This window comes from Stakelama portus, from assembly GCF_003171655.1.
Classification (GTDB): Bacteria; Pseudomonadota; Alphaproteobacteria; order Sphingomonadales; family Sphingomonadaceae; genus Sphingomonas; species Sphingomonas portus.
The window spans coordinates 1021768-1077210 of record NZ_QFZL01000001.1; the positions used below are offsets into that span (position 1 = coordinate 1021768).

60 protein-coding genes, 1 tRNA gene and 1 other RNA gene (2 of these 62 cut by a window edge) are annotated in these 55443 nt (G+C 64.1%); 33 read left to right on the top strand and 29 right to left on the bottom strand.

Annotated elements, in window-relative coordinates:
- Nucleotides 1-889, top strand: the 3' portion of a protein-coding gene (locus DKB74_RS04815; protein WP_109806909.1) for an NAD(P)/FAD-dependent oxidoreductase. Its footprint begins 17 nt before the window's first position; the window shows 889 of its 906 coding nt (coding positions 18-906); its start codon lies beyond the left edge, outside the window; the stop codon is at nucleotides 887-889.
- A 31-nt stretch (nucleotides 890-920) separates the two neighbouring features.
- On the opposite strand, the gene DKB74_RS18855 is transcribed toward DKB74_RS04815, so the two are convergent.
- From DKB74_RS18855 to ffh, 6 genes are all read right to left on the bottom strand, one after another.
- Nucleotides 921-1748 (bottom strand): class I SAM-dependent methyltransferase, encoded by an 828-nt coding sequence (locus tag DKB74_RS18855; protein ID WP_164497902.1) that lies wholly within the window; start codon nucleotides 1746-1748, stop codon nucleotides 921-923.
- Entirely contained in the window at nucleotides 1738-2562 is an 825-nt protein-coding gene (locus tag DKB74_RS18860) for a glycine/sarcosine N-methyltransferase (RefSeq protein ID WP_164497903.1), read from the bottom strand. Before DKB74_RS18860 ends, DKB74_RS18855 begins: the two co-directional genes overlap by 11 nt.
- A gap of 357 nt (nucleotides 2563-2919) precedes the next feature.
- Nucleotides 2920-3654 carry a metallophosphoesterase family protein gene (locus DKB74_RS04825; protein WP_239987371.1) on the bottom strand — a complete coding sequence of 245 codons (735 nt, stop codon included), beginning with the start codon at nucleotides 3652-3654 and terminating at the stop codon, nucleotides 2920-2922.
- Nucleotides 3651-4127: a ribosome maturation factor RimM gene (rimM, locus tag DKB74_RS04830; RefSeq protein WP_109806911.1), complete on the bottom strand. Its 477-nt coding sequence runs from the start codon at nucleotides 4125-4127 to the stop codon at nucleotides 3651-3653. Before rimM ends, DKB74_RS04825 begins: the two co-directional genes overlap by 4 nt.
- A gap of 3 nt (nucleotides 4128-4130) precedes the next feature.
- On the bottom strand, nucleotides 4131-4631 hold the full coding sequence (gene rpsP, locus DKB74_RS04835; RefSeq protein WP_109806912.1) for a 30S ribosomal protein S16: 501 nt from the start codon (nucleotides 4629-4631) through the stop codon (nucleotides 4131-4133).
- A 118-nt stretch (nucleotides 4632-4749) separates the two neighbouring features.
- Nucleotides 4750-6234, bottom strand: coding sequence for a signal recognition particle protein (gene ffh, locus DKB74_RS04840; RefSeq protein ID WP_109806913.1), 1485 nt, complete (start codon nucleotides 6232-6234; stop codon nucleotides 4750-4752).
- Nucleotides 6235-6462: 228 nt separating this feature from the next.
- Between ffh and DKB74_RS04845 the strand changes: the two genes are divergently transcribed.
- A complete protein-coding gene (locus DKB74_RS04845) occupies nucleotides 6463-8130 on the top strand; it encodes a putative bifunctional diguanylate cyclase/phosphodiesterase (protein WP_109806914.1) in 1668 nt (555 codons plus the stop codon).
- Here the strand turns inward: DKB74_RS04845 and DKB74_RS04850 are convergent.
- Nucleotides 8105-8683 carry a DUF924 family protein gene (locus DKB74_RS04850; RefSeq protein ID WP_109806915.1) on the bottom strand — a complete coding sequence of 193 codons (579 nt, stop codon included), beginning with the start codon at nucleotides 8681-8683 and terminating at the stop codon, nucleotides 8105-8107. The genes DKB74_RS04845 and DKB74_RS04850 overlap by 26 nt on opposite strands.
- Between DKB74_RS04850 and mtaB the strand changes: the two genes are divergently transcribed.
- Genes mtaB through ispZ form a run of 3 tightly spaced genes read left to right on the top strand, consistent with a single transcriptional unit; the run spans nucleotide 8682 to nucleotide 11538 of the window.
- Nucleotides 8682-9935, top strand: a complete 1254-nt coding sequence (gene mtaB / locus DKB74_RS04855; protein WP_109806916.1) for a tRNA (N(6)-L-threonylcarbamoyladenosine(37)-C(2))-methylthiotransferase MtaB — start codon at nucleotides 8682-8684, stop codon at nucleotides 9933-9935. The genes DKB74_RS04850 and mtaB overlap by 2 nt on opposite strands.
- Nucleotides 9932-10870 carry a signal recognition particle-docking protein FtsY gene (ftsY, locus tag DKB74_RS04860; RefSeq protein ID WP_109806917.1) on the top strand — a complete coding sequence of 313 codons (939 nt, stop codon included), beginning with the start codon at nucleotides 9932-9934 and terminating at the stop codon, nucleotides 10868-10870. Before mtaB ends, ftsY begins: the two co-directional genes overlap by 4 nt.
- 50 nt (nucleotides 10871-10920) lie before the next feature.
- Nucleotides 10921-11538 (top strand): septation protein IspZ, encoded by a 618-nt coding sequence (ispZ, locus tag DKB74_RS04865; RefSeq protein ID WP_239987372.1) that lies wholly within the window; start codon nucleotides 10921-10923, stop codon nucleotides 11536-11538.
- Between the two features lie 79 nt (nucleotides 11539-11617).
- On the opposite strand, the gene DKB74_RS04870 is transcribed toward ispZ, so the two are convergent.
- On the bottom strand, nucleotides 11618-12238 hold the full coding sequence (locus DKB74_RS04870; RefSeq protein WP_109806919.1) for a superoxide dismutase: 621 nt from the start codon (nucleotides 12236-12238) through the stop codon (nucleotides 11618-11620).
- 166 nt (nucleotides 12239-12404) lie between these two features.
- Nucleotides 12405-13433, bottom strand: coding sequence for a phage shock protein operon transcriptional activator (gene pspF, locus DKB74_RS04875; RefSeq protein WP_109806920.1), 1029 nt, complete (start codon nucleotides 13431-13433; stop codon nucleotides 12405-12407).
- Nucleotides 13434-13469: 36 nt separating this feature from the next.
- Here pspF and DKB74_RS18515 point away from each other — a divergent pair, with 36 nt between their 5' ends.
- From DKB74_RS18515 to DKB74_RS04920, 10 genes are all read left to right on the top strand, one after another.
- Nucleotides 13470-13718 (top strand): hypothetical protein, encoded by a 249-nt coding sequence (locus DKB74_RS18515; protein ID WP_145960901.1) that lies wholly within the window; start codon nucleotides 13470-13472, stop codon nucleotides 13716-13718.
- Between the two features lie 102 nt (nucleotides 13719-13820).
- A complete protein-coding gene (pspA, locus tag DKB74_RS04880) occupies nucleotides 13821-14489 on the top strand; it encodes a phage shock protein PspA (protein ID WP_109806921.1) in 669 nt (222 codons plus the stop codon).
- Between the two features lie 4 nt (nucleotides 14490-14493).
- Nucleotides 14494-14769: an envelope stress response membrane protein PspB gene (pspB, locus tag DKB74_RS04885; RefSeq protein WP_109806922.1), complete on the top strand. Its 276-nt coding sequence runs from the start codon at nucleotides 14494-14496 to the stop codon at nucleotides 14767-14769.
- Between the two features lies 1 nt (nucleotide 14770).
- The gene (gene pspC / locus DKB74_RS04890; RefSeq protein WP_109806923.1) at nucleotides 14771-15151 is read left to right on the top strand and encodes an envelope stress response membrane protein PspC; all 381 of its coding nucleotides are present in this window, start codon (nucleotides 14771-14773) and stop codon (nucleotides 15149-15151) included.
- Nucleotides 15152-15185: 34 nt separating this feature from the next.
- Entirely contained in the window at nucleotides 15186-15485 is a 300-nt protein-coding gene (locus DKB74_RS04895) for a hypothetical protein (RefSeq protein ID WP_109806924.1), read from the top strand.
- Between the two features lie 11 nt (nucleotides 15486-15496).
- Nucleotides 15497-15760: a hypothetical protein gene (locus DKB74_RS04900; RefSeq protein ID WP_109806925.1), complete on the top strand. Its 264-nt coding sequence runs from the start codon at nucleotides 15497-15499 to the stop codon at nucleotides 15758-15760.
- Nucleotides 15761-15929: 169 nt separating this feature from the next.
- Nucleotides 15930-16205, top strand: coding sequence for a hypothetical protein (locus tag DKB74_RS04905; RefSeq protein WP_109806926.1), 276 nt, complete (start codon nucleotides 15930-15932; stop codon nucleotides 16203-16205).
- A gap of 74 nt (nucleotides 16206-16279) precedes the next feature.
- Nucleotides 16280-16477: a hypothetical protein gene (locus DKB74_RS04910; RefSeq protein ID WP_193504383.1), complete on the top strand. Its 198-nt coding sequence runs from the start codon at nucleotides 16280-16282 to the stop codon at nucleotides 16475-16477.
- A gap of 90 nt (nucleotides 16478-16567) precedes the next feature.
- Nucleotides 16568-16978 (top strand): SufE family protein, encoded by a 411-nt coding sequence (locus tag DKB74_RS04915; RefSeq protein ID WP_109806928.1) that lies wholly within the window; start codon nucleotides 16568-16570, stop codon nucleotides 16976-16978.
- Between the two features lie 73 nt (nucleotides 16979-17051).
- Nucleotides 17052-18923: an AsmA family protein gene (locus DKB74_RS04920; protein WP_109806929.1), complete on the top strand. Its 1872-nt coding sequence runs from the start codon at nucleotides 17052-17054 to the stop codon at nucleotides 18921-18923.
- Here the strand turns inward: DKB74_RS04920 and DKB74_RS04925 are convergent.
- The 10 genes from DKB74_RS04925 to DKB74_RS04970 form a co-directional block, all read right to left on the bottom strand.
- A complete protein-coding gene (locus DKB74_RS04925) occupies nucleotides 18920-19225 on the bottom strand; it encodes a thioredoxin domain-containing protein (protein WP_109806930.1) in 306 nt (101 codons plus the stop codon). The genes DKB74_RS04920 and DKB74_RS04925 overlap by 4 nt on opposite strands.
- Entirely contained in the window at nucleotides 19222-19758 is a 537-nt protein-coding gene (locus tag DKB74_RS04930) for a J domain-containing protein (protein WP_109806931.1), read from the bottom strand. The genes DKB74_RS04925 and DKB74_RS04930 overlap by 4 nt, the downstream gene beginning before the upstream one ends.
- A gap of 375 nt (nucleotides 19759-20133) precedes the next feature.
- An RNA gene (rnpB, locus tag DKB74_RS04935) (RNase P RNA component class A) lies at nucleotides 20134-20503 on the bottom strand.
- An 11-nt stretch (nucleotides 20504-20514) separates the two neighbouring features.
- Nucleotides 20515-21147, bottom strand: a complete 633-nt coding sequence (locus tag DKB74_RS04940; protein WP_420822397.1) for an N-acetylmuramoyl-L-alanine amidase — start codon at nucleotides 21145-21147, stop codon at nucleotides 20515-20517.
- Between the two features lie 100 nt (nucleotides 21148-21247).
- Nucleotides 21248-22147: a CheR family methyltransferase gene (locus DKB74_RS04945; RefSeq protein WP_239987374.1), complete on the bottom strand. Its 900-nt coding sequence runs from the start codon at nucleotides 22145-22147 to the stop codon at nucleotides 21248-21250.
- Nucleotides 22144-23199, bottom strand: coding sequence for a chemotaxis protein CheB (locus DKB74_RS04950; RefSeq protein ID WP_275658157.1), 1056 nt, complete (start codon nucleotides 23197-23199; stop codon nucleotides 22144-22146). The genes DKB74_RS04945 and DKB74_RS04950 overlap by 4 nt, the downstream gene beginning before the upstream one ends.
- Nucleotides 23200-23251: 52 nt before the next feature.
- Nucleotides 23252-23617 carry a response regulator gene (locus DKB74_RS04955; RefSeq protein ID WP_109806933.1) on the bottom strand — a complete coding sequence of 122 codons (366 nt, stop codon included), beginning with the start codon at nucleotides 23615-23617 and terminating at the stop codon, nucleotides 23252-23254.
- A 62-nt stretch (nucleotides 23618-23679) separates the two neighbouring features.
- A complete protein-coding gene (locus DKB74_RS04960) occupies nucleotides 23680-24123 on the bottom strand; it encodes a chemotaxis protein CheW (RefSeq protein ID WP_109806934.1) in 444 nt (147 codons plus the stop codon).
- On the bottom strand, nucleotides 24123-26444 hold the full coding sequence (locus tag DKB74_RS04965; RefSeq protein ID WP_109806935.1) for a chemotaxis protein CheA: 2322 nt from the start codon (nucleotides 26442-26444) through the stop codon (nucleotides 24123-24125). Before DKB74_RS04965 ends, DKB74_RS04960 begins: the two co-directional genes overlap by 1 nt.
- Nucleotides 26445-26497: 53 nt before the next feature.
- Entirely contained in the window at nucleotides 26498-27142 is a 645-nt protein-coding gene (locus tag DKB74_RS04970) for a histidine phosphotransferase family protein (RefSeq protein ID WP_109806936.1), read from the bottom strand.
- Nucleotides 27143-27312: 170 nt separating this feature from the next.
- Between DKB74_RS04970 and DKB74_RS04975 the strand changes: the two genes are divergently transcribed.
- A tRNA-Glu gene (locus DKB74_RS04975) sits at nucleotides 27313-27388 on the top strand.
- Nucleotides 27389-27584: 196 nt separating this feature from the next.
- Here the strand turns inward: DKB74_RS04975 and DKB74_RS04980 are convergent.
- The gene (locus DKB74_RS04980; RefSeq protein WP_109806937.1) at nucleotides 27585-28220 is read right to left on the bottom strand and encodes a response regulator transcription factor; all 636 of its coding nucleotides are present in this window, start codon (nucleotides 28218-28220) and stop codon (nucleotides 27585-27587) included.
- Between the two features lie 236 nt (nucleotides 28221-28456).
- Between DKB74_RS04980 and DKB74_RS04985 the strand changes: the two genes are divergently transcribed.
- From DKB74_RS04985 to DKB74_RS05010, 6 genes are all read left to right on the top strand, one after another.
- The gene (locus tag DKB74_RS04985; protein WP_109807136.1) at nucleotides 28457-29578 is read left to right on the top strand and encodes an MFS transporter; all 1122 of its coding nucleotides are present in this window, start codon (nucleotides 28457-28459) and stop codon (nucleotides 29576-29578) included.
- Nucleotides 29579-29723: 145 nt separating this feature from the next.
- Nucleotides 29724-30362, top strand: coding sequence for a M17 family peptidase N-terminal domain-containing protein (locus tag DKB74_RS04990; RefSeq protein WP_109806938.1), 639 nt, complete (start codon nucleotides 29724-29726; stop codon nucleotides 30360-30362).
- Nucleotides 30363-30470: 108 nt separating this feature from the next.
- The gene (locus tag DKB74_RS04995; protein WP_239987375.1) at nucleotides 30471-31106 is read left to right on the top strand and encodes a response regulator; all 636 of its coding nucleotides are present in this window, start codon (nucleotides 30471-30473) and stop codon (nucleotides 31104-31106) included.
- Between the two features lie 131 nt (nucleotides 31107-31237).
- Nucleotides 31238-31822: a helix-turn-helix domain-containing protein gene (locus DKB74_RS05000; protein WP_239987376.1), complete on the top strand. Its 585-nt coding sequence runs from the start codon at nucleotides 31238-31240 to the stop codon at nucleotides 31820-31822.
- A 25-nt stretch (nucleotides 31823-31847) separates the two neighbouring features.
- Nucleotides 31848-32588, top strand: a complete 741-nt coding sequence (locus DKB74_RS05005) for a sensor histidine kinase (protein ID WP_109806939.1) — start codon at nucleotides 31848-31850, stop codon at nucleotides 32586-32588.
- A gap of 25 nt (nucleotides 32589-32613) precedes the next feature.
- On the top strand, nucleotides 32614-32958 hold the full coding sequence (locus DKB74_RS05010; protein ID WP_109806940.1) for a response regulator transcription factor: 345 nt from the start codon (nucleotides 32614-32616) through the stop codon (nucleotides 32956-32958).
- A gap of 8 nt (nucleotides 32959-32966) precedes the next feature.
- Here the strand turns inward: DKB74_RS05010 and DKB74_RS05015 are convergent, their stop codons facing one another.
- Nucleotides 32967-33542 (bottom strand): TMEM175 family protein, encoded by a 576-nt coding sequence (locus DKB74_RS05015; protein ID WP_109807138.1) that lies wholly within the window; start codon nucleotides 33540-33542, stop codon nucleotides 32967-32969.
- A 157-nt stretch (nucleotides 33543-33699) separates the two neighbouring features.
- Here DKB74_RS05015 and DKB74_RS05020 point away from each other — a divergent pair, with 157 nt between their 5' ends.
- From DKB74_RS05020 to DKB74_RS05050, 7 genes are all read left to right on the top strand, one after another.
- Entirely contained in the window at nucleotides 33700-34359 is a 660-nt protein-coding gene (locus DKB74_RS05020; protein WP_109806941.1) for a hydrolase, read from the top strand.
- A gap of 41 nt (nucleotides 34360-34400) precedes the next feature.
- Nucleotides 34401-35219 (top strand): alpha/beta fold hydrolase, encoded by an 819-nt coding sequence (locus DKB74_RS05025; RefSeq protein ID WP_109806942.1) that lies wholly within the window; start codon nucleotides 34401-34403, stop codon nucleotides 35217-35219.
- A 23-nt stretch (nucleotides 35220-35242) separates the two neighbouring features.
- Entirely contained in the window at nucleotides 35243-35500 is a 258-nt protein-coding gene (locus tag DKB74_RS05030; protein WP_109806943.1) for a DUF1427 family protein, read from the top strand.
- An 86-nt stretch (nucleotides 35501-35586) separates the two neighbouring features.
- A complete protein-coding gene (locus DKB74_RS05035) occupies nucleotides 35587-37440 on the top strand; it encodes an amidohydrolase (protein WP_109807139.1) in 1854 nt (617 codons plus the stop codon).
- Nucleotides 37440-37880 carry a DoxX family protein gene (locus DKB74_RS05040; RefSeq protein WP_109806944.1) on the top strand — a complete coding sequence of 147 codons (441 nt, stop codon included), beginning with the start codon at nucleotides 37440-37442 and terminating at the stop codon, nucleotides 37878-37880. The genes DKB74_RS05035 and DKB74_RS05040 overlap by 1 nt, the downstream gene beginning before the upstream one ends.
- Nucleotides 37858-39201 carry an alginate export family protein gene (locus DKB74_RS05045; RefSeq protein WP_109806945.1) on the top strand — a complete coding sequence of 448 codons (1344 nt, stop codon included), beginning with the start codon at nucleotides 37858-37860 and terminating at the stop codon, nucleotides 39199-39201. Before DKB74_RS05040 ends, DKB74_RS05045 begins: the two co-directional genes overlap by 23 nt.
- A 51-nt stretch (nucleotides 39202-39252) precedes the next feature.
- Nucleotides 39253-39906: a YoaK family protein gene (locus tag DKB74_RS05050; RefSeq protein ID WP_109807140.1), complete on the top strand. Its 654-nt coding sequence runs from the start codon at nucleotides 39253-39255 to the stop codon at nucleotides 39904-39906.
- Nucleotides 39907-39915: 9 nt separating this feature from the next.
- Here the strand turns inward: DKB74_RS05050 and DKB74_RS05055 are convergent, their stop codons facing one another.
- The 4 genes from DKB74_RS05055 to DKB74_RS05070 all read right to left on the bottom strand — a co-directional run bounded on the left by DKB74_RS05055 (nucleotide 39916) and on the right by DKB74_RS05070 (nucleotide 42438).
- Complete coding sequence (locus DKB74_RS05055; RefSeq protein WP_109806946.1) at nucleotides 39916-40305, bottom strand: OsmC family protein; 390 nt, start codon at nucleotides 40303-40305, stop codon at nucleotides 39916-39918.
- 12 nt (nucleotides 40306-40317) lie between these two features.
- On the bottom strand, nucleotides 40318-41238 hold the full coding sequence (locus tag DKB74_RS05060; protein ID WP_109806947.1) for a pirin family protein: 921 nt from the start codon (nucleotides 41236-41238) through the stop codon (nucleotides 40318-40320).
- 103 nt (nucleotides 41239-41341) lie between these two features.
- Complete coding sequence (locus DKB74_RS05065) at nucleotides 41342-41857, bottom strand: Dps family protein (RefSeq protein ID WP_109806948.1); 516 nt, start codon at nucleotides 41855-41857, stop codon at nucleotides 41342-41344.
- A gap of 134 nt (nucleotides 41858-41991) precedes the next feature.
- Complete coding sequence (locus tag DKB74_RS05070) at nucleotides 41992-42438, bottom strand: DoxX family protein (RefSeq protein ID WP_109806949.1); 447 nt, start codon at nucleotides 42436-42438, stop codon at nucleotides 41992-41994.
- Nucleotides 42439-42834: 396 nt separating this feature from the next.
- On the opposite strand from DKB74_RS05070, the gene DKB74_RS05075 reads away from it, so the two are divergent.
- On the top strand, nucleotides 42835-45804 hold the full coding sequence (locus tag DKB74_RS05075; protein WP_161956796.1) for a sensor histidine kinase: 2970 nt from the start codon (nucleotides 42835-42837) through the stop codon (nucleotides 45802-45804).
- Between the two features lie 21 nt (nucleotides 45805-45825).
- Here the strand turns inward: DKB74_RS05075 and DKB74_RS05080 are convergent, their stop codons facing one another.
- From DKB74_RS05080 to DKB74_RS05090, 3 genes are all read right to left on the bottom strand, one after another.
- A complete protein-coding gene (locus tag DKB74_RS05080; protein WP_205007840.1) occupies nucleotides 45826-46668 on the bottom strand; it encodes an alpha/beta fold hydrolase in 843 nt (280 codons plus the stop codon).
- A gap of 491 nt (nucleotides 46669-47159) precedes the next feature.
- Nucleotides 47160-47798, bottom strand: coding sequence for a response regulator (locus DKB74_RS05085; RefSeq protein WP_205007836.1), 639 nt, complete (start codon nucleotides 47796-47798; stop codon nucleotides 47160-47162).
- Nucleotides 47791-50781, bottom strand: coding sequence for a sensor histidine kinase (locus DKB74_RS05090; protein ID WP_109806952.1), 2991 nt, complete (start codon nucleotides 50779-50781; stop codon nucleotides 47791-47793). The genes DKB74_RS05085 and DKB74_RS05090 overlap by 8 nt, the downstream gene beginning before the upstream one ends.
- 229 nt (nucleotides 50782-51010) lie before the next feature.
- On the opposite strand from DKB74_RS05090, the gene DKB74_RS18770 reads away from it, so the two are divergent.
- Together DKB74_RS18770 and DKB74_RS05095 are read left to right on the top strand one after the other, a co-directional pair.
- Entirely contained in the window at nucleotides 51011-51580 is a 570-nt protein-coding gene (locus tag DKB74_RS18770) for a hypothetical protein (protein WP_161956797.1), read from the top strand.
- A gap of 73 nt (nucleotides 51581-51653) precedes the next feature.
- A complete protein-coding gene (locus DKB74_RS05095) occupies nucleotides 51654-53396 on the top strand; it encodes a sensor histidine kinase (RefSeq protein ID WP_161956798.1) in 1743 nt (580 codons plus the stop codon).
- A gap of 69 nt (nucleotides 53397-53465) precedes the next feature.
- On the opposite strand, the gene DKB74_RS05100 is transcribed toward DKB74_RS05095, so the two are convergent.
- Nucleotides 53466-54524, bottom strand: a complete 1059-nt coding sequence (locus DKB74_RS05100) for a helix-turn-helix domain-containing protein (RefSeq protein WP_109806954.1) — start codon at nucleotides 54522-54524, stop codon at nucleotides 53466-53468.
- A gap of 234 nt (nucleotides 54525-54758) precedes the next feature.
- On the opposite strand from DKB74_RS05100, the gene DKB74_RS05105 reads away from it, so the two are divergent.
- On the top strand, nucleotides 54759-55443 hold the beginning of the coding sequence (locus DKB74_RS05105; RefSeq protein ID WP_161956799.1) for a ShlB/FhaC/HecB family hemolysin secretion/activation protein. 1001 nt of this gene lie beyond the right edge of the window; only the first 685 of its 1686 coding nucleotides appear in the window; it begins with the start codon at nucleotides 54759-54761; its stop codon lies off the right edge, out of view.

Here is a 55443-nt window from a genome sequence, read left to right on the forward strand (position 1 = left end):
CATCGGCGCCGGGCCGGCCGGATTGACCGCCGCGATCTATCTCGCGCGCTTTCACCTTAAGATCCGGCTGTTCGACTGTGGCACCAGCCGCGCCGCGCTGATCCCGCGCACGCATAATCATGCCGGCTATCCCGACGGTATCAAGGGCACTGAATTGTTACGCCGAATGCGCGAACAGGCTGCGCATTTCGGAGCGTTTCGCGAGGAACATCGGGTAACGCGGATCGAACCGATAGACGCGGGTTTCCGCGTGCGAACCGAACATGACGAATGGTCGACCCGGTCGGTTCTGCTCGCCACCGGCGTCGAGAACCACCGGCCCGACATGGACAAGCGGCTGCATGACGAAGCGCTGGCGTGCGGACTGATTCGCTACTGCCCGATCTGCGACGGATATGAAGTGACCGACAAGCGGATCGGCGTGATCGGCACCAGCAACCATGGCATGCGTGAGGCGCTGTTTCTGCGCGGCTATTCGGCCGATGTGACCTTGATCGCCCCCGATGCCGCGCATGAACTGGATCGCGAATGCCAAACGGCGCTGGATGACGCCGGAATCGCCCGGATCGACGGCCCCTGCGGCGGATGGGCGATCGAAGACGATCATATCGCCCTGGACACTGCTGCAGGGCGAATGGTCTTCGACACCGTCTATCCTGCGCTCGGTTCACGCATCCGTTCGGAACTTGCCGTAGCGGCGGGCGCGGATGCCGACGATCTCGGCTGCCTCAAGGTCGACAGCCATCAGCGCACATCGATCCCCGGCCTGTTTGCGGCAGGAGACGTCATCAAAGGGCTCGACCAGATCAGTCATGCGATGGGTCAGGGCGGCGTCGCGGCCACGTCGATCCGCAACATGCTGGCGGAGCAGCGCCCGATCCGGCGTTGAACCGGGCGCTTTGTCCCAACTTCCGCCCGGCTCAGCCGCGTTTGCGGAAATGCATGATGCCCCACGCGAGCTTGCCCGCCCGGCCGCCTTCGACCCAATAGGACAGCCCCTTGAGCATCCGGTCGACGAACGCATCACTCGCCTTCACTTCGTCGCGGCGCGCGTCCAGCTCTTCGGCAACCCGGCCATAATGATTGGCGAGCTGCGGCGTGTGATTTTCGATCTCGACCACATCGAAACCGCGCTTGCCCAGTTCCTCGCGATAGAATGCGAACGACGCCAGATCGGGCAAATGGATGCGGTCATAGATCGGCTGAAGATCCGACGTGTCGGTCAGCCCGTCGGCCTGCATCGGATCGGTGAACAGAAATTCCCCGCCCGGTTTCAACACGCGCGCAACTTCGTCGAGCACCGCCTTACGATCGGGCGCGTGCAGGATCGCGTCTTGGCTCCACACGATATCGAAACTGTCGGCATCGAACGGCAGATCATCGAACGACCCGTCAACCACATCGATCCGGTCGTTCAGCCCCGCAGCACCGGTTAGCTCGCGGTTCCGGTCATTCTCGCGCGGGGCGATGTTGAGGCAAGTGACATGCCCTGCCCCATGCTGCGACACCAGCCGACGTGCACCGCCGCCGTAACCAGCGCCGATGTCGAGAATCTTCTTCCCCGATAGATCGCCGAGCCGCGCCGCCATATGATCGACGGTCCTGCGGCTGGCGGTACGGATATCCTGCGTCTCGCCATACAGGCCGACATGGATGTCCTCGCCGCCCCAGATGGTGTGATAGAAATCATCCGCATCGGCGCTGTCATAATAATCGCGCGCGGTCGCTACCCCGGCATCAACCGTCATAGCTTTTCTCCGCCAGGTGGATGAAGAAGTCCGGCGCCTTTTCCTCGCCTTCCTCCTGGAAGTCGCCATAGCTGTGTACCTGCTGAAAGCCGACGTCGCGCAGCAGGCCACGGATATAATCCTTCCGGATCGGGCACATGTTCAGATAATAATCCGACCCGTCGGGAAAGCTGTATTTGAACCGCGTCAGCGTCTCGTCGACATATTCCGGCTCAGCCGTGACCTGGTCGCCGCAATAATAATATTTGTGCTTGGTATCGAACCCTTCGTCGAGAATGCGGTCATAATTGCGCTGGTCGAGGATCAGGATGCCGTCATGCTTCAGCGCGGCATAGAATTCCGCGAGCGCCCGGCGACGGTCATTCTCGTCGAACAAATGGGTGAAGCTGTTGCCGAGGCAGATAATCGCGTCATATTTGCCATGGACATCCCGGTTCAGCCAGCGCCAGTCGGCATGGACGGTCTTGAGCATCAGCCCCTCGTCCATCGCATTCTTGAACGCCTTGGCGAGCATTTCGGCAGAGCCATCCGCAGAGGTGACGTCGAACCCGGCCTTGAGCAGCTGGACCGAGTGAAATCCGGTGCCGGTCGATACGTCGAGCACGCTCTTCTTGCCGCGTGCCTTGAGCACATCGATGAAGAACTGTCCTTCGCTCTTTGCGCGGGCTTCCCAATCGATCAGTTCGTCCCACTTCTCCACGAAACCGCGGACATATTCGCCCGTATAGGTGTCGGTATCGCGGACAGCGACCGGATCGTCGCCGTAATCCTGCGTTTTTTCGGGCGCGAAAACGCCGTTCTGCGTCTGATTCATCCTGTCCCCTCAATTTGCGCGGGCTCGCACGGAAACACCCCCTATCGAGGCGAGCGCATGGGAAGCGCGCGGCGAGTCCTGTGGAATTGCCCGCACATTAGAACAGGAATAGGCTTCGAAAGCAAACATCGTCGCCTTGCTGATATGCAAAGGCATCAATGGATGATCGAACCATCAGCGCCAAGGTATCGCGTTGGAGACAGCGGCGATATAATGTGACCATTATCTTACATTATATTTTCAATAACAAGCAGGCATGAAACAGCATTAAATATGTGATGGGTCGGCGATCGACACAGTATCTTTGAAATCACCACGCGATTCGCAGGTTATAAATAACGAAATTGGCAGGAAACTTCAGCGCGTGAGCGGTACGTGACCAGTCATCAGCGCATGCGCCCAGTCCGGACGGCCGAGCGCCGCAGCGCGATCGGCGGCTGCGCGACAATCATAGGCGATCGACCGCACGTCGATCCGGTCAGGTTCGACCACCAGATAGCGCGCCTGCGGATCGCCATTTTCGACGATATAGGGTTCGGGCTGATCGTCCGAATATGCCTGCAGCCCGACGCTGCCCGCATTGGCCACCCGGCGACCATCAGCCAGCGTGACCGTGCGTGCGACATGCGTATGTCCGCACAGCGTCAGCGGTACATCCACCGTGCCGAGCCGCCCGGCAATCTCGCCTTCGCGTGCTTCGATCAGTCGCCCGTCAACAACATCGAACAGGAAATGGGTGATGTCGCTTTCCGGCGTGCCGTGACACAGGAAAAGTCCCGGCAACGCCAGCGTCTCCGGCAGCGAATCGATCCAGCAAAGCTGCGTTTCGTCCAACAGGCTGCGCGTCAGCCGGTCGGTCTCGCCCATCCGCTCGTGCGGCAGCGTCAGCACCTGCCGTTCGTGATTGCCGGCGATCGTCGGCCAGTTGCGCGCCATCAGCCATTCGGCGGTTTCGGCGGGCCAGAGCGGGCCTGAGAGAATGTCGCCAAGATTGAGAAACGTGTCGCATCCCTGCGCCAGTGCATCGGCATGGCACGCTTTGAGCGCCGGCAGATTTCCGTGAATGTCGCTGAAGACGGCGAACCGCTTCACGCGGCGAATGCCGCCGCAACGATCAGCCGGTCAGCATCCCATTCGGGCACCGCCTCGGCGTTCATCGGCACCATGAAGCGCTTGCCGTCGGGCCGCTCGATCTCCAGCACATCGCCCGCGCCGTAATTGTCGACCGCGATCACGGTGCCCAGCGTTTCGCCGCCATCGGAAATCGCGGGCAGGCCGAGCAGGTCGACATGATAATATTCGCCTTCGCCCAGCGGAGGCAGCGCGGATCGCGGCACGGTCAGTTCGGTGCCGCGCATCGCCTCGGCCGCATTGCGGTCCTTTATTTCGGCGAAGCGCGCAATCGCGCCGTTCGGGCCCTCACGCAGCGATTTGAGCGTGAGGGATCCCGAATTGAACGCCCGATAGGCGTCCAGGTCTTCGGCAAAGACCTTGAGGCGGACCTCGCCCGTCACGCCGTGCGCGCCGATGATGACGGCGAGCGTGACGGGCTTGTCGTTCGGCAAGGATCAGCCCTCGGCCGGGGGAGTCTCTTCGGCAGTCGCTTCGGCGACCTGCTCGGCTTCCGGCGTGGCGTCTTCGGTCGCCGCTTCGACTTCGGCCGCGATCACTTCCTCGGCTTCGGTCACTTCGGCGGGCGCTGCCGCTGCTTCGGCTGCCGCTTCCTCGGCTGCCTTCGCCTTTTCGGCGCGCTCTTCGGCGCGTTCCTTGGCCTTTTCGCCCGGTTCGGCCTTGTTCGGGTTGTTGCGCGCGGCGCGCTCCTTGATGCCGGCGGCGTCGAGGAAGCGAGCGACACGGTCGGTCGGCTGCGCACCGACGCTCAGCCAATGCTTGGCACGCTCACCGTCCAGAACGACGCGCTTTTCGTCATCCTTGGCGAGCAGCGGGTTATAGGTGCCGATCTTCTCGATGAAGCTGCCGTCGCGCGGGCTGCGCGCGTCGGCGATCACGATCCGGTAATAGGGGCGCTTCTTCGAACCGCCGCGCGACAGACGCATGCTAACTGCCATGATATTCTCTCTTTTCTTCCGTCGCTCCCGCGGAGGCGGGAGCCTATCGCTCTTCCAATAATCGCCGCCCCTCAGTCGCGAGAGACACGGGCCCCTGCCTCCGCAGGGGCGACGAAACTCATTTCTTCTTCATCAGATTCTCGAAACCGGGAGGCAGTTTCTGCCCACCGGGAAGGCCGGGCATGCCGCCGCCCAGCTTGCCCATCATGTCGCCCATTTCGGGACCGCCCAGGGCATTGCCAACGCCGCCCATGCCGCCAGCGGGACCGCCCTTGCCCATCATCGCCATCAGGCCCTTGAGGCCGCCCATCTTCTTGAGCTTCTTCATCGCCGTCTGCATCTCCTGATGCATCTTGATGAGCTTGTTGACGTCCTGAACGGTGGTGCCGCTGCCCTTGGCGATCCGGATCTTGCGCTTGGCGTTGAGCAGTTCGGGCTTGGCGCGCTCCTTCGGCGTCATCGACGTGATCATCGCGTCCATGCGCAACAACACCCGCTCGTCGACCGCGCCATTGGCCATCGCCTGCTGCGCCTTCTTCATGCCGGGGATCATCCCCGCCAGCGCGCCAAGTCCGCCCATGTTGCGCATCTGCGCCAGCTGCGAGCGGAGGTCGTTCATGTCGAACTTCCCCTTGGCGAGCCGCTGCGCCATGCGCTCGGCATCTTCCTGCTCGATCGACTGGGCGGCTTTCTCGACCAGCGACACGACGTCGCCCATGCCCAGGATGCGACCCGCGACGCGCTTGGGGTGGAACGGCTCGATCGCATCGAGCTTTTCGCCGACACCGGCAAATTTGATCGGCTTGCCGGTCACCGACCGCATCGACAGCGCCGCACCGCCGCGCGCGTCGCCGTCCATCCGGGTCAGGATCACGCCGGTCAGCGGCACCTGCTCAGAGAAGTTCTGCGCGACATTGACTGCGTCCTGGCCGGTCAGGCTGTCGACGACGAGCAGGATTTCCTGCGGCCGGGAAATGTCGGCAACCGCCTTCATTTCCTCCATCAGCGCCTGATCGACGTGGAGACGGCCCGCCGTGTCGAGCATCACGACGTCAAAGCCCTGCAGCTTGGCCGATTGCAGTGCCCGCTTGGCGATTTCGACCGGCTGCTGCCCCTTGACGATCGGCAGCGTGGTGACTTCGGTCTGTTCGCCGAGCACCGCCAGCTGTTCCTGCGCGGCCGGACGATTGACGTCGAGCGAAGCCATCATCGCCTTCTTGCCCTGCTTCTTGAGCAACTTGGCAAGCTTGGCGGTGGTGGTCGTCTTGCCCGACCCCTGAAGGCCGACGAGCATGATGACGGCCGGCGGCGTCACGTCGATTTCCAGCTCGGCCGTATCGGGGCCCAGCATGGCGACCAGCGCGTCGTGAACGATCTTCACGACCTGCTGGCCCGGAGTCACCGAACGCAAAACATTCTGGCCGATCGCCGCTTCGGTCACTTCATCGACGAACTTGCGGGCAACCGGCAGCGCCACGTCCGCTTCGAGCAGCGCGACCCGCACTTCGCGCATCGCGGTGCGGACATCGGCCTCGGTCAGCGCGCCACGGCTGCGCAGACGGTCGAAAACGCCGCCAAGCCGTTCGCTCAGACTATCGAACATGACACAATCACTCCAAATTCAGGCCGACCTGACGAAAACGCACAAAACGCCGGCGGACGAAACCTCGTCGGCCAGCGTCACCCGCACTCGGGCACGATGTGCACATTCCCAGGGAACGGCTGCGTTGCGCGATAGCGGAGCGTCGCAAAAAGCGCAAGCCGCATGGAGTTTAACCCGATCTACACTTCCGGTGCCGAATAGTCCGCCAATCTATGGGGACCCAACGGGATGGCGGCGGAACTAAGCGAGCATAAAGAGGAACGGCGGCGCGAGGAAAGCAGCGATCTGATCACAGGCGCTTTCAGCGTAGCCGCGATCCTGATGTTCATCGGTATCGGCAGCTCGGTGCTGTCGACCAGCCTGCAATATTATTTCCAGGGCGGCGCCCCGGCAGACCGGTCGCTGGTGATCGCGCTGCTGCTCAACGTCGCGCTCATCCTGTTCGGCTGGCGTCGTCACGCCGCGCTGCGCGACGAAGTGAAGATCCGCGCGGAAGCCGAAGAGCGAGCGAACCTGCTTGCCTCGCGCGATCCGCTCACCGGATTCTACAATCGTCGCAGCCTGTCCGAAGAAGGCGCATCGATGTTCGCGCGCGCCGCGCGGCGCCGCAAGGCGATGGCGCTGATGATGCTCGACCTCGATCATTTCAAGACGATCAACGACATGCACGGCCATGCCGTGGGCGACGCCTTGCTCTGTGCGGTCGCCCGCGAAATCGCCGACGCAATGCCCCCGGTTGCGCTGACCGCGCGGCTGGGCGGCGACGAATTCTCCTGCGGGTTCCTGTTCGATCCGAGCGAACCGGGAGTTGTCGAGCGTATCGCCGAGCGGCTGGTGAGCCGCATGGCGCAGCCGTTCGAAGCCGAAGGGCTGCGGCTGCATATCAGCTGTTCGCTCGGGATAGCGCGGTCGGACTTCGACTGTAGTTCGATCGATTCGCTGATGCGCTCGGCCGATATCGCAATGTACGCGGCGAAAAAATCCGGTCGAAATCGCTTCGCCTGGTTCGACAATTCGATGGAGCGCGAGCTGCAGCTGCGCAACCAGCTGGAGAGCGGATTGCGCGCGGCCATTCCGAGCAACCAGATCGTCCCCTATTTCGAGCAGCAGATCGACCTTGCGACGGGCCGGCTGGACGGCTTCGAAGTGCTTGCACGCTGGGAACATCCGTTGCGCGGCACGGTGAACCCCGAAATCTTCATTCCGATCGCCGAGGAGACCGGACTGATCGGCGACCTGTCGCTGTCGATCATGCGTCAGGCCTTTGCCGCTGCGCGCGATTGGGATCCCTCGCTGTCGCTGTCGGTCAATATCTCTCCCTGGCAGCTGCGCGATGCCTGGCTTGCGCAAAAGATCATCAAGGTTCTGACCGAAAGCGGCTTTCCGGCGAACCGGCTGGAAGTCGAAATCACCGAAAGTTCGCTGTTCGATAATCTGGCGCTGGCGCAATCGATTGTCGGCAGTCTGAAAAATCAGGGCGTGCGCATCGCGCTCGACGATTTCGGCACCGGCTATTCCTCATTGGCGCATCTGCGCGCCTTGCCGTTCGACAGGATCAAGATCGACAAGAGCTTCGTGCAGTCGATCAACGAAAGCGCCGACTCCGCCGCGATCGTCAACGCGATTGCCAGGCTGGGCGAAAGCCTAAACCTTCCGGTCACGGCAGAGGGCATCGAAAACGCCGCGATCGAGGAGCGGCTGCGCGCGATCGGCTGTTCCAAGGCGCAGGGTTGGCATTATGGCCGACCGCTGTCGGTGATGGATGCCCGCCGCCTGCTCGCCGAACGCCGCCTGCTCACTTCCCAATCGGCACAGCCCCAGCGGACGGCCGCCGAAGGCGACCTGCCGCCGGTCACCAAGGGTCCGGCGACTACCAGCCAGCGCCTGGCTGGCTGAGATACGCTTTCTCCGCCGGAGTCGATACGCGTCCCAGCGCTGCATTACGTGACGGAAAGCGCCCGAATTGCGCGATCACATCGGCGTGCGCATGCGCGAACTTCAGCGCCTCGGGCATGTCGAGCGTTTCGAAATGCACAACGCACAGGCGCTGCATTTCCGGATCTTCGGCATGCATCAGCGGCATATAGAGAAACTGGCGTTGCGCGGCGGGCATGCCGCGATCCCATTCGCGGACCATCGCCAGCAGCGTCAGTTCGAGCGCGAGTGGATCGGCCGCGAACGCCTCCGCCGTTCCGCGATGGATGTTACGCGAAAACTGGTCGAGCAGGATCACCGCCGCCAGCAAGGTCTCGGGGGTATCGTGCCATTGCGATGCCTGATCCTCCAGCACCGCGTCGCGCAACGCGCCAAAGCGCGCCGCGATCTGGCTGTCCAGCGCGTCCGATTTGGCAAAATGCTGTTCCGGCGTCAGTTCTTCGAACCAGAAGTCGAGGATATCGCGTGCCTTCGCGTGGACTTCGGCATCCGCCGCAACTAGATCGTCCGCCATGGCCGCAACTCCTTCTTCCTTGTCAGAGCCCCATATCGTCTCGCTGGGGTGCCGACTCAACCTGGCAGAAAGCGAAACGATCCGTACGCTGCTCGGCGATTCCGACACCGTGGTCGTCAACAGCTGCGCAGTGACGAACGAAGCGGTCAAGCAGACGCGTCAGGCCATCCGCCGCGTCCGGCGCGAGCGCCCACAGGCACAGCTGGTCGTAACCGGCTGCGCCGCGCAGATCGATCCGGACAGTTTTTCGGCGATGCCCGAAGTCGACCGGGTGATCGGCAATGCCGACAAGCTGTTGCCCGGCGCGTGGCATAGCGACGACGCACGGATCGTTCGCGACGTGATGACGATCGAAGACACCGCGCCGCATCTGGCCGCGAGTTTTTCGGCGCATGCCAAGGCGTTTGTCGAGGTTCAGAACGGGTGCGACCATCGCTGCACCTTTTGTGCGATCCCCTTTGGCCGCGGCAACAGCCGGTCGGTGCCCGCCGGAGCGGTGATCGACCGGATCGCCACGCTGGTCGATGCCGGACATCGCGAGGTCGTGCTGACCGGAGTCGATCTCACCAGCTATGGCGCCGACTTGCCGGGAGCGCCCACGCTGGGCGCGCTGGTCGAGCGCATTTTGCGCCATGTCCCCACCCTCCCCCGCCTGCGCCTCTCTTCGCTCGATTCGATCGAAATCGACGACCGGCTGTTCGCGCTGCTGACGCAGGAGCCGCGCGTGATGCCGCACGTGCATCTGTCGCTACAGGCGGGTGACGACATGATCCTGAAGCGGATGAAGCGCCGCCATAGCCGGCGCGAGGCGGTTGGCATTGTCGAACGGCTAAAGGCCGCGCGACCCGAAATCGCGATCGGCGCGGACATTATCGCAGGTTTCCCGACCGAAGACGCGGCTATGGCGGCGAACACGCTCGCGCTGATCGACGATTGCGACATCGTCCATGCCCATATCTTTCCCTATAGCCCGCGCGAAGGCACGCCCGCCGCGCGGATGCCGCAATTGCCGCGCGAAACCATCAAGGCACGCGCCGCCGCGCTCCGTTCCGCCGGTGCCCGTCGCCGCCGCCTATGGCTCGAAACGCTGATCGGCACGCGACAGCGCGTGCTGGTCGAACGCAGCGGCGCGCGCGGGCATGGCGAGGGCTATGCCGAGGTCCATTTCGATCGGTTGCCGCAGCATGACGGCATTGCCGACATCAGCATCACACATGTTCAGGGAGAGTATCTGGTGGGAGAACCCGCATGAGCACGCGTCCGGGGTGGCACCAGAAACTGCTCGGCGGCTTTCGCAAGACGTCGGACCGGTTGCTCGGCAATCTCGCCGGCCTCACGGCGGCGCGGCTGGACGAGGAAACGCTCGACGAAGTCGAAGAGGCGCTGATCGCATCCGATCTGGGCCCCGGCGTCGCCGCGCGCATTCGCGACCGGCTCGCCGAAGGGCAATATGAGCGCGGCATGGAGGAGCTGGGCATCCGGCTCGTCGTCGCCGAGGAAATCGCCCGGTCGCTCGAACCGGTGGCAAAACGCCTGGAAATCGACGCCTTTCCGCGCCCGCAGGTGATCCTGGTCATCGGCGTCAACGGATCGGGCAAGACGACCACCATCGCCAAGCTCGCCAATCTGCTGCTCGAACAGGATTATTCGGTGATGCTGGCGGCGGGCGACACGTTCCGCGCGGCGGCGATCGGACAGCTTCGCACCTGGGCCGAGCGGATCGGCGTGCCGATCGTATCCGGTGCCGAAGGCGGCGATGCTGCCGGTATCGTCTTCGAAGCAGTCAAAAAGGCGACCGAAGTCGGCACCGACGTGCTGATCGTCGATACGGCGGGACGGCTTCAGAACAAGCGCGAGCTGATGGACGAGCTCGCCAAGATCCGGCGCGTGCTTGGCCGGCTCAATCCCGCGGCGCCGCATGACGTCGTGCTGGTGCTCGACGCGACCACCGGCCAGAACGCGCTGAGCCAGATCGAAGTGTTCAAGGAAGTCGCCGGCGTGACCGGCCTGGTCATGACCAAGCTGGATGGCACGGCGCGCGGCGGCGTGCTGGTCGCGGCGGCAGAGAAATACGGACTGCCCATCCATGCGATCGGCGTCGGCGAAACGGTCGACGACCTGCGCCCCTTCGATGCGAATGAAGTTGCCCGGATTATCGCCGGGGTCGAAGAATTCGCGAAACGCTGAAAAGCCCGGCGGATATTCCCCGAATGTCGCTCTATCGATAGAAAGCCGTTATGAACGCTGCATCCAAGCCGCCCCTGTCACCCGGTTTCAGAATGCTGATCGATTTCGGTCCGCTCCTGGTATTTTTCGCGGTCAACTATCTCTACCCGTCCGAATCCGAACTGCAAAAGGCGCTCGCCGCCACCGCCGCGTTCATGGTCTCGATGGCGATTGCCATGGGACTGTCCTTCTGGAAGGCCGGGCGCATTTCGCCGATGTTGTGGATTTCCGGCGGGCTCGTGCTCGTGTTCGGCAGCCTGACGATCTATTTCCACGATCAGACCTGGATCCAGATCAAGCCCACCGTTGTGTACACGATGTTCGCAACGGTGCTCGCCTATGGGCTGATCACCAACAAGCCGCTGCTCCAGATGCTGCTCGAAAGCGCTTATCCCGGGCTTTCGGCCAGGGGCTGGCGCCTGCTGACGATCAACTGGGTGATTTTCTTCGTCGCAATGGCGGTGATGAACGAAATCGCGCGACAGATGCTCAGCTGGGATGCGTGGCTGAACTACAAGGCATGGGGCGTGACCGGAATGACCTTCGTCTTTGCCCTGGCCAACGTACCCATGTTGATGAAGCATGGGCTGCAGACGCAGAAGGACGCGCCGCTTCCTCCGGAAGGGTGAGCACGCAATCCATATACGCATGAAAAAAGGGGCGCCGGATCACAGGATCCGACGCCCCTTTTCGTTATTCGGGTGGCGATCAGCCCTGATCGGCTGCCGCGATGCCGCTGCCGTCCAGATTCTTCGCAACGAAATCCCAGTTGATGAGATTGGCCGTCACGGCATCGAGATAGCCTGGGCGCGCATTCCGATAATCGACATAATAGGCATGTTCCCACACGTCGATCGTCAGCAACGGCACCATGCCTTCATACGCCACCGGCGTATCCGCATCGTGCAGCGAAGTGACCTTCAGCTTGTCGCCATCGAGGACGAGCCAGCCCCAGCCGCTGCCGAAATGGCCGGCGCTTTCCGCCTTGATCTTGTCGACCAGCGCGTCGGTCGAACCGAAGCCGTCGTTGATCAGATCGGCGAGCTTGCCGCTCGGCGCGGTCTTTTCGGGAGTCAGGCAGTGCCAGAAAAAGCTGTGGTTCCAGATCTGGGCGCTGTTGTTGAACAGGCCCTTGTCGCCATCGGCCTTGGCCTTTTTGATGATCTCGGTCAGCTTCATGCCGCCCAGACCCTTTTCGTCAACAAAGCCGTTGGTCTTGTCGACATACGCCTTGTGATGCTTGCCGTGGTGATATTCGAGCGTTTCGGCCGACATGTGCGGCGCGAGCGCATCCTTGGCATAGGGGAGCGCAGGAAGTTCGAAGGCCATGGGATTTCCCTCCTCATTGGTATGATCCGTCACGGCGCCTAACGCATCGACAGCGATATGGCCGCATCAAAATTTCTTGTGTCGTCATCGAAACAACCGATGGTCGCCGACAACGGCTCGGGCGATGGTCGCCGACACCGGCTCAGCGATGGTCGCCGACACCGGCTCAGGATGCGTTGCCGCCGAGCAGTTCATGTCGCTTCAGCGCATGGCGAAGCTGATCATAGGTCAGCCCCAGCGCATCGGCGGTCGCGCGTTGATTGTGCCGCTGTTCGGCGAGTGCCTGAGCCAATAATCTACGTTCGAACTGTGCAACCTGTTCCTTGAAGTCGCCACTATACTGAACTTCCGGGGCAGAGGGCGCCGCCGACGCGCCGGATGCCGCGTTCGCGGCAGGCGATGATCCCGTCGGCGTGCGAGGTCGATAGGGGGAATCGAACGGGTCGATCTGAATGGCATCGACGGGACCATCCAGATCCCAGCGATAGACTGCGCGCTCGACCACGTTGCGCAGTTCGCGGACATTGCCCGGCCAGTCATATCCGCGCAGCGCCGCTTCGGCGGCATCGCCGAATCCCGGCCAGTCAAGCCAGCCCAGCTCCGCGGCCATGCGGCGGCCGTAAAAGTCGGCGAGGATCATGACGTCCCCTCCCCGCGCGCGCAGCGGCGGCAGGGTCACGACTTCGAAGCTCAGCCGGTCGAGAAGGTCCGCGCGGAACGTCCCTTTCTCCACCCGATCGGGAAGATGTTCGTTGGTCGCCGCGACAATCCGCACATCGACCTGAATCGGGCGCGAGGTACCGATGCGCGTGATTTCTCCATATTCAACCGCCCGCAGCAACCGGTCCTGCGCCGCCATCGACAGCGTACCGAGTTCGTCGAGGAACAGGGTGCCGCCATCGGCTTCCTCGAACCGCCCTGCCCGCGCCTTGGACGCGCCGGTAAACGCCCCTGCCTCATGCCCGAACAATTCCGCTTCGATCAGCGTTTCGGGAAGCGCCGCGCAGTTCATCACGACCAGCGGCTGATCCCAGCGCCCGGACAGGCGGTGCAGGCGCTCTGCGACCAGCTCCTTACCCGTACCGCGCTCGCCGATCACCAGCACCGGGCGATCGAGCCCTGCCGCACGGCTCGCCTTTTCGAGCGTGTCGAGAAAGGCCCCTGACTGGCCAATGACCTGCGTGATCCGTTCCATTGCCAATATCTGGTGTAAATCACCAATAGTTGGCAAGTGATAAATACCAACTTTTTTGAAGGAACCGCGAAAAAGCCCGGAAAACAGCCATTTTCAAAATTGGCACGCTTCCTGCGAAGCATGGGGCAAGCCCGAGCAAACGGGCAAAACGACAACCAAGGTTCAGGGATACAGACAATGACTTATCAGGGCACCAACTATCGCACGGCTTTCGCAGCGGTTGCCTGCTCGATCGTTTTCAGCGCCATTTTCATGCTGAGCTCGGTCGGCCCCGCCATCGCCTGAGCCTGACAGAACTTCCGCTCACTTGCCCCGGTGAGCGGTTCGCGCCGGGACGGGGCCCCCTAGCCGTCCCGGCGCCACCCCATACGAAGGAGTAGCGTTGCAATGGGTATCTTTTCTCGCACCCGCGACATCATCGCCGCGAACGTCACCGACCTGCTCGACAAGGCCGAAGACCCCGCGAAGATGATCCGCATGATCATCCTGGAGATGGAAGAAACGCTGGTCGAGGTTCGCGCCTCTGCGGCCCGCACCATCGCCGACCAGAAGGAAATGCGCCGCCACATCGGCAAGCTGGAAAAGCTTCAGGAAAGCTGGACCGAAAAGGCCGAGCTGGCGCTTTCCAAGGATCGCGAGGATCTCGCCAAGGCAGCGCTGACCGAACGCCAGAAGGCGGCCGATATGTGCGAACAGCTGGAAAGCGAAATCGCGGTTCTCGACGATGCGCTGCGCGCCTCGGAAGAGGATATCGCCAAGCTGCAGAACAAGCTGCGCGAGGCGCGTACCCGCCAGAATTCGATCATGACCCGCCTGGAAACGGCCAATAACCGCTTCCGGATGCGCGAAATGACCAATGGCAGCCGCATGACCGAAGCCTTTTCGCGCTTCGACATGCTCGAACGCCGGGTCGACTTCGCCGAAGGTCGCGCCGACGCCGCCGGCCTGGGTGCACAGCCCAAGTCGCTGGACGAGGAAATCGCCGAGCTGCGTTCGTCCGAAAAGGTCGAAGCGGAGCTGGAAGCCCTGAAGAAGCGCGTGAACAAGGAGGGCTGATCCGATGGAAGACGTTTTCCTGCCGATCGTCGTCCTTGGCATCCTCTTCATCGGCCTGCCGTGGGTGATCCTGCACTATGTGACCAAATGGAAACAGGCAGCAACGATCACCAACGAGGATGAGAAGCTGCTCGACGAGCTCCACTATCTGGCCCGGCGCCTTGAGGACCGGCTTCAGACGATCGAACGGATCGTCGCCGCCGACAACCCCGATTTCCGCCCCGCCCCGCCGCCGACTTCGGAAGAAGCCGATCCCTATAGCTACAGCCGGAGGAATTGAGATGTCCGCCAGCCGCACCAAATTCTACCTCGACAAGCAAAACGCCAAATGGTCGGGCGTCTGCTCGGGGATCGCCGACTATACCGGCGTGGAAGTCACCTGGGTCCGCCTCGGCGCGGTACTCCTGACCATCGCCGGGGGCTTTCCCTGGACGCTGATCGCCTATTTCGCAGTCGCATGGATGGCCAATCCCAGGCCGTACGGCCTGTATGACAATCCGGAAGACGCGAAATTCTGGCAGGGCGTGCGCACCAATCCCGGGCGCTCCACCGCCGAGGTCCGCTCGAAGTTCCGCGACATCGACCGCCGCCTGAGCGACATCGAAGTCTTCTACACCAGCCGCAACACGCGTCTGGCCGACGAAATCGAAAACCTGCGCTGAAACCGCAGCAAAAACACGAACAGGGAGAAGTGAGATGAGTTGGGGTGGACCGGGTTTCGTTCTGGCGATCATCGCGATCTCGACGATCGGCTGGGTGCTCACCACCGCCATCCGCGCACGCCATGGCTATCCGCTGGAGAATGAATGGCGCGGCACCACGCCGCGCCAGGATCCGGACGCCGACCGCAAGATCACGCTGCTGACGCAGGAGAATGACCGGCTGACCGGCCAGATTTCCCGGCTCGAAGAGCGGATCGCAGTGCTCGAACGCATCGCCACCGACCCCGCCGAGCGCACCCGCCGCGAAATCGACGCGCTGCGTGACGCGGACTGAGGAGAAGTGACATGAACACCGTAATGGTTCTGCTGATCGTAGTCGGCCTGCCGATAGCGTTCGGGATCGGATACGCCGCCTTCGAACGCTGGCTGAAGCACAAGGAAGCGATGGCCGACGTCATCTCCGCAAAGACCGCCGAAAAGGCCGCCCAATATGCGGCACATACCGAACGGCTGGAACAGCGGGTTCGGGTTCTGGAACGGATCGTCACCGATCGCGGCATCGATGTCGCGGAAGAAATAGAACAGTTGCGCGACCAGTCGATGAACTGAACGCGCCAGGGAGCGAGTAAAGAAAATGGTTATGGTATTTGGAGTTATCGGAGTTCTCTGCGCCTTGGGCGTGTGGATGACCGAACGCAGGGATCGCCCCCGCCGCCGCGCCGAACGCGAAGCCGCGCTGACCCCCGCCGAATAACCGACCCACGAAGGAGGCAAGAACATGGATCCGTTTCAAATGGTCGTCGCCATCGTCGTGGTGGTCACCATCGGCAGAGTGCTTCAGGCCCGCTATGGCGTCCGCCGCGACTGGCGCGGAAACGAATATAGCGCCGATCGCGACAATGGCGCCTCGGCCGCCGAAAACGCCCGACTTCGCGACGAAGTCCGCACGCTGAAGGACCGGGTCCAGGTTCTGGAACGCGTCATCACCGACAATAACAGCAGCATGCGGCTCGATCAGGAAATCGAAAAGCTGCGCAGCAAAGACAACGCCTGAGACAGGAGGACGATGTGGCAACCGACCCCAACATCTATCTCACCGTCGCCGCTTCCGGCCTGATCGGCCTGGCAATGCTGGTAACCGCAGGACTTTCCGGATGGCGCGGCTGGCTGGCGCTCAAGCAGGAAGAGCTGGGCAACCATCGGCAACTTCGCGAGCCGACCTATGACGAGCCCAATATGGGCACCGCCGGGTCGCGGATCGAAATCGCCGACCTGAAGGAACGCATCCGCAAGCTTGAGGCGATCGCCGCCGGCGTCGACCTCTGACCCGATCGGGAGCCGTCGCATCCCCCATTGCGGCGGCTCCCGTCCTATTCGACGGGTTCACACACGGCCCGTCTTCGCTATAGCGCCGCCATGCCGACGCTCCGCGAAATCCACGACGAATATGACTTTCTCGACGCCGATGACCGATATCGGCTGCTGATCGATCTGGGCAGGCAGCTCGAGCCGATGCCCGAAGCACTCAAGACCGATGCGACGCTGGTTCGCGGCTGTTCCGCTTCGGTCTGGGTCTATCCCACGGTGGCCGACGACGACCGGCTCCATTTCCTCGCCGATTCGAACGCCGCGATCACCAAGGGAATCATCGCGCTCGTGCTGGTGGCGGTTCAGGATCGCTCCGCTGCGGAAATCCTGTCGCTGGATATCGCGGCGGAACTCGAGCCCTTCGATCTGCGCAATCAGCTCAGCTCGAACCGAACTCAGGGTATTCCCAACATGATCGCGCTGATCCGCGAGACCGCAAAGCGATACGCCGCGGGCTGATACCGGAACGATCCGCACGCTCGGGCGCTCCTGCTGCTACCAGTCCGGCAGGAGAATCCCCATCGCATCGGCATTGATCCAGCAATCCTCCCAATGGGTTCAGCGTCACTGGCGCTATCTGCTCGCCGCTTTGCTGTCGCTGATCCTGCTCGGCTTCGTTGCGCTGGCAGCCTTTCCCTGGGCGATGCTCGACAAGACGATCGAAACGCGCCTTTCCCAAGCGCTCGATCGGCCGGTGACGATCGGATCCCTCGCGCGGGTCGATCATTTCTCGCTGCACCCCGTGCTCGAAATCCGCGATCTGCAAATTCCGCAACCCGACTGGGTCGAAGGCGACGCGCCGATGCTGACGGTCAAGCGGATGCGTATCGGCTTTTCGGCATTATCGCTGCTGGGCGGAAACGTTCGCACCGAAATGCTCGATGTCGAAGGCGCGCAAGCCACGCTGATCCGGCGCGCCGACAAGACGACCAACTGGTCGGGCAGAAACGATGGGGAACGCAGCAGCGGCAGTTCGCCGCTGCAGGGACTGCGCCGCATCACGCTGCGCGATGTGGCAATCGACTATCGGGACGCTGTTCAGGACCGCCGGTTCTCGGTGACGCTTTCGGGCAGCGACACCGATGGCCTGACGCTGAGCGGAACCGGCAAGGTTCGCGGCGGCGACGTAACCGTGTCGGCAAGCGGCGCGGCCTTTTCGCAGCGCGACAATGTCGGCCGCTGGCCGTTTGCGCTCACGATCGAAGGAAGTTCGGTCGGGTTCGTCCTTCAGGGTTCGATGGCCGCGCCGCTCGCCTTTGACGACATCGATGCATCGGCAAAGGCGCATGGCAGCGATCTGGCCAATGTCGATGCGCTGATCGAAGCGGGCCTGCCCAGCACCCAGCCCGTCCGCATGGAAGCGCGCCTGCGCAGGCAGGGCGACCGCTGGGAAATCGCCGACCTGACCGGAACCGTCGGGCGTTCGGATTTCGCCGGAAGCGCAACCATCGTGAAATCGGACGGGCATAGCCAGATCGACGGGGAATTGCGGTCCCGCCGTTTCGACTTTGCCGACCTGGCGTCCGACGCGGGACGCGCAAAGGCTGCGGCAAAGGAAGCGCGGATCGGCGAACGCGTCATTCCCGATACGGCGATCGATCTGTCGGGCCTCGGCAATACCGACGGCACGCTGCGCATTCAGGCCGACGAACTGCTCTGGCCGGGTTCCAAGCCGTTTCGCAGTCTGAAGGCCGTACTGACGCTCGACGGCAATAGGCTCACGGTGTCACCGCTGACTTTCGGCATGCCGCACGGCACCTTGGCCGGAGAGGCGACGGTCGTGCAGAAGGAAGCCGGCCCGGAGCTGCATCTCGTCCTGACGCTTGCCGATGGACAGCTCGCCGATCTGTTTCCTTCCGCCGAGATTGCGGCGGCTGCACGGGGCAAGCTCGATCTGACCGGTACCGGCAAGACCATTCGCGCGGCGATCGGGACGGCAAATGGGCGCGTTGCGCTGATCGCGGAAAACGGCACTATTCCCGACAAGACCGCGCTTCTGCTCGGTCAGGATATCGGCGGCGGCCTTTTCGCCGGGGACAAGAAGCGCGCGCAGCTGCGCTGCATCGTCGCCGACTTCCGCTTTTCGAACGGCACCGCGCGGCTCAACGATACGCAGATCGACACCAGCCGCGCCCTGACCCGCGCGGGCGGCACCATCAGCTTCCCGTCCGAAACCTTGTCGCTGGCAGTCAACGGCGTGCCCAAACAGGGCGCTACGCTGCGCGTAGAAGGCGCGATTCCCGTCCACGGCACGATCCGCAACCCGCAAGTCGAAAAACCCGAATCCGCAGATTCGCTCGGCGATATCCTGGGCGAAGTGGTCGAGGAGATCTTTGCAGGGGACGATCCGATCGCAGGCGATCTCGATTGCAGCCGTGCGGCTGCCGCCGCGATGCATTTCTAGGGCGCGTCAAGCTCCAGCGCCGCCGCCACCTCGTCGAGCGCGGTGCCCGGTTCGACGAGCAGCCACTGATCGGGTTTCGCGGCATTGAGGACGGTGACGGCGCGCCTGGGGCATATGCCAAGGCATTTTACCTCGACGATCCCCAACGGGCTTTTCCGCCCTTTCCCGATGCCGAGATGCCTGCGCAGCGCTTTGGCGAGCGACTGACGCCCCTTTTTCCCGAACCCGCCGTCAATCTTCTTCGAACATTTCGCGCAAACCAGAACGGCATTGGACCAGTTCGCCCGGACGGGCTTGTTCAATCGGGCCGCCACTGCCGCCGGTCCTCGGCGGATTTGAGCACGTCATAGGCAGCCTGAATCGCATGAAAGCGCTGGGCCGCTTCGGCGTCGCCCGGCTTCACATCGGGATGGTTTTCCTTGGCCAGCCGCCGCCACGCCGTGCGGATCGCTTCGAATTCCACATCGGGATCGAGTTCGAGCACTTCCAGCGCGCGCATCTCGTCGCGAGAGCGGGTGCCATCGCCCGGCCCTGCCCAGCCATAATGTTTGGTTTCGGCAAATCCGCCCGCGTCGCGGCGCTCCTCCGCCTCGCGCTTGGCAGCTTCCTCGGCCGTCAAACCTTCGAAATAATTCCAGTTGCGATTATATTCCGCGGCATGCCGCTCGCAGAAATACCAGCGCTCGGGGCTGTTGGGAGATTTGGGCGCAGGCCGGTCCCCCGGCGCATCGCATCCTTCGCGGTCGCATAGGCGAACCTGCGTCGCTTCGCGGCTGGCACCATAGCTACGCCAGCGGGGGAAACCCCAGTCATTGGATCGGGTCGGACGGCTCACGCGGCCTAGATAGGGAAAGCCTCTCGCGATGACCAGTGTGTCCTGCCAGTGTGGCCTGGATGCCAGAGACGAAACCAAAAGCGACCATTTTTCCGCAGCGCAGGATGGACAAAAATTGCCAATTGCTTAACGAACTATCGATCTGCCACTTCCGAGACGCACAAATGTTTCGCTGGATCAGGGGAAGACTGGGATGTTTTGGGGGAAGCCATCAGCGCTCCACCAAACACGTGCGCAAAGTGAAGGGCGAAGATTATTATATCAGCAAATGCATGTATTGCGGCAAGCCGATGCGTCGCCTTGAGAAACGAAACTGGATTGTCACCGCCTCTCAGGAATGACTTTGCCGATATCGTGCTTGTGTAGATTCCGATAAATGCCAGAGGGCCTGTAAGCCGGGTTCTGTCCTCGCGCGAACGCGATGGGCGACCATTCCTCTAGGGCGACGCTCACGCGCCGCCTCAAGCAACCAACCCGGGCGACGGGCCGAAACCAGGCCCATGCGCCGCCCCTATTCGGTCTTGCTCCCGGTGGGGTTTGCCTTGCCGCTTCCGTTGCCGGTCGCGCGGTGCGCTTTTACCGCACCCTTTCACCCTTGCCTGCGCCCATGGGCACATCGGCGGTTTGCTCTCTGTGGCACTTTCCCTGGGGTCGCCCCCGCCGGGCGTTACCCGGCACCGTGGTTTCGTGGAGCCCGGACTTTCCTCGCGGCATCGAAATGCCCCGCGGTCGCCTGGCCCTCTGGCGTTGTCCGATCTAGTCGTCGCCCTGCGGTTTGGGAAGCAGCAATGCGAGCAGGATCATCCGGCATTCGGCATCGATCTCGCCATCGATCAGTTCGGGGCGAAAGCGCCGCTGAAACGCAGTGACCGCGGCTGGTGCGTCTTCGACATCATAGCCGAACCGTTCCAGCGCCATCAGGAAACCGCCATCGGTCCATCCCGGATCCATGAGGTTGCGGGTGGGTCGTGGCAAGGCAAGCCGCAACCGCGCCAGTTTGCCCCAGGGAAACAACTCGCCCGGATCCTGTTTGCGCGCCGGCGCGATATCCGAATGGCCGACGACATTGCCCCGCGTGATTCCGTGCCGCTGCTCGATGTCGTGGACCAGCGGGATCAGCGCGGAAATCTGCTCGTCGGGAAACGGGCGGTACCCAAGCTCGTGCCCGGGATTGACGATCTCGATGCCGATCGAGGCGCTGTTGACGTCCTTGATGCCCCGCCAGTGCGAGCGGCCGGCATGCCAGGCGCGCTGTTCCTCATCCACCAGACGCAGGATCGTTCCGTCCTCGGCCACGACATAATGCGCGGAAACCTTCGCCTCGGGGTCGCGCAGCCGCGCGATCGCGGACTCGGCATCTTCCATTCCGGTATAGTGCAAGACCAGCATGGTGATCGGCAGCAAGCGTTCGTCGAAATTGGGTGACGGCGCTTCGATGATGTTCAACCCATCCTGCACGAGGGCCCCCTTCAGATCGCGAAGCTCTCCGTTAGAGAATGCCAGTGGCTTTGGGCAAGCGATGTGTCGGTTCGGCGGGCGCCTGCGGCGCGGCATTGCGATCAAGCCGCTGGTAAAATCCGCGATATCGATCGGAGGGCGCAAAGGCATCGGTTTGTCCGATCACGGTCTCGCCTGCGCCGAGCACGAGCAATCCGCCCGGTCGCAGCGCCGCGGCCAGCGTCTCGAACACCTGTCGCCGCAGCGCGAGCGAGAAATAGAGCAGGACATTGCGGCACAGCACGATGTCGAACTTGCCCGGCGGGGGCGGATCGCTGACCAGATTATGCTTTCGAAACCGGACGCGGCGGACCAGATCGGCTTTCGCCGTCCATTCATTCCCTTCGCCGTCAAACCAGTCGATCATGCGCCGAATCGGCAGGCCGCGCTGAATTTCAAACTGCGAATAGAGCCCGGCTCGTGCCCGATCGAGTGCGGCGGGCGAAATATCCGTCGCCACGATTTCGGGCAGCATGCCGCCACCCTTGATGTCATGCTCATGCGCGAGGATCGCCAGCGACAATGGCTCCTGGCCGGTAGAACATCCCGCCGACCAGACCCGCAGCCGCCGTTGCGGATTTTCCGCCTGAAACGCCGTCAGCGCCGACACCGCCATGTCGAGCACGCCGTTATCGCGGAAAAACGACGTTTCCTGATTCAACAGCGCGTCGACCACTTTCTCGGCGATATCCGCCTTCTGATCGGTAACCAGACGGGTGGCGAGCTGATCGAGCGTATCGAGCTGAAGTTCGCGCAGAACGGGCTTGAGCGCGGTTTCGATCCGCCAGGTGCGATTGGCGGCAATCTGCTGGCCGGTCCGCTGTTCGAGCAAGGATGCGATCAGGTTCATCGCTCCGGCGGAGGCGGGAGGTGCGGGCCGTGCGTGCATCATGCCGGTCGCCGCCGCTGCGCGATCAGTCGCCCGATTTCCTGCGGAGTCAGCACGGCATTGGCATGTCCTGCGTTGAAAATGCTTCCCGGCATACCCCACACAACCGAAGTTTTCTTGTCCTGCACGACGACGCTGCCGCCATGCTCGGCGATTTCGCGGGCGCCGACCGTGCCGTCCTTGCCCATGCCGCTCAGCACGATCGCCAAAGCGCGCGATCCGAATATCTGCGCCACCGAACTCAGCATCGGATCGACCGACGGCATACATCCGCTCGCCACGCGTTCGTCGGTCAGGCGGATCGCGGTGCCTTCGGATATCCGCACGCACCGCATATGCGCATTTCCCGGAGCGACGATCAGCCGACCGGGACGAATCCGCATGCAATCGGTCGCCACTTCGCATGGCCGGCCCGCGAGCACGGCGAGTTGCGTCGCAAAATAGCCCATGAACGAGCCCGGCAGATGTTGAGTCACCAGGATCGGCACCTGAAAACTGGCGGGAATCTCGCGCAGCAAATGGCTGAGCGCGTGAATGCCGCCGGTGGACGCGCCGATCGCGACGATATCGAAATCGTCGGCAACCTTCGCGGCGCCGAAGTTGCGGCGCGGCGGTCCTGCGGCTTCGATCGTGGGGGCGACCATCCGGCCCAGCCGTTCCTGAAGGATCTGGGAGAATTTCCCCGCAAATGCACCGATACCGGGCTTTACCAGCGTATCGGCGGCGCCCAGCGCCAGCGCCTGGATCGTCGCGGCCGCGCCTTCGTCGCAGGAGGAGGAAAGCACCAGCACCTTCGCGCCGTTTCCGGCCGCCAGGACGTCAGGCAGGGCGGTCAGCCCGTCGACTCCGGGCATTTCGATATCGAGCAATATGATGTCGACGCGATTCGCGTGCAGAAACTGAAGCGCCGCCTGAACATCGCTGACTGCACCGATCACCCGGAACTGGTCGCTCGCCTCGATCATGCGCGCGATCACGGTGCGCGCGACGACCGAATCGTCGACGATCAGGACATGGGCGGGCTCGGGCGAAGAAGCTACGCCGGCCCGGTGCAATGGATACCCACGCGACACTCGCGCCCTCCCGAAAGGTTCAGGCCCGAAAGGTTCAGGCGACGCCGACGATCTGGAGCTTGCTCTCGAGCGTCTCGCGGTCGAACGGCTTCATGACATATTCGTCCGCACCCGCCTCGATCGCCGCGCGAATATAGGCCATGCCGTTTTCGGTAGTGCAGAACACGACCTTGGGCTTTTGCGACAGGCCCGAATCCTTGAGAGCACGCAGGAAATCCATGCCGCTCATCACCGGCATGTTCCAGTCGAGCAGAATGACGTCGGGCGCCGATGCGAGGCAGCTGTCCAGCGCCTCGCGGCCATCGCCGGCCTCGCGCACTTCGAATTGCAGGGTTTCGAGGATGTGTCGGGCGACCTTGCGGATCACCTTCGAATCATCGACGACCAGACACGTCTTCATAAACCCCGTTCTCCACTCGGTACCCCAACGACACCTTTTGCCCCAAATGCGTAAGCGCCGCGTTAATGGACCTGATGATTGCTCTGGGCGTGCCCGGGGATAAGCCGGTGCAGATCGATCGCCAGAACCGGCTCGCCATCGCGCTCGACAATACCGAGCCCCGCAGCGCGCCAGGCAGAATCGAGCGCCGACCCGCCCGCACCGATGGGTTGCAGGTCGAACGGCGTAACATCCTCCAGCGCGTCGACCAGCATGGCGTAATGATGGCCGTCCAATACCGTGATGATCGCACGGCGAAGCGTCCCGCCGGACCCCGGCAGCCCCAGTGCGGCCGGTGTATCGACCACCGTCACCACACGGCTGCGCAGTGCGGCAAGTCCCCGGATATGGCTGGAAACGCGCGGAACCGCCGTGATCTCACCGATATCCACGACCGATTCGACCTGGTTGGATTCGATCGCGACCGCGCGACCGGCAACCTGGGCGATAAGATAGAGATCCGGCATCAGGCTGCTCCTCGACCGGCAACATGTGCAGCCAGCGCAGAGAGCAGCGCCGCGCGGTCGTAGCGATAGATCGTGTCGTCATCGGCGCCCGACCGCGCCCTGTGGTGGCGCAGCCGGACCACCGGGGCGCTGACCGAAAGCGCTGGATCGCTTCCTTCGAACGCCAGTATGACGGCGGGACTGGTGGCCGGATCGGGCGAGAACGCCACGCGATATCCCGCCGATTCGAGCAGCGGACGCAGGAACGCGGCCATCCACCCCTTCCCGTCATCGGACAAAAGGCAAAGCGGCTCGTCGCCGTCCCCGGCATCGCCGCCATAATCGGCGAATACCCAATAGGGGTCGAGCAGTTCGACCTGTTCGCCATCCAGCAACGCCACGCCTGCGGCGGGACCGGCGATCGTCGCGGGCGTGATCTGCTCAAGCGATACGATGTCGAGCGCTTCGTCGATCGCGTAGGAAATCTCGCTGCTGCCGTCCTTGAGCCGCAACAGGCTCACCACCGCACGGTCGCCAATGTCGCCCTGCGTCGCGACCGGCAGCAACCGGCCCTCGATCGCGGCGCGCAATTGCCCGGCGCTGAACCGGATATTGCTCGCATCGGTCTTCTCGACGCGGTCCACGACGTCCAGAACGACCGCGCGATGCCTGCCGTCGAGATCGCGGAACATCAGCGCGGCTATGCCGGGAGCCTGATCTTCTTCCCCGGCGGGTTCCTCGTCATCGGCCAGCGAGCGGTGGAATTCGAGACCGGCGATATGCGCGATCCCCGCAGGATCGAGCATCAGCATCGGCGAGCCGCTGTCAGGCAATGTCTGACCCGCATATACGCCCGTCGCCATCACTGCCGGCGACGCGGGCTTGATCACCAGTTCCTCATTGTCGAGCACAGTGTCGCACATCAGGGCATAGCTGCCCGATCCGATCGAGACGATGGCGAGCATCCGTGGCTGATCGTTGGCGACGGCATCGACGCCCAGCAATTCGCTAAGATCGACCAGCGGCAGACGGCGGTCGCGCACGGTTGCGACGGTCGCGCTCCCGACCTTGTCGATACGAATTGCGGCACCGCGTTCGGCGACGATTTCCTCGATATTCGGCCGGGCAATGGCGAAGCGCTGCCTGCCCACGCCCAGAACGATCGCCGAGATGATCGAAAGCGTCAGCGGCACATGCAGCGCGATCCGCACGCCGCGACCGGGATTATTCTCGACCTCGACGCGACCGCCGATCTGCTCGATCGCGGCGCGGACGACATCCATGCCGACCCCGCGCCCGGAAACTTCGCTCACCTGGTCGCGGCTCGACAGCCCCGGTTCGAAAATCAGGTGCAGCTTGGCCTTTTCGGAAAGGTTGTGCATTTCCAGCGCATTTCGGCCGCCCGCAATCTGTTTTTCGATCAGGCGATCGACATCGATGCCGCGACCGTCATCGGCGATCTCGACGATGATCTGATTGCCCGACTGCCGCGCGGAAACATAGAGACGCCCATTTTCCCGCTTCCCCGCCTTGCGCCGATCGGCAGGCGCTTCGATGCCATGATCGATCGCATTGCGCATCATATGGACCAGCGGATCGCGCAACACCTCGATCATCTCGCGATCCAGTTCGACGTCCGATCCTTCGATATGAAGCGTTACCGATTTGCCCAGCCCTGCTGCAGTATCGCGAACCATGCGCGGCAGCGCCGAAAACAGCGCGTCGATCTTCTGCATGCGGGTACGCGTAACGGTGTCGCGCATTTCGGAAACGGTGTTCGACAGGCGTTCGAGCGCGGCCTCGATCTGGGGATCCACCTGGTGCGCGCGCAGATGGCGCGCCAGTTCGTTGCGTGCGAGCACCATGTCGGACATGCCGCTCATCATCCTGTCGAGCAGGTCGACGTTGAGCCGCACGCTTCGGGTCGGCGCACGCACGACCGGCACCGTCTCGGCCGGCTGCGCAATATCGTCGAGCCCCTTGGCCAGCGCGGCGATCAGCATGTCTTCGCCGCTGTCGTCGAGGCTGTTTCCGGCATCGATCGCCTCGACGATCTCACCGATCCGGTCGACCACCGCCAGCACGGCATTGACCAGCCCGCGATCGGGTTCGCGTTCGCCGCGGCGCACCTGATCGAGCACGTCTTCGGCGGCGTGGCTGAGGCGACCGAGGCGCGGCAGATCGAGGAAACCGCAGCTTCCCTTCACCGTATGTACGAATCGGAAAATGGCATCGAGCCGGGCGCGATCGTTCGGGCTCGCTTCCCACGCGACGATTTCGCCCGACAATGCATCGAGCGTCTCACGCGTTTCGGCAATAAATTCCTGCAGCAGGTCGTCCATGGTGCCCCACGATCAAGCGATCGGACCATGGACGCACGGTGGTTAAGACCTCGTTATCCCACGCGGAATGCCGCACCGAAGATCAGCACTTCGGCATCGGGCGGCGAAACCTGAAGCTGCCCCTCCCCTTGTGCCACCAGCGCCTGGATCAGATAGGCGGCGGCTGCGCGCGGGGTTGCCGGCACGTCATCCGAACCGCCCGAAAGCGCGACGCGCAGTTCGGGATCGAGCACGATCCGCGGGCCATCCGCGCGGACGACGATCTCGACCTGGCTACCCACCACTTCGGCACCGATATCCAGCTGTCCGCCCCGGATCAGCGCGTCGCCGGCAATCAGCGCGAGATTGAGCAATACCTTGATCGCCTGTTTGGGCAGCACCGGGTCCTCGACCATCCAGCCGATCTTGACCCGGTGATTGTCGCCGAACAGCCCCTCGATCGCCGCATGCGCCTCACGCGTGTCGACGGTTTCGCCAAAGCCGCCGGCAGCGCCGAACGCCAGACGAAAGAATTTCAGCTTGTTCGCCGAAGCGCGCGCGCTCTCGCCAAGCAGCTCAAGGCAGCGTGCCCGCATTTCCGGGTCATGTTCATCGGCGAGCAGTTCGAGCCCGTTATTGAGCGCTCCGACGGGGCTGAGCAGGTCATGGCACAGGCGGGAGCAGAGAAGGCTCGCAAATTCGGTGGGACTGATATTCAAAGAAGCCTCCGGTTTCCCCTCGCCCGCCTTTTGAACGAGCGACAGGATCGCCGCAAGGACTGCGTGCGCAATGCCGCAAACTTGCCGGCAGCTTACCAATCCGCACGGGCGGTTCGCCCAGCTTGACGCCCTGCCCGACGCCCCCTAAGTGCGCCGCTTCCCACCGCAGCGGCCCCTTCGTCTAGCGGTCTAGGACGTCGCCCTCTCACGGCGAAAACACGGGTTCGAGTCCCGTAGGGGTCACCAGCGATTTCAATGGCTTAGCTGGATTTGCAGTTGCAGGAATTGCAACTTACTGCAAAACCCTGGTCAAAAATCGGCGGATTTCACGGATTGGTACAGACTCACGATAAACCGCGCCGGGTCTGCCGTAGCCGAATGGCTCAAAAACCCGATGTACTACAGCGTTGATGACTCTTCGGGACTTCAATTGCTTTGCGGCCTAATATTCGGCAACAATCTGCGCGGTGCGTACCAGGTCGGGAACCGTGCGCAGACCCAGTTTTTTCATCAGGCTCGAGCGATGGAGTTTGACGGTAATCTCGCTTAGCCCCAGTTCATACGCGATCTGCTTGTTGAGAAGACCTCGAACCACGCCTGCCATGACTTCGCGTTCCCGCGGTGTAAGCCGTGCATGCTGCTCACGAACCTGCCGAACTGCGTCCCCTCGCGCGCGGCGCTCGCGATCGCCTGCCAACGCAGACTGGACCGCATCAAGCATGTCCTGATCGCGGAACGGCTTGGGCAGAAAATCGACGGCCCCCGCCTTCATGGCGCGAACGCTCATCGGAATGTCGCCATGGCCAGTCACGAACACAATGGGCACTCGGGCGCCGCGTTCGCCGAGGCGTTGCTGCAGCTCGAACCCGCCCAAATGCGGCATACGTATATCGACTACCAGGCAACTCGCCGCATCGGGCAATGGCGCTTCCAGCGCCTCAATCGCAGAAGCGTGGCTGCGTGCCGCCAGTCCGACCGACCGGAACAGCGACTCCATCGAACCGCGGACCAGCGGGTCGTCGTCGACAATAACCACCGTGTCCGGATGTGGCTTCTTTGCTGGTGCCTGCGCCTGCATGATCGGCCTCCTATCATGCGATCCAAGCAACATGGCACGAGTCGGCACAATCCCCCCATTCGGGTCGACCTGGCCTCCAACGCGGGCGTTCAACGCCGCCCCCACCCGAACGGGGGGCTGTTCCAACCGTTCTTGCGGACCCATCTGCACGCGACCGAACAGGGAGCGCAGACCACGCCATGACCGCAGTCGCCGAAACACCTGCCGCACCGTTAAAGCAGGGACGCATCTTTGCCATGGCAGCCGCAGCCGGTGTGGCGGTTGCCAACATCTACTATAATCAGCCGATGCTCGCCGTGATGGAACGCGAGTTGCCGGGGCCGCTCACGCCGCTGATCCCCACTGCGACGCAGCTTGGCTATGCGGCGGGGCTGTTTCTGCTGGTGCCATTGGGAGACCTGGTCGAGCGCAAGCGGATCATCGTCATCCAGTTTGCAGTGCTCGCCGCGTCGCTCGTAGCGGCGGCAGCTGCGCCTTCAGCGGCAACGCTGCTTGTTGCGTCACTGGCGCTCGGCATCGCGTCCACTGTGGCGCAGCAGATCGTTCCGTTCGCGGCGCACCTCGCCCCGCCTGAACGGCGCGGCGCGACAGTGGGGACGGTGATGGCTGGCGTGCTTTGCGGCATCCTGCTCAGCCGCACGCTCGCCGGCTTCGTCGCCGCCCACGCGGGATGGCGCGAGATGTTCTGGCTCGGCGTTCCGCTCGCGCTGGGTGCCGGTGCGCTGATGTGGGGAACGCTTCCGGCCAGTCGGCCCGATGCCCGCATCCCCTATCGCCGCCTCATCGCTTCGCTGGGTACGCTGTGGCGGGAACTGCCGGAACTGCGCCTCGCTGCAATGACGCAGGCGCTGATTTTCGGAGCATTCACTGCGTTCTGGACGATCCTGGCGTTTCAGTTGGAGCGGCCGCGCTTTGGGCTGGGCGCGGAGGTGGCAGGGCTGTTCGGTATAGTCGGTGCCGTGGGGATTTTCGCAGCGCCCGTCGCGGGGCGTTTCGCCGACCGGCGCGGCCCGCATCGCGTGATTGCGTTCGGCGCGCTGCTGACGCTTATATCCTGGTTGATCTTCGGCTTCTGGGTGTCGCTGACCGGACTCATTGCAGGTGTGATCCTGCTCGATTTCGCGGTGCAGAGCGCGCTCGTTTCCAACCAGCACATCGTGTACGCGCTGCGGCCGGAAGCACGCGCCCGCCTCAATACCATCTTCATGGGGTCGATGTTCCTCGGCGGCGCCTTCGGCTCGGCCGCGGCGACTCAGGCCTGGGCGATCGGCGGCTGGCCGGCCGTGTCGCTGTTGGGAGGCGGATTGGGCGCCATCGCCGCCCTCCTCCAGTTGCGCAGCTTTGCAGGCAGAGGCTAGCCGCAGCGAACCTGCACACGGACGTGCAGCATCTGCGTCCAAATCGCGTTCCATTTCGACAAGTTTCCCCACACCGGCAGGCGCAATTGCATCCTCATGTCGCCGGGAAGGAACGTGATGCAGCGAAGCGAAAAGCCGGCGGGATATGCCCAGAGCGGCCGCCGCGATGGATGACGAGCAAGTTGCCGGAACGGCGGGCACGCCGCAGACGCGTGTCACGGTGAGCGAAATCCACGGGGTTCTCTTCACCGTCGCCGGCGAAGAGAACCCGGATGCCGAAGCCGAGTTGCTCATCACCGGACTATTCGCCCATCATCCGCCGCATCACCGCTTCGGCGGCGCATTGGGCCGACTTGACGCCGCGCTGAGCGGTGCGCTGCATGGTCTGGGCCGGGACCATCTGTTCGCCGGCCGGCGTGGCGAGACCCTGCTCCTTTCCGCGCCGCCCGCCTCGATCGCAGCGCGTGCCGTGCTGCTTGTCGGGCTGGGCGAACTGGGTGACTGGAATGCCGAGGCAGCCGCCGCGGTGGCGGCGTCGGCAATGCGCGAAACGCTGCTGTTGGGCGTGGCGAGCGTGCGCTTCGCACCCTGGCTTCAGGATGGCGGGCTGACCCCCGCCGCTACGCGCGGAACCGCGGCAGCGATGCTCGCCGGTGCCCGTCGCGTGCTGGAAACGCGACCGCGGGGCGCACCGCCTCCGGCGCTGCGGCTCTGGATCTTCGCACCCGGACTTGAATGGCGCGATGTGACCATTCACGAGCTGCGCGGGCTGCCCAAGGCTTAAATGCGTCCGCTCACGCCGCCGCTTGCCGCCGCTGAGGCTAGGCGCGTATAGCGAGGCCATCGGCGGAGATAGCCGCGCCGACATCCGCAACGGTTAGGAAGCAGGCTTGTGCCGAGTGATACCGGGCAGAGCATCCGCATCGCCGTAGTCGACGATCACCCGCTGCTGCGCGAAGGCGTACAGGCGGTAATCGACGGCCAGGCGGACATGACGCTCGTCGGCGAAGCGGGCACCGGGATCGAGGCGATCGCGCTGTATCGCGAGACCCGGCCCGACATCCTGCTGATCGATCTCCAGATGCCCGATCTGGACGGGGTCAGCGCGATCGCGCGGATCCGCGAGGAATTTCCCGCCGCACGCATCATCGTGCTTACGACATATTCGGGAGACGCGCGCGCGCTGCAGGCGCTTCGCGCAGGCGCGTCGGGCTATCTCCTCAAGAGCAGCTTGCGCCGCGAATTGCTCGACGCGGTGCGGTCGGTGCACAGTGGTGGAAAGCATCTCAACGCCGAAGTGGCGAGCGAGATCGCGCTGCACATGGAAGACCAGCGACTTACTCCGCGCGAGCGAGACGTGATTGAGCTCGTTGCGCAGGGAAATTCGAACAAGCAAATCGCCGCGCGGCTCTCGCTGTCCGAGGACACGATCAAAGGTCATATGAAAGCGATCTTTGCCAAGCTCGGGGCGCTCGACCGCACGCACGCGGTGATGCTCGCCGCCCGGCGGGGCATCATCGAGATCTGATTTCCTCAGCTCTACCCCATACTTCCGTATGATCGCACCATGCGGTGGGCTGCGACGGCGTCCTCATCGTTCGATACCGGCCGGTCCGGCAATCTCGGAAAAAGCCTTCAGAAAAGATTCGGAGGCGATCGATGTTGCACCAACACGCGCTGCGCACAGCCGCAGGCATTCCGCTGGCCGGCATGCCGGGGCGCGAACTGCGTACCCTGCGCGAATTGCTCGCCAGCGCGCGCGCTTCCGTCGAAAGCGATCCGGATCGCGTACTCATGTGCCTCGATCGCATCGCGGGAATGTTTCAGACGCCCGACGAAGAGGCGACGTTCGAAAGCCTGCTGCTGCCACAGGCGCATCCGTTGCGGCTTGCCGGCGCTCCGCGAAAGGGCGGCCTGGCACCGTGGCAGCTGCGCCGTGCGCTGACCTTTATACACGAGCATCTGTCGGGACCGGTGCCGGTGGAAGCGCTCGCGCGCGTGACGCGGCTGAGCAGCGGCCATTTTTGCCGTGCGTTCAAGGCGAGCGTGGGAGAGACCCCGCACAACTTCCTTACCCGTCAGCGGGTGCGCCACGCGCAGCGGCTGATGCTCACCACCGACGACACGCTGAGTCAGATAGCCTGCGCGTGCGGCCTTACCGATCAGGCGCATCTGACGCGGCTTTTCCGCAAGCTGATCGGCGAAACGCCGCTGGCATGGCGGCGCGCGTGCCGCAACGGATGAACGGCTCACTGTGGGAGACGAGCGAATGGCCCCGATGCAGCTTCCGCCGCCAATGGCCGGCCTGATCGAGACGCGCTGCGACCGAATCGCCTCGCTGGAACATGCGCTGCGCCAGCGCAATCTGCTGATGGCCACGATGGGGCACGATCTGAAGCAGCCGCTACAGATCATCCTGCGCGCAGTCGAGCGGCTGGCGCCCGAAACGCTCGGCACGACCGAATGTCTTTGGGCAGATGCCGCAATCGAGCAGGTAATGCGGATTTCCGATGGCCTGACTCAACTCGCCGACGCGGCAGCGCTTTCCGAGTCCCACCCCGGCCCCGACATCCGCAGGCGCAACCTGTCCGACATCTTCGCCGATCTTCAGCGCAACTGGAGGCTCTCCGCAGCAGAGGCAGGGGTCGATTTGCGCTTCGTGCCGCGCTCGGGGCTGGTGTGCACCGACGACGCGCTGGTGTGCACGATTTTGGGCAATCTGATCGGCAATGCGCTCAAGCACGGTCGAGGCGCACCGGTGCTGGTCGGCGCGCGGCGATGCGGCGACACGATGGTCTGCATCGTTCAGGACCGCGGGCCCGGCATCGAGGCGGGGTTGCAGCGCAGAATGTTCGTACCCGGCGTCCGGGGCGCTACCCGGTCGCCGGGGATGGGGCTTGGTCTCGCACTCGTACGCCAGCTTGCCGACGAACTTGGCCACCCGCTTTCCTTCATATCGCGGCCGGGCGCTGGCACGCGCTTCGCCCTGGCGCTCCCATGTGCCAAATGATCCGACGCCCGGTTGCGGATCCGCAGTGATTGCCATCATCGATGACGACACGCTCGCACGTGCTGCAACGGAGATGCTCGTTCGTTCGCTCGGTTATGTCACGCGGAGCTTCGCCAGTGCCGAAGCCTTTCTGATCGAGGACTGCGGCGCGGTCTGCATCATATCCGATGTGCAGATGCCGCGCATGTCCGGTATCGACCTGCAGCGCGCGCTCAAAACGCGAGGCAGCAAAGTCCCCGTCATCCTTGTCACCGGCTTCCTGGATGACGCGGTTCGCGCCGTGGCCATGCAGCTGGGTTCAACGGCACTCTTGCCGAAATCGGATACGGCCAACCACCTGGCCAGCGCGATCCGCGCCGCGCTTGCATAACGCGACCTTCAATCGTCGAGCGCATGCTCCAGCCGACTGTCCGGGATCAGCCAGAGGGCAGTGATCGCCACATAACAGCCGATCGCCAGAAGCGGACTGACGAGCGTTGCGGCGGTCGCCACGCCATAGGCGAACATGCTCCACCACGATTTGCGATCGCGGCCGAGCGCGCGGGCCACGGCTGACCCGATGCCATTTCTGGCGACGATCGCACGGCCGGTGAGCAGCCATCCCAGCGACGCCATCGAGAGCACGAAGCCATAGGCGGCGGTGGGCGCGGCAGCAAAGTCCGCTTCATCCAGCCAGCGGATGACGAAGGGCAGCAGCGACAGCCAGAACAGCAGGAACAGGTTGCACCACAGGACGCGGCCGTCGACACGATCGGTCGCCTGGAACAGGTGGTGGTGGTTGCTCCAGTAGATCCCGACGTTGATGAAGCTCAGTATATAGGCGAGGAGCACGGGAAACGCCTCCCGCGCGGCGGCTGGCGTAGCGCCCGCCGGCACCTGCAGCTCGAGCACCATGATCGTGATCACGATGGCGAGCACGCCGTCGGTAAAGGCTTCCAGTCGGTTCGTTGACATGCGCCAGCTGTGCCGTGCTCCCGCGCGAGCGGCAGCCATACGATGGTAGGGGGTCGGCATGCGCCGATGCGCCACATTGCGACCGGATTCGACAAGAATGCGCATCCGCCCCGAGCCACGTTGCATGCGACCAAGCCGCGCAACGAGGAGCCGCGCAATGCCGAATGCCACCGCCACGCCGGGCAAGACCCTGCTGTCCCCCGCCGACCACACACTGATCCTGATCGATTTCCAGCCGCAGATGGCATTCGCCACGCGTTCGATCGACATCGGCATGCTGCGCACCAATGCGTCGCTGATCGCGAACGCGGCGAAAGTGTTCGACGTGTCGACGATTCTCACGACCGTCGCCGCCAAGGCTTTCTCCGGACCGATGTTCGAAGAGATCACCGCCCCCTTCCCCGGCAAGACGCTGCTCGATCGCACGTCGATGAATACTTGGGAAGACGCCGCAGTGATCGAGGAGGTCAATCGTATCGGCAAGCCCCGGCTGGTGATGGCGGGCCTGTGGACCAGCGTGTGCATCGTCGGCCCCGTCGCCTCGGCGATCGATCAGGGGTTTGAAGTCTATTTCATCGCCGACGCATGTGGCGATGTGTCGCCCGAAGCGCATGAGCGCGCGGTGCAGCGGATGATCCAGCTCGGCGCGGTGCCGATGACGTCGCTGCAATATCTGCTCGAGCTGCAGCGCGACTGGGCACGCACCGAAACCTACGACGCGACCACCGGCACGGCGAAGAAGTTCGCGGGGGGATACGGGCTGGGCGTCACCTACGCCAAGGCGATGTTCGGCGCGCAGGAAGGCGGACACGGCTGATCCCAAAGCGCGCAGACCTCCCCCATTCAAGGACCAAGACCATGCCTTATGTGACTGCCAGGGACGGCACCCAGATATTCTACCGCGAATATGGCGAAGGCCGCCCCATCGTCTTTTCGCACGGATGGCCGCTGAATGGCGACGCCTGGGACGGGCAGATGCTGTTCCTCGCCAATAACGGCTTCCGCGTCGTTGCGCATGATCGCCGCGGCCATGGCCGGTCCGATCAGCCCGCCAGGGGCAACGACATGGACCATTATGCCGACGATCTGGGCGCTGTGCTCGACGCGCTCGATCTCAACGACGCAGTATTGGTCGGCCATTCGACCGGCGGCGGCGAGATCGCGCATTATGTCGGCCGCCACGGCACCGCGCGTGTCGGCAAGATGGTGTTCGTCAGTTCGGTCGTCCCGCTGATGAAGCAGGGGCCGACCAACCCCAACGGCCTGCCGCAGGAGGTGTTCGACGGCATCCGCAAGTCCGTGCTCGACAATCGCTCGGGCTTTTATCTGAGCTTTCCGGAGGTCTTCTTCGGCTTCGACAAGGGCGTGCCGAAGGACGAAGGCTTCCGCTACGCCTTCTGGCAACAGGGCATGGCCGGCGGCGCACACGGCCAGTATGAGTGCGTCGAGCAATTTTCGGGCGTCGATTTTACCGAGGATCTGAAGAAGATCGACGTGCCGGTGCTGATCGTCCACGGCGACGCCGACGACATCGTCCCGATCGACATCACCGCGCGCAAGGCGGTCGAGATCATCTCCGACGCGACGCTCCACGTCTATCAGGGTGCGCCGCATGCGGTGCCCACCATCTGCCAGGATCGGCTGAACGCCGACCTGCTCGCCTTCGCGCGCAGCTGAATGCAGCACCGGGGAGGCTGTCGATGAAGCCCTATCTCATCTCGCTCGGCGCGGGGTTGCTGATCGGCGTGATCTACAGCCTTCTCGGTGTCCGCTCCCCCGCGCCGCCGATGATCGCGCTGCTGGGCCTGCTCGGCATCCTGATCGGCGAACAGGTCGTACCGGCGGCACGGCATCTGTTCGCCGGGCGCGAGGTCGGTACTTTCCTGCGCAACGAAGGCGCCGAACACGTCCTCGGCAAGCTTCCCGATAACAAGCGCGGTGACGGAGGCGCGGCGTGACCCGCCTCACCCGCCGTCAGACCGTTGCCGGCGCCGCGCTGCTGCCGCTCGCCGCTCCCCTGCTCGCTCATGCCCGGAGACCCGAAATGGCACCCACCGACCTGCTGCTCGTCAACGCCAGGATCGCCACACTCGACCGCGAAAACCCGCAGGCAGAGGCGGTGCTGATGCGCGACGGCAAATTCCTGTTCGTCGGATCGGAGCAGGATGCACGCGCTGCCGCCGCGCCCGACGCACAGCTGATCGACGCCGGCGGACGCCGCGTGATCCCGGGGCTGATCGACAGCCACATGCACATCATCCGCGGCGGACTGAACTATAATCTCGAGCTGCGCTGGGACGGCGTGCCGAGCCTCGCCGACGCGATGGAGATGCTACGCGCACAGGTCGCGCGCACGCCCAGCCCGCAATGGGTGCGCGTCGTCGGCGGCTTTACCGAACACCAGTTCGCCGAGAAGCGCCTGCCGACGATCGACGAGCTCAACGCCGTCGCACCGGACACGCCAGTGTTCATCCTCCACCTCTACGATCGCGCGTTGCTGAACGCCGCGGCGCTGCGCCAAGTGGGCTATACGAAGGATACGCCCAATCCGCCGGGCGGCGAGATCGTGCGCGACGCGGCGGGCAATCCCACCGGGCTGCTGCTCGCCCAGCCCAATGCCACGATACTCTACGCCACGCTTGCCAAGGGGCCCAAGCTGCCGCCCGATTATCAGGCAAATTCGACCCGGCATTTCATGCGCGAGATGAATTCGCTCGGCGTCACCGGGGTGATCGACGCGGGCGGTGGATTCCAGAATTACCCCGATGATTATGCGATTATCGAGCAGCTGCACGAGGACGGCCATCTGACCGTCCGGATCAGCTACAATCTCTTCACGCAGAAACCGAAGGAAGAGCTGGCGGACTTTTCCGGCTGGGTGAAACAGGTGTCGCCGGGCCAGGGCGACGATCGCTATCGCCACAATGGCGCGGGCGAGATGCTCGTCTATTCCGCCGCCGATTTTGAGGATTTCCGCCAGCCCCGGCCCGACATGGCGCCCAGCATGGAAGGCGACCTCGAACCCGTCATCCGCCTGCTCGCCGAGAATCGCTGGCCGTGGCGGCTCCACGCCACCTACGATCAGACGATCGGTCGCGCGCTCGACGTGTACGAGAAGGTGAACCGCGACATCCCGCTGGCCGGGATCAACTGGTTCTTCGACCATTGCGAGACGATCAGCGACCGCAACATCGATCGCATCGCCGCGCTGGGCGGCGGCATCGCAGTGCAGCACCGCATGGCGTATCAGGGCGAATATTTCGTCGAACGCTATGGCAGCCGGGCGGCCGAGCGTACCCCGCCGATCGCGCGGATGCAGGCGGCAGGTATTCCGGTCGGCGCGGGCACCGACGCGACGCGGGTCGCCAGCTACAATCCGTGGGTGTCGCTGAGCTGGCTCGTGACCGGCAAGACCGTTGGCGGGCTCGGCCTCTATCCTGTGGCCAATCGCATGAGCCGCGACAAGGCGCTGGCGATGTGGACGCACGAGAACACATGGTTTTCAAACGAAGTCGGCAAGAAGGGACAGATCAAGGCGGGCCAGCTCGCCGATCTCGTGGTTCTCTCGGGCGATTATTTCAGCGTGCCCGAGGATGAGATCGTCCATCTGCGCTCGATGCTCACCGTGCTGGGCGGCGAAGTCGTCCATGGCGAGCGCGATTTCGCCGGGCTTGCCCCGCCGCTGCCACCGGTCATGCCGGACTGGTCGCCGGTCGCGACGTTCGGCGGTTATCACCGCAGCACCGAGGCGCAGGCCAAGCTGACTGCCGCTTGCGGCTGCGCGCATGCCTGCAACGTCCATGGCCATGATCATGCGGCGGCGCTTGGCGCCAACGTGCCCGCCGCCGACGTCCAGACCTTCTGGGGCGCGCTGGGCTGCGGCTGCTGGGCGGTCTGATGGCTCCGCCCGCCCCTGCCGCCGAACCGCGCTTCGTCCATCGCATCCTCGACTGGCGCTGGACCTGGTTTCTCGCCCGGTTCGCGCTGGTCGGCGCCTATCTTCTCGGCGGTCTGGTCAAGCTCACCGACTGGCCGTCGGCAGTGGCCGAGCAGGCGCATTTCGGGATGCACCCGCCCGCAATATGGGCCGCGATCACCATCGCAGTCGAACTGATCGGGCCGGTTCTGATCCTCGCCGGACGGTTCGTGTGGTTCGGCGCTGGGATGCTCGGCGTCTTCACCGGCTTCGCCGCGCTGGTCGCGAATGATTTCTGGAACCTGCCCGCCGGGCAGGACCGCTTCATGGCGACGAATGCGTTTTTCGAGCATATCGGGCTGATCGGCGGCTTCGTGCTCGCCGCGCTGGTGGCGGAACATGCGCGCCGCATTCGCGCTTAGTCTGGCGCTCTACGCCGCGCCCGCCGCCGCGCAGGATGCAGCCCCCGCGCAGCCCGAACCCACGACGCTGCGCTATGACGAGGACTGGTCGGTGCTCGCCGAACCGGCGGCGCACACCGGGCGTTGGATCGAGCGATTCAAATACCAGCCGATCGGGCGCGACGCCTGGATCGGCACCGGCGTCGAGATCCGTGCGCGGGTCGAGCGCTATGACGGCAATCTGTGGGGCGACGCGCCCGACCAGACCGACCGTTACCTTCGCCTGCTCCCCTATCTCGACGCGCATGCCGGGCCGTTCCGCGCGTTCGTGCAGCCGATCGTGACGCACGCAGGTGGGATCAGGCCTGACGCAGGCGGGACCGATACGACCGGAGCAGACCTGCTTCAGGGGTTCGGCGAAGTTTCGCTGGATGGCGTGACCCTGCGCGCCGGGCGGCAGATGGTGATCCTCGGCAGCGAGCGCCTGGTCGGCACGCGCTATGGCGTCAACGTGCCTCGCGCATTCGACGGGGTGCGGGTCGATCTGGCGCGTGGCGACGCGACGTTTTCGCTGCTCGCCTTACGACCGGTCGCGCCGGGAACGCGCGACTTCGACGATCACAGCTCGCACGCCGAATTGCTATGGGGCGCCTATGCCGCACTGCCGCAGATTGACTTCTACTATCTCGGCAAGCGCAATCGTTCGCCCCGGTCGCCGGACGCACGCGGCGCAGAAGTACGCCACAGCTTCGGTATGCGGGTCCATGGCAGCCATGCCGACTGGCACTGGAACGTCGAGGGGGTTGCGCAGGTCGGCACCGCCGGCGGCGCAAAGGTTCGCGCCTGGACCGTCGCGACCGAAATGGGGCGCGGCTTCACGTTGGGCAACATGCCCGCCGATGCACAGCTTCGGTTCGACGTCGCAAGCGGCGATACAAAGCCGGGCGACCGCCGCATCGGCACTTTCGACGCGCTCTATCCAAAGGCAAAGTATTTCGGCGAGCTGACTCCGCTCGGCCCCTACAATCTGATCAATCTCAATCCAAAGCTCAGCATTGTGCCGGCGGACGGCGTAAGCGCCAGCATCGCCGCGAACCTGTACTGGCGACAATCGCGCAATGACGGCGTGTACGGCATCCCCGGAAACCTGTTGCGTGCGCCCGGCGACAGCCGCGCCCGCCACATCGGATCGCAGGCAGAGGCAGTGATCGAATGGCAGGCCACGCCCGTCCTCGACCTGCTGCTGTCGGCGTCGCTGTTCCGTCCCGGCGCTTTCCTTCGTGACACCGGCGGCGGGCGCACCATGACGCTGCTCGCGCTGGAAACCAGCTTCCGCTTCTGAAAGGAGCCCTTCGTGCCCGGTACCAAAACGCTGTCGCCGCTCGCATGGCTGATGCTCGTGCTCTCCTTCACCACCGGGCTGGTCGACGCAGTCAGCGTGCTCGGGCTCGGCAAGGTCTTCACGGCCAATATGACCGGCAACATCGTGTTCCTGGGATTCGCCGTGGCCGGTGCTCCCGGCTTCGCCGTCGCGCCGTATCTCGCAGCGCTGGCGAGTTTCCTGCTGGGCGCGCTGCTGGCTGGACGATTGGGCGTGGCGCATCGCGAAAAGCCGCTTCGCCAGTGGCTGCTCCGATCTGCATTGATCGAAGTGGCGCTCTTGTGGATCGCGGCCGCACTCGCGCTCGACTATGACGTCGCCAGCCTGTCACCCGCGCCGCGCCTGTTCGCGATCATCGCGCTGACCGGAATTGCGATGGGATATCGCAACGGCACGGTACGCCAGCTGAAGGTGCCGGATCTCACCACCACCGTGCTGACGCTGACGCTGACAGGACTGGCTGCCGACTCGCATTTCGCGCGCGGCACGAATCCCAATTGGGGGCGCCGCATGGCCGCCGTTGGCGTGCTTTTCCTCGGCGCGCTCGCGGGCGGGGTGCTGGTGCTGCAGTTCGGCCTGGCGCTGCCGCTGGCAATCACCGGCGCGGTGATCCTCGCAGCGACGATCGCGTGCAGCGCGCATCCGGATATGGAGAAAGCGCCCTGAGGGGTGCGCCTACTCCTGCGGAGCAAGCCGGGTGTCGATCGGCAGGCCGCGCTTCAGCGTCAATGTGACCGGAGTGCGCTCGGCGATGTCCGCCAGCCGCGCCTGCTGCTCGGCATCAAGGCCGCCAATCGCCAGCGTGCGCCTGATGCGGAGCGTCTCGCCCATTCCGAGCAGCGACAGTTCAACCTCGAGCCCTTCGAGCGGCCAGTCCTTTCGCGCGGCATAGATGCGGAGCGTCATGGACGTACAGGCGGCAAGGCTCGCGAGCAGCAGATCATAGGGGGCCGGCCCGGCATCGCCGCCGCCGCGCGAAGCAGGCTCGTCGGCGACAAGAGCGTGGCCACCCACCGCGATTTCGGTACGAAACTCGGGCTGCGCCATGCGCGCGGTGCATCGCATCGCTCGTGTCTCCTAGGGGTAGCGAACCGGCTTGGGATCCTGGGGCAGCGGGATGAACTCGCTCTCCTCGGGCACCGCTGGGAACCTGCCCGCGCGCCAATCGGCTTTCGCCTGTTCGATCCGCTCCTTCGATGAAGAAACGAAGTTCCAGTAGATGTGTCGCGGCTCGGCCATGGGTTCCCCGCCGACGAGCATCAGGCGGGCGGACGACGTAGCGCGGATCACCACTTCGGCACCCGGCTTGAAAATCACGAGCTCGTGCTGGGCAAACCCGCCGCCCTGCCCCTCGATCATCACGTCGCCGCTCACGACATAGAGCGCGCGCTCGACATGCTCGGCCTTCAACCGGTAGCGCGCACCTGCGTCGAGCACGAGATCGGCATAGACCATGTCCGAATAGGTGTTCACCGGTGAGCGCAGGCCATCCGAAGTGCCGGCAATCAGCGTGAGCGAAAGCCCCTCGCCTTCGCTTTTCGGGATCTCGGCCGCCTTGTGATGGACAAATTCGGGGGCATGCTCCTCATACTGCGCGGGGAGCGCGATCCAGGTCTGGAGCCCGAAAAGGCTGCTGCCGGCCGGACGTAGTTCGGGTGCGGTGCGCTCGGAATGAACGATGCCGCTGCCCGCCGTCATCCAGTTGACTTCGCCCGGGCGGATCGACTGCACCGAGCCGAGCGAGTCGCGATGCAGGATTTCGCCGTCCAGCAGATAGGTGATCGTGGCGAGGCCGATATGCGGATGCGGACGCACATCGAGCCCTTCGCCGCCGCGAAACACGGCGGGACCCATCTGGTCGAAGAAGATGAACGGCCCCACCATCCGGCGGTGCGCCGATGGCAGTGCGCGGCGCACGCTGAACCCGTCGCCCAGATCGCGCACGGGCGGAACGAGGATCAAGTCGATGGCATCATGGTCGCTGGACCGCAGGGTCATGGTCAAATCCTTCCCAATGACGTGAATGGCCGCATGCTGGAGTGCGCGGCCAGCGGCCGGCAGCAGGAAAGAACGTGCAGGCGCTTTCGAGAAAGTTGAACGTTCAGCGCCCGTGCCGCGTCACTTCGAACAGGAACCAGCGCCGCTGCTCGGCTTCGTCGATCCAGTTTTCCAGCAGGCTGGCGGTCGCGATATCGCCATGTTCGTCGCACAACTCGTGCACTGCCCGCATGCGCCGGGCGAGTTCTCCATTATCGTCGCGCAATTCGGCCAGCATGTCGCCTGCGTCGACGAACGGGGCGTCATTGTCGAGCACGCGTGATTTTGCCGCGATGTCGCCGATCGATCGGATCGTCGTGCCGCCGATCTTGCGAACGCGCTCGGCGATTGGATCGGTGGTGGCGAAGAGTTGGGTCGCCTGCTCGTCCAGCATCAGATGATAGTCGCGAAAATGCGGGCCGGAGACGTGCCAGTGGAAATTCTTGGTCTTCACATAGAGCGCGAACGTGTCGGCCAGCAGCGCAGTGAGCGCAGCGGACAAGTCGCGCGTGGCATTGTCGCCAAGGCCGCTGGGTGTGGCGAGCGGCGCTCCGAGACGCTGGGAAAGTTCATTGGACATGAGGGTGCTCCCGCAGGGTTTCGCCTCAGCACATCGCGTAGCGACAGTTGCAGGTCTTGGCAGATACGCACATAATTTGGACGCGCTTATGCGGACGGGACCGCTCCCGCCCGCATACGCGCCGTTCGCGCAATTCAGCGCCGGTCGATGCTCAATCGCCCGCCGCCGAACGCGACGATCTGAAGCAGACCGCCGGCCATCGCCAGATTCTTGAAGAAGTGGATAAACTGGTTCTGGTCGGCGAGGTCGGAATGGAAGCCGAGCGCGGCGACCACCGAAAAGATCGCAAGCGCCGCGGCGACGATCCGCACGCGATAGCCGAAAACCAGCAGCATGCCGCCGCCGAGTTCGACCAGGATCGCCAGCGCAAGCGCCACCTGCGGCAGCGGCAGGCCCGCGGACGCGATATAGCCGATCGTCGCGCCGGGCGCGGTGAGCTTGGAAAAGCCGCTGAGAAGGAAGATCGCAGCGATGGCGATCCGGCCGATCAGCGCAGCATAGTCGCTGTGCTTGGTGTTGGTGTTGATGTTGATGCGGGCGGCAGTGCTGACACCGGCAGGGGTGTCGGATGGTGCAAGCATGTCAATTCTCCTTCGGCGAGTGGCGCCACCAACGCGGTGGCTCTCGTCACGCGAGGAAAATGGGTCGCAACCGAGTTACGAAACAGTCGAATAAAATCACTCGTAACGTTCGACTATATCGAACAGTCATAAGGACGCTTCAGAGCCGAGCGTACGGGCTCCGGTTCCGACCAATCGATCGAAAAGGATCGGCACGTCGCGCGTCACCGCGATCGGACACAGCAATATCGCTCTGTTCAACTCTGGCTGACTCCTGCGCCCCGATGCGGCAATGCGCTTCGAGGCGCTTTTCGCTTGCAGCCGCAGCACCGGCTCCGCCAAATCCGCTACCGGGGTCAAGCGAACGACAGGAAGATGGCGCATAAAGGTGAGTCACTGCTGGTCGCGTTGCTCGGAATGGCTCTGCTGTTCACGCCCGCACCCGCGCTGCCCCAGACGACGCACGCCCAGCAGCCCATTTTCGCGCAGTATAATCACCGCGCCTGGCGGCTGGTGGATGGAACCCCGCCTGACATCTGGTCGCTCGCGCAGGCGCCCGATGGCTTTCTGTGGATCGGCAGTGGCGCAGGGCTCTATCGGTTCGACGGGATCAGCTTCGAGGAAGTGACGCCGCGGGTCGGCAGCTTCCCGTCGCGCAACATCACTGCGCTTGCCTTCGAGCCCGATGGTACGCTCTGGATCGGTTATTTCAGCGGCGAAGTGTCACGCCTGCGCAATGGGCGGCTCGACAATTTTCTCACCCAGGGCGCGACGGTGGAGCAGATCGTGCGCGATCGCGACGGCGCGATCTGGGTCGCGCGCTCGGCGATCGGCGGTGGGCTGTTGCGCTTTGAACGCGGTCGTTGGCAACGCATGGGACGAGCCGCCGGCGCGCCGGCCGGAGCGGCGTTCGCCGTGCTTGCAGCAAGCGACGGCGCGATCTGGGCCAATGTCGGGGATCGCATCCTCGTTCGCCGGCGAGGCGCTGCCCGGTTCGAGATCGTGGCGCGCACCAACGGGGTGTCCCGACTGAGCGAAGGGTCTGACGGGCGGATCTGGGCCTCGGGCGAGGTCTTCGATATCCGTCCCGCCATGAAGCTGGCACAAGTGCCGGCGCCACCGGGCGAACCTCCCTCCTCCGCCGATCGGATGATCTTCGCGCGCAACGGCACCTTGTGGCAGACCCCGTTCAGCGGCGGAGTGCTGGCGATGCGCGGTCTTGCGGGCTTGCCGCCTGCACCGGTGCATGTCGAGCGATTCGGCGTGCAGGACGGACTGACCTCGCGTCGCGCAGTGCCTCTGCTCGAGGATCGCGAAGGCAATATCTGGATCGGCACCAATCTTGGCCTCAACCGGCTGCGCCCGGTCAGCGCCATGACCGCATTGGGCATAGCTCCCGGATCGCGCGGCGGATTCGAACTTGCCGTCCGTGCCGACGGCACCGTGTTCATCGCCGAGGCCAACCTCCTTTACCGCGTGCGGCCGGGCGGCCAGCCCGAACGGGTCCGCCGCTTTGCTGCCGATATTACGACGATCGAAGCCGATGGCGACGATATTATCGTCGCGCTGCCCGACCGGCTGCTCCGGCTCGAGCCAAACGGCGCGTTTCGCACCCTCACGCCACGCCCGCCCGGCGAGATCGTATCGTGGAGCCGGGATGCCGGCGGAGGCATCTGGGCCAGCGTCGTGCAGCGCGGCGTGTTCCACCTTGTGGACGGTAGTTGGCACAGCGTCTCGCCGTCTGATCCACAGGCATACCCAGGCACGTTTCACACCCCCTCGGGCCCCGGCGGCGGCGAATGGCTGTATGCAGGCGATCAGCTGTACCGGAGGGAGCGCGGGCAGTTTCACCGTGTCCCTCCCGATCGCGCGCCGCGGGTGGGACATATCGCCTTGCTGTCGATCGGCCCCTCTGGCGTGTTGGCAGGCGGCGAACTGGGATTGGCGCTGCTCGATCGCGGAAGGTTCCGCACGCTGGATCCGCGCATCGCGCCCGACCTGTCGGGCATCAGTGGGATCGTACAGTCCCCCGACGGCACATTGTGGATCAACGGCGTGCGCGGCCTCGTCCGCACGACCCGCGCCGCGCTTGTGGCAGCGCTCGCCACTCCCGGGATCCCGCTGCGCCACCATCTGTTCAGTGCCGGCGACGGGCTGCCCGGCGTCGCGCAGCAGGACGAACACAAGTCCACTGCCGTGCGCGGCGGCGACGGGCGCATCTGGGTCGCGAACAACAGCGGCGTCGGCGCGATCGATCCGTCGCGGATCGTGTCCAATCGCGAGCCGCCGCCCGTGGTCATTCGAAGCGCAAGCGCCAACGGCCGCAGCTTTACCGCCCCCGGCGCGCTTTCGCTGCCTGCCGGCACGCAGAACCTGCGTATTACCTATACCGCGCTGAGCCTCGCCGCGGCGGAGCGTAATCGCTTCCGCTATCGGCTTATCGGCGTCGACAAGGACTGGGTGGACGCCGGATCGCGGCGCGAGGCGTTTTACGCGAACCTCCCGCCCGGCGCATGGCGGTTTCAGGTGATTGCCGCGAACAATGACGGCGTCTGGAACGAGGAAGGCGCCTCGATCGCAATCACCATCCCGCCGATGTTCTACCAGACATGGTGGTTCCGCCTGCTCTGCCTGGCAGCGCTGCTGATGGTGGCCTGGCTCTTCTATCTCTGGCGGCTGCGCGAAAACACGGCGCAGGAGCGCGCGCGCGTCGAAGCACAGATCGGCGAGCGCGAGCGGATCGCACGCGAGCTGCACGACACGCTGTTGCAGGGCATGCAGGGATTGATGCTGCGTTTTCAGGCTGCGGCGAACGCTACGCCGTCCGGGTCAAAGGCACACGCGCTGCTCGAAACGGCGCTGGAACGTGCGGACGACGTGATCGTGCAGGCGCGCGATCGGGTGAGCGGACTGCGCGGCGTCGGCGAAGAAGCCGACCTGATGACCTTGCTGGAAACGCTGGCGGAACGCTTTCGCGAGGATGGACTGGCGGTCTCGCTCCGCGGTCCGGGCGCAACTGCGAAGCTGACGCCGCAAAGCGCCGAGCAACTGCTCGCCATTATCGAGGAAGCGCTGGCGAACGTGCTCCGCCATGCACAGGCGCGCGAAGCGATAGTGGACGTCGAGAATGTCGGACATTCCCTTGTGGTACGTCTAAGCGATCACGGCATCGGCTTGCCTGCTGACGTGCTGCGGAACCGCGAGCGTCCGGGGCATTTCGGGCTCCCCGGCATGCGAGAGCGCGTCAAGGCGCTGGGCGGCGAAATCGCCTTCGCCGTGCCCTCCGCAGGGGGGACGGAGATTGTCGTCCGCATCCCGCTTTCCGGCGAACGGCGGTGGAGGGTGCCGCGCCGCTGGAAAATGCGGGGGTTCGGAGGGCGGCGATAGCCACCCTCCGCCCGATCGGACTTACTTGCGGACAAACGCCAGCAGGTCGGGATTGATCACATCGGCATGGGTAGTCAGCATGCCGTGCGGGAAACCCGGGTAGATCTTGGTCTCGCCGTTCCGCAGAAGCTCGCCCTGCCGCACCACTGCGTTCTTAAAGGGTACGACCTGATCGTCGTCGCCCTGCATGGCGAGCGTCGGCACGGTGATCGCCTTGAGATCCTCGGTCTGGTCGGTTTCGGAGAAGGCCTTGATGCCTTCATATTGCGCCAGCGCGCCGCCCATCATCCCCTGGCGCCACCAATTGTCGATGACCCCCTGATACACGGTCGCGCCCGGCCGATTGAAGCCGTAGAAGGGACCGGTCGGAAAATCGACGAACAGCTGCGCGCGATTGGCGGCAAGCCCGGCGCGGATGCCGTCGAATACTTCCATCGGAAGACCGTCGGGGTTCGCCGCTGTTTTCAGCATCAGCGGCGGCACCGCGCTGACCAGCACCGCCTTGGCGACGCGCCCTTGCGGCTGGCCATGGCGTGCCACGTAGCGCGCGACTTCGCCGCCGCCGGTCGAATGGCCGATGTGCACGGCATTCCGCAGGTCGAGATGCTCGGCCACTGCGGAGGCGTCGGCGGCATAATGATCCATATCGTTGCCGGTGCCGACTTGCGACGATCGCCCGTGCCCGCGCCGGTCGTGCGCCACGACACGGTAACCGTTGGCGAGGAAGAACAGCATCTGCGCGTCCCAATCGTCGGACGAGAGCGGCCATCCATGGTGGAACACGATGGGTTGTGCGTCGCGCGGCCCCCAATCCTTGTAGAAGATCTGGGTGCCGTCCTGGGTCGTGACAAAACCGCTGCTCATGCGCGTTACTCCATTTTGAGAAGAGGAACCGACGGCGGTTCCGGCCAGTACCGAACGAGGAAGGCACGCCACCGAAGCGACGACCGCCGAACCGGCGATCAGGCCGCGGCGCGAGAGGAGAATGTCGGGTTGCGTCATCTTCGTATCCCTTTGGTGGTCGCAGCGTTTCACCCGGGCCGGATGCGTGCCGCTGCATCGCGTCCCCATCCCGTTCGATGCCGATCTAAGCCGAAGAAGGTCGGCCGGTTACCATACGAAGGGATGCCGTAGAGCGCGCCAGACGGCATGGGAGCACGCCGACACCGCACGACGCACGCAGTTGCGCCGGAAACCATCGTATAGTTCGGCCGAGCGGCACGACAGCTCCCTCAACCATCGTATGATATACGCCCGGCGCCGGTGCGCGATCACCAAACCCGGTCATTGGGCGCTTCCGGATCGCACGCCGCAACCGGGACCGATTCGCCGCTTCGTCTGACCGCGCGCGCTCCCTAAAGCTGCCGGCGCAGTCCGATGAATCCCTTGCGGGTTGCCACGATCGCTGCCTGGGTACGATCCTCCACGCCCAGCTTGGCGAAGATCTGCTTGAGATGGCCCTTCACTGTCTCCGGAGACAGCGAGAGCTGCCACGCGATGCACTTGTTCTGCTGCCCCGCAGCGACCAGTTCGAGTATGTCGATCTCGCGTGCAGTGAGCCGACCTCTCCCGGCGTCGACATCGGGCACGCGGATTTCCGGGCTGATCACCGGGCGACCAGCACGCACGCTGCGAATTGCTCCCACCAGATCCTTGCGGATGCAACTCTTCAGAACATATCCTGCGGCTCCCGCGCGAAGCGCGCGCGCCGCCTGAACCTTGTCGGCATAGGTGGTCAGCACGAGGACCGTCGCGTTGGACGCTTCGGCACGAATGTGCTCAATCGCCGTGATTCCGTCGAGTTGCGGCATCTGCAGATCCATCAGCACGATGTCCGGGCGCTGTTCGGCGAACATCCGCACGGCCGCCGCGCCGTCCGAAGCTTCGGCCACCACGCACATATCCTGCTGGCGTTCAACCACTGCGACGATTCCTTCGCGCAGGATGGCGTGATCATCGGCAACGAGGATGCGGAGCGGCAGGTTTTCAATCACGTCGGCATCTCCACAAGCGTCCCCGGGGAGCCTCTGCGAGGCGATACGCAAGCGTGGCGGGCACCACGAACGACACGTCGGTCCCACTGCCAGGTGCGGCGTCGATCGCCAGTTCGCCGCCCACGCCCCGCGCACGCTCTCGCATTCCGGCCAATCCGAAATGTCCCGCGCGCCCGCCGGCGCCAAGCACGTCGGGGTCGATGCCAGTGCCATTGTCCCTGACGCGCACAACGAACTGATGCGCGTCAAAGCCGATCAGAACCTCAACGCGATCGCCACGCGCATGACGCCAGACATTGAACAGCGCCTCGCGCGCGATGTTCACCGCTTCCGTCGCGACAAGGGGGTGCAGCGGGCGCGGTTCGCCGGAAGTAAGCACACAGCTTTCGACGCGAGAGTCGAAATGCTGACGCTCGACCAGCTCGCGCAGCGCTATTTCGATGGCGCTCGCCTTCTCGGACGCACGCAGGTCGTGCAGTCGCTCGCGACCCTCAGCCATCACCTGATCCGCCTGATCGAGCGCGTTCTCCAGCGCGCCGCGCGAAGCCGCTCCGCGCGGCAGTTCGTCGGCGGCAAGCTGAAACCGCAGGATCAACGCCTGAACCGATTGCAGAAAGGTGTCGTGAAGATCGCGCGAAATGCGCTCGCGCTCGCGCAGCCGCTCGGTCATGCGCAGCCGCACCCGCGCGGTGACGGCCTGCATCCGCAGCGAATATGCGAGCCAGAGCAGGGCGACCGCGCCGAGAAGCAGCAGGATGTGGAAGGTCGGACTTTCCAGAAAGGTCGGCGGGATCGTGAAACTTGCCACGGCCCCTTCGCGGTTCCACACCCCCGCATCGCTCGCCGCGATCACATTGAACCGATATGTTCCCGGCGGGAGGTTCGCATAATTGGCTTCGCGCCGCGCCCCAGGATCGACCCAGTCCTCGTCGATGCCCTCCAGCCGGTACCGGAACCGCACGCGTTCCGGCACGGCAAGGCTGAGAGCCGAATAGGCAATCGTCACCGTCCGCGTCCCCTTTGGCAGCACCGAGATTTGCGGGTCGCGCACTGCCACTCCGCCGCCGGACAGCATGCGGATCGCCACGGGTGGCGGCGTTCTATCGACGGCATGAAGGCCGTCCAGGCGAACGAGCCCGGCTCGCGTCGTGAACCAGCGCCGCCCGTCGCTGCCCGCAGCAAGCTGACCGCCGCGAAAGCCGATATGCTGTGGCCCGCCGGGCAGTCCGTCACGGCTGTCGTACAGTCGCCGGGCAATCGCGGACGAGGGATCGTCAAAGCCGCGGTCCAGCGCCGCGCTGGAGAGAACGGAAATGCCGTCATCATTCAGGATCCAGGTCTCGCCGTCGGCGGTACGCATCACCGCGCGTGCGCCGGCGAGCCACGGTGCGCGCGCAGAATCGATCCTGTCGATCCGGTTGCCGCGGATACGCAGCATTCCCCGCGCGCCGCTGACGTAGAGGCCCCGCGAATCCGACGCCATCGCCCCGATCGGCCCGACCGCCAGCCGTTCGGGCGCCAGATATGTCATCGCACGACCGCGCACACGAACAAGCCCGGTCTGATTAAGGCTGAACGCAAGATCGTAATCGGGATCGAGCGCCATGTCCCACACGTCGCCTTTGGTCTGCGCGCCATCAAGCGACTGCAGTCGCCCGTTCTCCAGCAGCTGCAGACCGTCACCGGTTGCAAGCCACAGACGGCCGCGGCGGTCCTCAAGGCAGTTGTAAACATTGCCTGATTGCCATCGCCCCCGCACCTCTCCCGCCGGCCCCACTCGCCGAACGGACGACTGCCCCCCCAGCCACACGCCGCCTGTTCGCGCCGGGCAGATCACGCTTTCGGAAGGGAAGCCGCTGAGAATCATGCGAGGCCGCGCGCTGCCGTCGATGGCGAACAGTCGCCCGTGCGATGTGATATAGGCGGTACCGCCATCGCCATCGGCCATGATGTTGCCGTGGACGATGTCGGCTTCGACGCCTGCTTCCAGCACCACCGGGACGCGACGGAACTGATCGAGCCCTTCCCCGGTGCCGATCCAGATCGTTCCTTCGCGATCGACGAGCAGAGAACGTGTGCTGTCGGCGCTCAAGCCATCGGCAGCGGTGAATCGCTCGACTTCCGATCGCTCCCATGGCGCAGCGACATGAAAGACGCCGACCGTGCGCGTGGTGCCCCAGATGCCCCCCCAGCGATCGAAGGTGATTGCCGCCACGCGCAAACCCGGCACGGCAGCGTAGCGCGCGGCCCCGGACACATTGCCATCGCTGTACGGGTCGAGCGGATAGGTGCCGGTCCGGCCGGCCGCCCAGAGCCGCCCCGCGCAATCGCGCGCGAGGCTCGCAGTCGCCAGCCCTCGATGGGGGCTTCGTCGAAACCGAGCCGCGCCTCGGGGAAGATAGGCAAGCACCCCGCCGCCGCCGCCACGCGCAGTGAGCGAGACGAACAGCGTCCCGTCGGCATCGACGACGATTCCTATGATCTGCCCCGCAGGCAGGTGCGAGACCGCGTCCATCTTCTGCCAGCGACCGTCGACATAGCGGGCCAGGCGATTTTCAAGCCCGCCCCAGACCGCCCAGATGCTGCCGTCACGCCCCTCGACCAGGTCGGTGATCATCATCGGCGGATCGGGCATGTGCATGTCGTGCAACTGTCCACCGCGCAGTACCGCCACGCCCGCACCATCGAACAGCCCAGCCCATAGCGTTCCGTCCCGCCCGACGATCAGGTGAGACACTCCGATATTCTCCAGCTGAGAGCCCGCCGCTACGCCCGCCTTCTCGAACGTCACGCCGTCGAACCGGTACAGGCCGCGGCTGGTGCCGAGCCATAGAAAGCCGTCCGGCGTCTGCGCAATCGCATGCACTGCGCCGGGCGCACCGTCTTCCCGCGTCCAGCTGCGATGTTTGAACTGCGACAGCGTGGGCCGCAGGTCCTGCGCCGTAGCGGGCACCGTCGCCAGAAGGACGAGGGCGCAGACCATGCTGACGAGCAACGAAGGCGAATGCCACCTTGTAGACCGCGACCAGTCGCATGCCACTGCCGTTGCCCCTCTTTCGCAAGAACCAGAACGCTAGCATGTGCGGCGCACCCGGCGAACCCACCCGAAAGAGGGGGGAAGTGCTGCCGCCCCATGCGCAGAACCGACAAGACATGATCGTCCGGAAACCCGACTTGCCGGTTTCTGGGCAATCACCTCTGGGGAGTCTTCCGTGAGAAACCATCTTTTGCTGCTGCTTCCAGCTGCACTACTGGCAGCCTGCGATAGCAAGGTGAGCGCGCCGCAGCCGGATACAGAGGTCGCGGACATTCAAAACAGCCGCACCAACGATCCTGCCGTGCCGCAGCCGACTCCCATACAGACGCCCGAGCCGCTCGAAGAGAACAGAGCCGCAGGCAACGCCGACCATGCCCAGGGCGTGCTGCCGCTTGAACGCGGCATCTATGTGCAGGAAGGTACCGCTTGCGGCGATCCGCCGAACGCGGCGATCCGCATCTACGATGGGAGCGGTCTCAGCGGATCGGCAACGCACGCCTGTCATGCGCGGATCCTCTCGCACGATGGCGAGCGTTACACGGTCGACGAGTCGTGCATCGACACCCCTTCGGGCGCTGGGCGCCGTACGACCGAACGGCAGACGATCACGGTGGCGGATGCGCTCACCTTCACGCTGGCGACACGTCACGATAGCGCCCGCTTCCGCTTTTGCCCGCCGGTTGAATTGCCTGGTTTCCTCCAGACGCGCTACGCCGAGGTGCGCCGCTCGTCAGAAGGCAACTAGCCCCCGAAAGTGGGGTGAGGCGCGACCCTGTCCGGGTCTTTCCCAAGATGGCGGAGGGCATCATTCTGCCGCCATGAACGGTTCTGCCCTTACCGCCCCGCCCCCAGGCCGCGCATCCGCAGCGATGCAGCGTGGGCTGGTTGCGGCGGCGCTGATCGCAGCTATTTTCGCACTCGACACATTCACCGTACTCGGGAGCGCGATCGCGGTGCTGTACGTGCTTCCGTTGCTGCTCATCGGCAGCGGATCGCGCAGCGGCGCTATCTTCCCCTGGAGCGGCGTGTGCGCGGCACTGACGCTCGTCAGCTTCTTTTGGAACCATGTCCCCGAACCCGGGCTCAGTCCGGTGGCCAGGATGGTGGTGAGCCTTGCCGCAAATGCGGTAACCACCCTGTTGATACTGCGCGTTCGCCATGCATTCGCGACGCTGCGTGCCAGCGCAACCCGACATCGGGAGGTCGTCGACAAGCTCGCCATCGGCCTCTGGGAAAATGACTTCAGCCCGGTTGAGCAGGCGCTTGCGGCGCTCCGCGCCACCGGCGTTGCAGATTTGCGCCGCCACATCGCCGCGCACCCCCAATTCGTCGCGGAGATGCGGCGGCTGGTGCGCATCGCCAATGTGAACGAAACGGCGCTACGCCTGCTGGAAGTGCCGAGCAGACGCATGTTCTTCCCGCGGCTGGGCGACCTGATGCCCGAAAACGAAGCGAGTTTCGGCGAGCTCCTGCTCGCACTCGACGAGCGGAGGCCCTTCTTCCAGACCGAGGCGCGGGTGCACACGCGTAGTGGCGGAATGCTCGACGTGATCATCGCCATCGGTATTCCGGCCGATGGTCCGCTGGATCGGGTAACTGCCAGCATCCTCGACGTAAGCGAACGCAATCGCCTGGCAACAACGGTGGAGAAGATGCGCGCGCAACTGGATCGTGCACAGCGCGCGACGATCCTCGCCCAAATGTCGGCTGCGATCGCGCACGAGATCAATCAGCCGCTCTCCGCTGTGCGCAGCTACGCCGAGGCATGCAGCCGCTGGCTCGATCGGCCCCAGCCCGACCTTGCCGAGGCGCAGGACGCACTGCAAATGGTCGTCAAAGCGGTGGATCATGTCCACGCGGTGATCGGCAGCGTGCGTGAGCTTACCGGATCCGCGAGGCACGAGTTCACAGGCCTTGCGCCCGACGATCTTGTTGCAGGAATGGAGCCGCTGCTTCAGCGCGACGCAGCCGAGCATTGCGGGCGCGTCTCCTTTCGGCTTGGCGCATCCAACGCAACAATCCGGGGCGACGCGATCCTGATCCAGCAGGTCATCGTCAATCTTGTCACGAACAGTTTCCAGGCAATGGCGGAAACGGATGCGTGCGACCGGGTCGTCACCATAGCCTCCGGCATCAAGGGCGATCAGCTTCTGCTATCCGTTTCCGACCGCGGCACCGGCTGGAGCGAAGCGGCTCTGGACCAGCTGCTCGAGCCGTTCCAAACCACCAAGATCGACGGAATGGGTCTTGGCCTCGCCATCTGCCGGAGCGCGATCGATAAGCATGGCGGAACGTTGACGATGCGGAACCTGCCCGGCGGCGGGGCAGTGGCAGAGATCCGCTTGCCGCTCGTCGAAGCAGCGCACGGCTCGATACCGGAATCTTCCTGTCCAGGGTCAGAAGCCGTTGGTCATAGCCCGCAACTTCGGACACCAACCTCGTCCGGCGCTCTTCAATCGCGCAATGGCCCGATGGATCCGAAACACCTGCTGGCATCTTCGATGGTACCGCACCCATCGACCGCAGGAGGTTCTGCTGCATTTCAATGGATTAGGTCGTGAACCCGTAGGGGGGACCAGCGATTACACCCGGGTAGCTGATCGCCCGGCCTGCGCCCTCGGGTCAGCTACTTAACCTGGCCGGCCGGGTATCTTGCCCATGCGCAATTCCCAGTTTCGGATCATCAGCCGCGATAGCCGCTCGGTGGCGGCGGATTGCTGCTGCGGGGACATGTCGCGTACCTCTTCTATCGAAACATCGGTCAACTGGTTGAAAGCGCGCTTCATCGCCGACGAGGAGCGAAAGCCGCTGCGTTGTGCGACGATCGAAAGCACTAGCTGGGGGTCTTCGATGATTTCGCTCCAGGCCACGATCAGCCGTCTGGCCAATATGTAATTTTTGACCCCGTCCAGATTTTCGAAAGCACGATACAAAGTGGAGCGCGAGATACCGAGCTGTTCGGCTATCGACGACGCCGAAAGGTCGGGCTGTGCAATCTGATGCGTGATCACGGCTTCGGCACGATCGCGTACGCTCGCCTGCTGATAGCGTCGTTGATAGCGTTCTGAAGTCGCATGGGCGAGCAGCTGCAACAGCATTGTGAGCGCGGCGACGCCTTCCGACATCGACATACGGGGCAAATCGTCCATCAACCGGCTGGCAAAGGTGTTGAGGATACCCGCAAGCGGCGCCTGAGCCGGGATGATGCAGCCATGAACGTCGCGGTCACCGAAGTCCGGGCCCATCGAGGATCGCGGCACGATGATCCGCAAATTGATCGAATCCGTCTGCTGCAGCATGCCGGGATTGGCGACATCCATGATCAGGATATCGCCCACGCCGATCGGAAGCCCGGTCCGGGTCGGCGCCATTTTCGCCGTGCCCTTTTCAAAGAAATAGATGAAGAGCTGGTCGGCCTGATGGCTTTCGACATAAGCCTGATCGCTCTCGATCATGAACGTGCCGTCGATCCACGTCCGGGCGATGATCCCGTTCGCCAGTACATGCAGGTCGGTGATGCAACTGAAACCCGGCTGGTTCGCAAAAGCCTCAGGCTCGACCCGGAATGCAAAGGCGATCGCCTGCGCGATCCTCTGCATATAGTGCAGCATCGATTCGTCGGGATTTCGCGCGTACCGGACGAAGGGAATCTGCTGGTCGGCCTGAACCTTACCGGCCCATTTATGCATCGCTGTTCCTCGCCCAGTTTTTTCGTTTTCTTAGCCGTTGGCGGAACGCGAATATCCGTGTGGTTAATCGAAATCTACCGTTGACTGGGACAGAATCTGCGGAATCGCCTCTTCGTGAGACAATGGCGGCATTGCTGAAAACAAGCGTTCGCCGGTAGCCCGACTCTTCGAATATAGGGGGGGGGATACCAGTTGCGTTTCCGGCATTTTGCGCCAGCTGCGGTTGCGGCTGGTTTGATCACCTTCGTCACCCTGCCCGCTGCGGCACAGACCGCCAGCCAGCTTGCACCGGAGAGCTTTGCTCCCCGGCAAGCGCGCGAAGGCGGGCCGGTCGTGCTTCCTCGTGACACCGGGGTTGAAGCGCCCCCGGGCGCCGACAAGATCGACCTGCGCATCCGCGAAGTCGTGGTCGAAGGCGCCGACGCGAACGATCCGCAGGTCAAAGCGCTGCGCGACCGCCTCGAAGGCAAGACCCTCAGCGTTGCGGAAGTTTACGCCGCCGCCGCAGCGCTCGAATCCGCCTATGCGCGTCAAGGCAAGGTGCTCACGCGCGTGATCGTGCCCGCCCAGACGCTGGAGGGTGAAGATGCCGGGGCGGTGATCCGGCTGCGTGTCGTTTCGGGCTATATCGAGAGCGTCGACGTTTCCTCGCTCGATCCGCATGTGCGGGCGCGCGCCGCCGCGATCGCGCGATCGCTGGCGAACAATCCGGATATTCGCCTTGCCGATATCGAGCGTAGGCTGATGCTGATTTCCGACGTGCCGGGTCTGCGGATGCGGTCGGCGCTTGCTGCCGGTTCGAAGCTGGGCGCCAGCGTTCTGGTGCTCACGGGCGAATATGCCCCCATCAATGGCTTTGTTGCCTATGACAACAGCCTTGCCGACGCGCTGGGTCGCGACGCAGCGAGCCTTGGCCTCA

Excerpts from the sequence above, each read along its gene's own strand:
- DKB74_RS05035 (WP_109807139.1), top strand. The coding sequence starts at position 35,587 with ATGGCACCCACCGACCTGCTGCTCGTCAACGCCAGGATCGCCACACTC.
- pspA (WP_109806921.1), top strand. The coding sequence starts at position 13,821 with ATGGGTATCTTTTCTCGCACCCGCGACATCATCGCCGCGAACGTCACC.
- DKB74_RS04870 (WP_109806919.1), bottom strand. The coding sequence starts at position 12,238 with ATGGCCTTCGAACTTCCTGCGCTCCCCTATGCCAAGGATGCGCTCGCG.
- DKB74_RS04960 (WP_109806934.1), bottom strand. The coding sequence starts at position 24,123 with ATGCCGGATCTCTATCTTATCGCCCAGGTTGCCGGTCGCGCGGTCGCG.
- DKB74_RS04910 (WP_193504383.1), top strand. The coding sequence starts at position 16,280 with ATGCTGGTAACCGCAGGACTTTCCGGATGGCGCGGCTGGCTGGCGCTC.
- DKB74_RS04895 (WP_109806924.1), top strand. The coding sequence starts at position 15,186 with ATGAGTTGGGGTGGACCGGGTTTCGTTCTGGCGATCATCGCGATCTCG.
- DKB74_RS05065 (WP_109806948.1), bottom strand. The coding sequence starts at position 41,857 with ATGTCCAATGAACTTTCCCAGCGTCTCGGAGCGCCGCTCGCCACACCC.
- DKB74_RS05030 (WP_109806943.1), top strand. The coding sequence starts at position 35,243 with ATGAAGCCCTATCTCATCTCGCTCGGCGCGGGGTTGCTGATCGGCGTG.
- DKB74_RS05040 (WP_109806944.1), top strand. The coding sequence starts at position 37,440 with ATGGCTCCGCCCGCCCCTGCCGCCGAACCGCGCTTCGTCCATCGCATC.
- mtaB (WP_109806916.1), top strand. The coding sequence starts at position 8,682 with ATGGCCGCAACTCCTTCTTCCTTGTCAGAGCCCCATATCGTCTCGCTG.
- DKB74_RS04845 (WP_109806914.1), top strand. The coding sequence starts at position 6,463 with ATGGCGGCGGAACTAAGCGAGCATAAAGAGGAACGGCGGCGCGAGGAA.
- DKB74_RS04985 (WP_109807136.1), top strand. The coding sequence starts at position 28,457 with ATGGCAGCCGCAGCCGGTGTGGCGGTTGCCAACATCTACTATAATCAG.
- DKB74_RS05080 (WP_205007840.1), bottom strand. The coding sequence starts at position 46,668 with ATGAGCAGCGGTTTTGTCACGACCCAGGACGGCACCCAGATCTTCTAC.
- pspB (WP_109806922.1), top strand. The coding sequence starts at position 14,494 with ATGGAAGACGTTTTCCTGCCGATCGTCGTCCTTGGCATCCTCTTCATC.
- DKB74_RS05090 (WP_109806952.1), bottom strand. The coding sequence starts at position 50,781 with ATGGTCTGCGCCCTCGTCCTTCTGGCGACGGTGCCCGCTACGGCGCAG.
- ftsY (WP_109806917.1), top strand. The coding sequence starts at position 9,932 with ATGAGCACGCGTCCGGGGTGGCACCAGAAACTGCTCGGCGGCTTTCGC.
- DKB74_RS05095 (WP_161956798.1), top strand. The coding sequence starts at position 51,654 with ATGAACGGTTCTGCCCTTACCGCCCCGCCCCCAGGCCGCGCATCCGCA.
- DKB74_RS04850 (WP_109806915.1), bottom strand. The coding sequence starts at position 8,683 with ATGGCGGACGATCTAGTTGCGGCGGATGCCGAAGTCCACGCGAAGGCA.
- DKB74_RS04945 (WP_239987374.1), bottom strand. The coding sequence starts at position 22,147 with ATGATGCACGCACGGCCCGCACCTCCCGCCTCCGCCGGAGCGATGAAC.
- DKB74_RS04965 (WP_109806935.1), bottom strand. The coding sequence starts at position 26,444 with ATGGACGACCTGCTGCAGGAATTTATTGCCGAAACGCGTGAGACGCTC.
- rpsP (WP_109806912.1), bottom strand. The coding sequence starts at position 4,631 with ATGGCAGTTAGCATGCGTCTGTCGCGCGGCGGTTCGAAGAAGCGCCCC.
- DKB74_RS05015 (WP_109807138.1), bottom strand. The coding sequence starts at position 33,542 with ATGTCAACGAACCGACTGGAAGCCTTTACCGACGGCGTGCTCGCCATC.
- DKB74_RS05075 (WP_161956796.1), top strand. The coding sequence starts at position 42,835 with ATGGCTCTGCTGTTCACGCCCGCACCCGCGCTGCCCCAGACGACGCAC.
- pspF (WP_109806920.1), bottom strand. The coding sequence starts at position 13,433 with ATGGAACGGATCACGCAGGTCATTGGCCAGTCAGGGGCCTTTCTCGAC.
- pspC (WP_109806923.1), top strand. The coding sequence starts at position 14,771 with ATGTCCGCCAGCCGCACCAAATTCTACCTCGACAAGCAAAACGCCAAA.
- DKB74_RS04905 (WP_109806926.1), top strand. The coding sequence starts at position 15,930 with ATGGATCCGTTTCAAATGGTCGTCGCCATCGTCGTGGTGGTCACCATC.
- DKB74_RS05060 (WP_109806947.1), bottom strand. The coding sequence starts at position 41,238 with ATGACCCTGCGGTCCAGCGACCATGATGCCATCGACTTGATCCTCGTT.
- DKB74_RS05000 (WP_239987376.1), top strand. The coding sequence starts at position 31,238 with ATGTTGCACCAACACGCGCTGCGCACAGCCGCAGGCATTCCGCTGGCC.
- DKB74_RS18860 (WP_164497903.1), bottom strand. The coding sequence starts at position 2,562 with ATGAATCAGACGCAGAACGGCGTTTTCGCGCCCGAAAAAACGCAGGAT.
- DKB74_RS05050 (WP_109807140.1), top strand. The coding sequence starts at position 39,253 with ATGCTCGTGCTCTCCTTCACCACCGGGCTGGTCGACGCAGTCAGCGTG.
- DKB74_RS04915 (WP_109806928.1), top strand. The coding sequence starts at position 16,568 with ATGCCGACGCTCCGCGAAATCCACGACGAATATGACTTTCTCGACGCC.
- ispZ (WP_239987372.1), top strand. The coding sequence starts at position 10,921 with ATGAACGCTGCATCCAAGCCGCCCCTGTCACCCGGTTTCAGAATGCTG.
- DKB74_RS18855 (WP_164497902.1), bottom strand. The coding sequence starts at position 1,748 with ATGACGGTTGATGCCGGGGTAGCGACCGCGCGCGATTATTATGACAGC.
- ffh (WP_109806913.1), bottom strand. The coding sequence starts at position 6,234 with ATGTTCGATAGTCTGAGCGAACGGCTTGGCGGCGTTTTCGACCGTCTG.
- DKB74_RS04980 (WP_109806937.1), bottom strand. The coding sequence starts at position 28,220 with ATGCAGGCGCAGGCACCAGCAAAGAAGCCACATCCGGACACGGTGGTT.
- DKB74_RS05055 (WP_109806946.1), bottom strand. The coding sequence starts at position 40,305 with ATGCGATGCACCGCGCGCATGGCGCAGCCCGAGTTTCGTACCGAAATC.
- DKB74_RS04955 (WP_109806933.1), bottom strand. The coding sequence starts at position 23,617 with ATGAAGACGTGTCTGGTCGTCGATGATTCGAAGGTGATCCGCAAGGTC.
- DKB74_RS05070 (WP_109806949.1), bottom strand. The coding sequence starts at position 42,438 with ATGCTTGCACCATCCGACACCCCTGCCGGTGTCAGCACTGCCGCCCGC.
- DKB74_RS05005 (WP_109806939.1), top strand. The coding sequence starts at position 31,848 with ATGGCCCCGATGCAGCTTCCGCCGCCAATGGCCGGCCTGATCGAGACG.
- DKB74_RS05020 (WP_109806941.1), top strand. The coding sequence starts at position 33,700 with ATGCCGAATGCCACCGCCACGCCGGGCAAGACCCTGCTGTCCCCCGCC.
- DKB74_RS04990 (WP_109806938.1), top strand. The coding sequence starts at position 29,724 with ATGCCCAGAGCGGCCGCCGCGATGGATGACGAGCAAGTTGCCGGAACG.
- DKB74_RS05045 (WP_109806945.1), top strand. The coding sequence starts at position 37,858 with ATGCGCGCCGCATTCGCGCTTAGTCTGGCGCTCTACGCCGCGCCCGCC.
- DKB74_RS05025 (WP_109806942.1), top strand. The coding sequence starts at position 34,401 with ATGCCTTATGTGACTGCCAGGGACGGCACCCAGATATTCTACCGCGAA.
- DKB74_RS05100 (WP_109806954.1), bottom strand. The coding sequence starts at position 54,524 with ATGCATAAATGGGCCGGTAAGGTTCAGGCCGACCAGCAGATTCCCTTC.
- DKB74_RS04900 (WP_109806925.1), top strand. The coding sequence starts at position 15,497 with ATGAACACCGTAATGGTTCTGCTGATCGTAGTCGGCCTGCCGATAGCG.
- DKB74_RS04940 (WP_420822397.1), bottom strand. The coding sequence starts at position 21,147 with ATGCTGGTCTTGCACTATACCGGAATGGAAGATGCCGAGTCCGCGATC.